Origin of the sequence: Flavobacterium ardleyense (genome assembly GCF_042686085.1) — a bacterium.
GTDB classification, from domain to species: Bacteria; Bacteroidota; Bacteroidia; order Flavobacteriales; family Flavobacteriaceae; genus Flavobacterium; species Flavobacterium ardleyense.
Map to the genome: position 1 here is coordinate 519,042 of NZ_JBHUOL010000012.1, position 57,671 is coordinate 576,712.

The following is a 57,671-nucleotide window of genomic DNA, read 5'->3' on the forward strand; positions in this document are numbered from 1 at the left end:
ATTTCCGGATTCCTTTTCGATGATTTCGTATTCAGTAATACCTAATCTGGTAATATAATTTTGAATTTCAGCTTCGTATTCTTCTTTCGAAAGTAAGTTTTTTGAAAACAACGTATATTCTAACAAAGCTTCAGTAGTTGAAGTTGGCAAAACATACATAAATCGAGTGTTATTTTTTAATTCCACCGAAAAATCCATAAATGTGGCACAATTTGGTGTAAAAACAGCTTCTTTACTTTTAATAAACCAACCAATAAAATGTTGATGAATTAAAGGGTATTTGCTTTGCGATGTTACTTCTTTCGGATTATAAATCGAATTGAAAACTTTGTTGCAAGTGAAATTTCCTACAGCAGTTTTAACGACACAGTGATCTCCTAATTCAGTAAAATCAACTACTTTCTGATTTAAAAAATGAATGTTTTTATGTTCTGAAATCATTTTGAAAACCATTTCATAAAAAGCTAATCCATCAATCTTCTTGTATTCGTAAGGAGTTAATTCTAAAACTCGGGTAAATTTTTCATTCGAAAAAGTAGCTTGTGGCCATTTTTTAGAAACTATATCTTCAAATAAATGATTTTGATCCCAAAAGCACCAAGTTCTATCGTTGGATTTTTTGGGATTTTCATCAATTAATAACATTGTTTTATCATTAAATTTTCCGGAAAGCATCATTTCATAAACCGTCATTAATGCCGATAATCCTGATCCTGTGAAAATATAATGATAATGTTGCATTTAAAATATAGTATATCTGATTCCTAAAAAGCCTCTAATTCCTTGGTTTGGCGCGTAAACATAATTGGGGTCAAACGTCAAAGCGTAAGGATTTGTTGGTGTTGCAATAACATTTCCGGAAGCATCAAAATCAACATTTTGGTCAAATGGATCGTTTGCTCCGGCAATTAAGAATGGATTTCCTTTTGCAGGTGTCCAATTTAAAAGGTTTTTTACACCACCATAAAGTTCAAAATTACGAAATTTTTTGTAAGTAAACTGAATGTTTTGCAAACTCCAAACTGGCGAATATTCTTTTCTTGGATCTAACTCGCCTAATAAAGGCAAACGCATTGGTCCATATAAATTTCCTGTGTAATCAATTGATAAATACCATTTTGGAATATCATACGATAATGCCCAATTCACACTATATTTTTCGGTTAAAACCGGTAGGGAAGAAACCCCATTTTGTACGTTTTTAGGCTGTAACATTGTAAATCCAATAATAGCTTTTAATCCGAAAGTAGAAATGTAGTCGATATTTCCATTCAAGCCGATTGTTTCTGCATAACCGTTTAAATTCGAATAAATAATTTGGTTTGGATTGGTATCATAATCTGGAATAATTTGATTCGTGAAATAAGTGTACCAGGTTGAAGCTTCTAATCCTAAGAATGAACCGTCTTCAAATTTGATTTTCTTCAAATAATTTAAATTGATGTTATATGATTTTTCAGGTTTTAAATCTTCGGTAATAATTACATCTCTTGCACCAGTTAAAGCTGCGTGTTCTTCGGTAAATAGATTTACAATTCTAAATCCTGTTCCAGCATTAATTCTGAAAACATCGTGATCTGATATTTTCCATTTGTAAGCTACTCTTGGCGTAAAAATAGAACCGTGATTGTTGTTATAATCATATCTTGCACCTAATAATACCGTATGTTTTTCTGACATTTTGATTTCATCTTGAAGAAATAAACTGTAGATATTCGAACGTTCTGGATCAATTGTTCCTGTTGTATTATCGTCATAATATTGATGACGGAAAGCACTTCCTAATAAAAGATTATGATTTTCTATTTTTTTATCCCAAGTGTATTGTGCGAAAGCAATTTTCTGTTTCGCCATATATAAAGTGTTTCCATAAACCGAATTTTGGTCGTGATCGGTTACGGAAAATGAGATGAACATATCTTCGATTGTAGGTAATTGATATTTTCCTAACAGCTCAAATCTTGTTGTGTAAATGCTTTCTCCATATACTTCATCTCCACCTCTGAAGGATTTATTCCATTGCATTTCTCCTCCCCAACGGTCTTCGTAGAAAAATCTTCCGGCTAAAGTGAATTCTTTATTGTCTTTTCGGTCAAAACTCCATTTATTGAATAGCGAAACTCGTTCTTGAAGTGTTACATCTGTAAAATTATCGTTGTTATTATCTATCGTTTCATCAAAATTGTAGTAATTGATCCCAACTAATGTAGTTGCTTTTTTACCGATATTACTTTTGAAAGCCAAATCAACATTAGTTTCTAACCAAGAAGTAGAAAAGATATCTGCTGAAAACAGAGGAGCGTTTGATGGTTTTTTAGTAATAATATTAATTAATCCGCCGACTGCTTCACTTCCATATAAACTAGAAGCCGGACCTTTTACTACTTCTACACGTTCAATTAATGAATTCGGAATCCCAGACAAACCATAAACCGTAGAAAGAGAACTCACAATTGGCATTCCGTCGATCGTAACCATTGTATAAGGTCCTTCTAAACCGTTAATGTGAATATCACCCGTATTACAAATGCTACAATTCAACTGCGGGCGCACACCATTTACATTTTGTAAAGCTTCAAAAATATTTGACGTTGGATTTTTTTTCAAAAATGCTTGTGTATAAACTTCAACTGGAACAGGAGTTTCCATGCGAGAAACAGCTTTCATTGTTCCAGAAACTACAACTTCTTCAAGATTATTTGGATCTTCTTTTAAGTTGAAATTGATTTCATTTTTGTTCTCTGTGGTGATGATAATAGTTCTTTTTTCGGTTTGATAACCCATGTAGGAAGCAATTATACTGTAAGTTCCTGATTCGATATTTTTGATTTCGTAATTTCCATTTTCATCAGTCTGAGCTCCTTTTTTTATTTCTTTTAAGTAAATGGAAGCATAGGACAAAGGTTCATTGCCACTATAAACTTTTCCCTTGATGCTTGTTTGTGAGAATCCATAAGCAGAAATAAGCAGTAGCAAAACAATTTTTTTCATTAGTATTAAATATTTAATTTAGGCAAAACTAAATATTTATTTTATTTATTCCAAAAATAAGAATTAAATTTGTTCAAAATATATTTATCCATGACGATTTCAGAAGAAAACTACATCAAAGTTATATATCATATTTCATTAGTTTCTCCAAAAGGGGTAAATACAAACGCCATTGCAGGAATGTTGGACACAAAAGCATCATCTGTGACCGATATGCTGAAAAAATTAGCGGAGAAAGATTTTGTTAGTTATCAGAAATACCAAGGAGTTACTTTAACTGAGAAAGGATTACTTGCAGCAAAAATGATTGTTAGAAAGCATCGATTGTGGGAAGTTTTCTTAGTAGAAAAATTAAACTTTTCTTGGGATGAAGTACACGAAATTGCGGAAGAATTAGAACATATCAAATCGGAAGTTTTAATTAATAAGTTGGATGAATTTCTTGGATTTCCTTCTTTTGATCCACACGGAGATCCAATTCCTGATAAACAAGGAATTATTAAGAAAATTGAAAAACACTTATTGTCTGATGCCGAAGTAAATAAAGATTATAAATGTATTGGCGTAAAAGATTCGTCAACAGATTTTTTAAAATATTTAGACAAGCAAAAAATCGCTTTAGGTTCGGTTTTAAAAATTGTTGAGCGAGAAGAATTTGACGAAACATTAACCATCGCAATTGACGGAAAAAGAACAACGATATCGAACAAAATTGCTTCTAACTTATATGTGCAATAAGTAAGTTGTGGCTTTTATAAGTTTATAATATTAGGACTTAAGCTGTTGCTAAGTTTTAACCGCAACAACCACCATCGTCACAACCTTTTGCATTCTTCTTCGATCTTTTTTTGAAGAAGAATTTTTTTATCAAAAAGCCCAGTGCGAATGCTAAAGTGATGTATACTAATATTTCTTGTACCATTTTATTTTAAAATTTGGAAAGCAATTAGTGATGTTAAATAAGCAAAACCGGTCATAAATACCAATTGAACTATTGGCCATTTCCAAGAATTAGTTTCCTTTTTAACGATGGCTAATGTAGAAACGCATTGCATCGCGAAAGCGTAAAAAAGAAGTAACGAAATTCCAGTTGCAAAATTGAACACCTTTTCTCCCGTTACCGGATTTACCTCAGCGGCCATTCTATTTTTAATGGTAATTTCTTGTTCATCGTGACTTTGTACACTGTAAATTGTAGCTAAAGTTCCCACAAAAACTTCTCGTGCCGCGAATGAACTAACAATAGCTATCCCAATTTTCCAATCGTATCCTAATGGAGCAATAACGGGTTCAATCGCTTTACCCATTATTCCAATGTATGAATTTTCTAATTTATAAGAATTTACAAGATCACTGAATTCTTCTGAATTTAATACTTTGTCCTGATTTTGTTCTGAAATAATTTGTTCGGCATTGTTGAAATTATCACTCAAACCGTGCGAACCTAAAAACCATAAAATAATAGAAATCGCTAAAATTATTTTTCCAGCTCCAAACACGAATGCTTTTGTTTTTTCTATTACATTGATGCTAACATTTCTAAACATTGGCACTTTGTAACTTGGCATCTCAACTACGAAATAAGATTTGGTATTAAACTTCAAATAAATGTTTAGTAAATAAGCTGAGAAAACGGCCATTCCAAAACCTAGTAAATATAAAATCATTAAGGTTAAACCTTGTAAACTTAAGAATCCAAATAATTTTTTCTGCGGAATAATTAAGGAAATTAAAATCGCATAAACGGGTAATCTAGCCGAACAAGTTGTAAACGGCGTTACTAAAATAGTGATTAAGCGTTCTTTCCAATTTTCGATGTTTCTTGCACTCATAATTGCCGGAATCGCACAAGCAGTTCCTGAAATTAACGGTACAATACTTTTACCTGAAAGCCCGAATTTTCGCATGATTTTGTCCATCAAAAACACCACACGACTCATATAACCACTTTCTTCTAATACCGAAATAAATAAGAATAAAAAGGCAATTTGTGGAATGAAAATTACAACACCTCCAATTCCTGGAATAATTCCTTCACTGATTAAATTTGTAAATTCTCCAGCCGGAAGGTTCTGTTTGGCAAGCGAACTAAAATTAGCAAAAGTTTGGTCAATAAAATCCATTGGAATACTACTCCAATCAAACAATAATTGGAAAATAACCATCAAAATTCCGAAGAAAATTAAGTAACCAAAAATCTTGTGCGTTAATACGCGATCGATTTTCGCTCTAATATCTGTGGCTTTTGCAATATCTATTTTATATCCAATTTTTAAAGTATCATTTATAAATTGGTATCTCTTTATAGTTTCTTTTTGTTGCAAACGTTTTAAATCGGCGTGTGATTTAGTAAACGTATTTTTAATTTCATTACGCTCTAGATTCAAGAAATTCACATCTTGAGTAATTACCAACCAAAGTTTGTACAACAACTGATTTGGAAACGCTCTTCTCAATTTATCAAAATATTCTGGGTCAATGGAAGAAGCACTTAAACAAGGTTCCGTTGAAAGCGATTTAAAATTGAAAATAAGATTTTTTAATTCTTCAATTCCTGTTTTTTTTCTAGAACTGACTAATGCAATTTTCGTTTTTAATTCTTTTTCTAAAGTTGGAATATCTAATTCAATTCCTTTTAACTTCATGCGATCTGCCATGTTGATGACTAAAATCGTCGGAATTTCTAAATCTTTTATTTGAGTAAAAAGAAGTAAATTTCTTTTTAAATTTTCTACATCCGTCACTACAACAGCAACATCTGGAAAATCTTCATCATTTTTATTTAATAATAATTCAATAACTACATTTTCGTCAATTGAGCTTGCATTTAAACTATAAGTTCCGGGTAAATCAATGACTTTTGCTTTAGTGGAATCACATAATTTACAGGCACCTTGTTTTTTTTCAACGGTAATTCCGGGATAATTTCCTACTTGCTGGTTTAGTCCGGTAAGTTGATTGAATACTGAAGTTTTACCCACGTTCGGGTTTCCAATTAATGCAACTTTTATAGGATTTTTACTCATGGGAATTACGCTTTGGTAATGGTGATTTGTTTCGCAGTTTCTAAACGAATAGCTACGTGAGAATCATTTACATTAAAATAATAAGGATCGCCAAGGGGTGCAATTTGGATTAAGGTAATGGTGTTGCCTGGCAAACAGCCCATTTCAATTAACTTCAACGGAATTTCATCCAAATTTACATCTGTAATGATTCCCGTTTCACCAATTTTAAGTTCAGACGAACAACTTTTCATTTTGCTTATTTAGATTTAATTAAAATACAAAAGTAAAAATTATAATCTTACTAAACCTGATATTTATCAACTTTAGCATAATAACGTATAAAATTAACACTATTGATTTTTAGAAAGCCACAAAATGTCTTCCAAAAGCTGTTGCATGTTTTTAGTTTTTGGATCATCGTCTGAAGGTTGGTCTAAATTCGTGCCATCATAAAAACCTCGAATTCTTTTATTTTTATCGACTAAAATAAAATTTTCGGTATGGACCATATCATAAATGTCTTCTGGTTTTCCGGTTTTTACAGCCAAATAGGATTTTCTAGCTAAGTAATAAATTTCTTTTTTATCACCAGTAACTAAATTCCATTTGGAATCATCTACTCCTTTTTCTACAGCGTATTCTTTTAGAATTTTGGGTGTATCAATATCAGGTGTAACTGAAAAAGATAATAATTTTACCTCTGGATTGTTTTTTAATTGTTCTTGCAGCCAGACCATATTATCAGTCATTTTAGGACAAATTGTAGGACAAGTAGTGAAGAAGAAATCGGCGACATAAATGTAATTTTCGTAGTCCTTTTGAGTAATAATATTTCCGTTTTGATTGGTGAATTTAAAATCAGCAATTTTATGATTATTACCTATGTGTTGCACTGTAGTATCAACTAATTCTGGATTAATATCTCTTGGAGAATATATAGGGAGTGTTTTTTTTGGAGTAATCAAGCTATAGATGCCTAAATAGATTAATCCAGAGAGCAAAAGAAACGCTAGCAGGAATTTTTTATAAGGAGCAATAAACTTAAACATAATTTTTTTACAAAAATAGCATTTTTTTTACGTTTTATTTAGAATTATCCAATGGTTAAAGTGCTATTTGATTCATATTCTTTGTTATATTTGTGCAACTTTAACATAACTACACAACTAATAATGATGAAAAACTATTTGATTTTAAGCCTATTGTGTTCCTTCCTGGGATTTGCACAGTTTAATCCCTCTGCTCCCTGGATGGAAAAATTTTCAACCGAAAAAAGTAGTTTTGTAACTATTGATGAACAAGTTAAAGTTTTCAATGAATACTGGAGTACAAGAAATAAGGATGTTAGAGCTTCTGGCCATAAGCCATTCATGAGATGGGAATATCATTGGAGAAATTATCAAAACGAACAGGGTTTTGTTATGTCTTCAGAAGAATTTTGGAACGCTTGGCGCGAAAAAACGCAAGTGAAGGCTAGTAGAAATGCTACGATGTCATTACCTGTAAGTAATTGGGAACCAGTAGGGCCTTTTTCACACACAAACACAGGTTCATGGTCTTCTGGCCAAGGAAGAGTGAATATAGTACACGTTGATCCATCAAATCCGAGTACTGTTTATATAGGTTCACCAGCTGGTGGGATTTGGAAATCAGCAAATAATGGTTCAACATGGACACCACTAACAGATAATTTACCACAAATAGGTGTTTCAGGTATTGCGATTGATTATTCAAATTCTAACGTAATTTATATTGCAACTGGAGACAAAGATTCAGGTGATACCTATTCAGTAGGTGTTTATAAATCGATAGACGGAGGAGTAACTTGGGCTGCTACAGGATTAATGAGCGGTTCAAATCCGTCAAGAATGGGTGATGTTGTAATACATCCAACAAATAATCAAATTTTGTGGTGTGCTACAGATAAAGGAATATATAAAACTATAAATGCTGGAAATTCGTGGTCTAGGGTGCAGACTGGAAATTTTTCTCAAGGAAATATTAGATTAAAAGCAGATGATCCTTCAACTCTTTTTGCAGTTTCTAAAAATGCTTTTTTTCGCTCCACAAATACAGGAGATTCTTTTACCCAAATTACAGTAGGATTACCTGTAAATTCAGGAAGACTTATATTGGATGTGACCCCAGCGAACTCTAATTATATTTACATTTTAAGCGCTACAACAGGACATTACTTTCAAGGTATTTATCGATCTGTAGATGCGGGTGTTTCATTTACTGCAACGAATACAACAACAAACGTTTTTGAGAATGGTAATCAAGCTTCTCAGTCATGGTTTGATTTAGCGTTAGCTGTTTCTAGTTCAAATGAAAATGAAATTTACACAGGCTGTTTAAATGTATGGAAATCAACGAACGGTGGTGAGACAATTACAAGAATTAACAATTGGAGTAGTCCAACGTCAGCTTCTTATACACATGCGGATATTCATTACCTAGGCTTTCATGGTTCGAAATTGTTTGCAGGAACAGATGGTGGAATTTATGTTTCAAGTAATAAAGGAACAAACTTTACTGATTTAACATCAGGCGCACAAATTAGTCAATTTTATAAAATTGCCGTTTCAAAACAATCTTCTGGCAATATGGTTGGTGGTTTACAAGATAATGGTGGACATGCCTACAGCGGTGGTCAGTGGAAAAATTATTATGGTGCTGACGGAATGGATACAGCAATTGACCCTATAAATCCTAATAAATATTACGGTTTTATACAATATGGAAGCAATCTATATATAAGTAATTCTGGCGGTAATTCTTCAAGTTCTAATGTAAGTTCTCCTGGAGGTCTTGATGGGAATTGGGTAACACCTCTAAGAGCAAATAGTGTTGGTACTATTTTCGCGGGTTACAATGATCTCTACAGATTAAGCGGTGCAACTTGGGTGAAGCAAAATACAAGTCCACTAGGCACAGGTAATTTAGAATTAATTAGCGTTGATCCATCAAACGACAATATAATGTACGTGGCTAATGGTACTGCTTTATATAAAAGTACAGATTTAGGTATTACTTTTACTAATACATTTAGTACGAGTTCGCCTATTACTTCTATTGAAGTACACTCTTCAAACAGTAATATTATTTATTTAACGACCCAAGGTTCTGCAGGTCAGGCCTTAAAATCTATTGACGGCGGGTTAACCTTCACTAATATTTCTGCAGGATTGCCAGCTATTGGTAAAAACATAATAATTCATCAAGGTAAAAACACAGTTAATCCCTTGTATTTAGGTACAACTTTAGGAGTATATTATAGAGATGATTCTATGTCTTCTTGGCAACCATTTGATGCAAATTTACCTAATGTTTCTGTTACGGATTTGGAAATAAATCTACAAGATGCTAAATTAATTGCAGCCACTTACGGAAGGGGAATATGGCAAACTAATATACCAATTCAAATACCTGCAGTGGATCTTAAATTCGTAAACATTCAAAATCCTGATGTGAGTATCAATTGTGGTTCTGTTATTATTCCTAAGGTAATGGTGAAAAATGTAGGAATAAATACAATATCTTCAGTATGGGTTAATTACACCATAGACGGAACTTCTTATAATTATAGTTGGAACGGTAGTATAACAGCAAATGAATCTACTTTAATTAATTTACCAGCAGCAACTTTAAGCAGAGGAAGTCATACTTTAAGTGTAAACACAACAACTACAGATGACGCTTATGCAGAAAATAATACAGGAAGCATAACCTTTTATTCAAATGATTCAGGAATAGTTGGTCTAGCAAATCCATTTACAAATCCATCTGATGCTTTAATCTCTTATAATGATTCAGGAACTAAGGGATGGGTCAGAGGCGTTAGATCAACAGGTGCAATGACAACATCAGGAAATACAGTTTATACAACTAATTTAACAGGTAATTATTCAGATTTAACAAAATCATATTTGGTATCTCAATGTTATAATTTGTCAACGGTTACTAATCCACAAATTAGTTTCGCAATGAAATATGATTTAGAGGAAAATTTTGATGTTGCGTATGTTCAGTATTCAACAGATTTTGGATTAACTTGGAAACTCTTAGGCACTAAAACAGCAACTTGGTATAATAGTAATCGAACATTAGCTACTGCCGGTAACGATTGTCAAAATTGCCCAGGTGGTCAATGGACGGGAACAAATACTACACTAAAAACATATTCTTATCCGTTAAATACATTGAATTCGGAAACAAATATTATTTTTAGAATTGTATTTCATTCAGATCCAGCAGCAAATAAATTGGGCGTTAATGTAGATGATTTCGCTATTAATGGTACGCTTTCTAGTAAGGATTTCGAGTTAAATAATGTAGTGGTTTACCCAAATCCTTCGAGAGGAATATTCAATATTTCATTAGGAAATATTCAACCATCAGCAATTGACGTATATGATATTTCGGGTAAAATAATTTTTTCTGAAAAAGACATACAAACTTCAAAATTTGAAACTCCAATAGATTTGACAAATGCTTCTGCAGGAATCTATTTTGTAAAAATAACAGCCAACGGCGAATCAGTAGTAAAAAGAATAATAAAAGAGTAAATTATGAATAAATCAATTTTAAAAGGAAGTGTAGCATTCATCTTCTTATCAGTTGCTTTATATTCGTGCAAGTCTTCACAAGAAGTGGCATCGAACAAAAAGCAAGCAACTGGTATCAATGTAAACTACATGGATAAAACGGTTAATCCGGCAGACGATTTCAACAGATTTGTGAATGGAACTTGGTTAGATAAAACCGAAATTCCTGCAGACAGAACAAGATGGGGAAGCTTTGATGAGCTTCGTAAAAACACGGACGACGATGTGATGGCTATTTTGAAAGAAGCTATCAACGACAAATCTATCGATCCAAAATCAGACCAAGCTAAAGCAATTAGTTTATACAAAACGGTTTTAGATACAGTTTCAAGAAATGCGCAAGGAGTTGCGCCGTTAAAGCCTTATTTAGCAAAAATTGATGCCGTTAAAAACGCAGACCAATTAGTAGCCTTGTTAGCCGAAATGGAATCGGAAATGGGATTAGGTTTCTTTGGAAGTTACATTGGTGCTGATGCTAAAAACAGTAACCGAAATGTAATTTATTTAGGAACTGGAAGCTTAGGTTTACCAGATAGAGATTATTACGTTTCAGACGCGTCGGATAGTAAAGAAAAGCGCGAACAATATGTAGCGCATGTTAGTAGAATGCTTCAATTTATTGGAGAGTCAGAAGCTACGGCTAAAGCGAATGCTAAGAAAATTTTAGCTTTAGAAACTAAAATGTCAACAGCAACTTTAGACAGAGTAGAACGCAGAGATAGAAGAAAAACTTATAATCCAATGAGTCTCGCTGATTTAAAAAAACTAGCACCTACTGTAAAATGGGATGCTTATTTCAAAACAGTTGGAATTGGAAAAGTGGATTCTTTAGTAGTTTCTCAACCAAAATATATTGAAACAGTTGAATCAATTTTAAAAGCAAATAAAATTGAAGATTCTAAAGCGTACATGCGTTGGACAGCATTAAGGGGTACGGCAGGATTACTTTCTACTGAAATTGAAAACGCAAATTTTGACTTTTACGGAAAAGCGTTAACGGGAGCAATCCAACAACGTCCAGCTGAAGAAAGAGCTTTAGCAACGGTGAACGGAAGAGTAGGTGAAGCATTAGGAAAGTTATACGTAGCTAAAAAATTCCCGCCAGAAGCGAAAGCAAAAGCGCAGGCAATGATTGTAAACGTAATGAAAGCGTTTGATAACAGAATTGAAAATTTACCTTGGATGACAAAAGCAACTAAGGAAAATGCTAAAATTAAATTGAATAAATTCAGAGTGAAAATCGGATATCCTGATCAATGGAAAGATTATTCGGCTTTAGAAATGAAATCGCCAGAACAAGGTGGAACATATTTCGAAAACTCAAGATTATATGCAGTATGGGGTCATAATGAAAATATCGCAAAATTAGGAAAGCCAGTTGACAAGGAAGAATGGGGAATGTCGCCACAAACGGTGAATGCTTATTTCAACCCAGCAAACAACGAAATCGTTTTCCCTGCAGCAATTTTACAACCTCCTTTTTATGATTATAAAGCAGATGAAGCTGTAAATTATGGTGGAATTGGTGCCGTTATCGGACACGAAATTTCTCATGGATTTGATGATTCAGGTTCAAGATATAATGCAGAAGGTAATTTAGTGAATTGGTGGAGCGATGAGGATTTAAAACAATTCACATCATTAGGAAGTGCTTTAGCAGATCAATATTCAGCTTTAGAACCAATACCAGGAATTTTTGTAGATGGTAAATTTACTTTAGGAGAAAACATTGGTGATTTAGGTGGCGTTAACGCAGCTTATGACGGTTTACAAATCTATTTAAAAGAAAAAGGAAATCCAGGATTAATTGATGGATACACTCCAGACCAACGTTTCTTTATTTCTTGGGCAACCATCTGGAGAAGTAAAATGCGTGATGAAGCCATTAAAAATCAAGTGAAGACAGATCCACATTCGCCAGGAATGTATAGAGCATATGTGCCTTTACAAAATGTTGAAGCGTTTTATAAATCATTCAACATTCAACCGAATAACGGAATGTATTTAGCACCAAATGACCGAGTGAAAATTTGGTAATCAAAAACATATAGAATTCAAAATCCCAAGTGAAAGCTTGGGATTTTTTATTTCCTTTTGAGAGCTTTATTCACCATAAAAAGTCCGAAAAGTGTAATTAGTCCACCAATTATAATTGCAGTGCTTAAGGACTCATTAAACAACAAATAGCCAAAAAACAAAGCAACCATTGGGTTAATATAAGCATACAAACTACTGATTTCTCGCGGCAAATGTTCCAAAGCATAAATAAATGCGATAAACGTTAATACGGATCCAAAGATCACTAAATAGATAATGGACCACCAAGAAATCGCTGGTATTTCATTAAAAGGTATACTAATTCCTGAAATTTCGCACACGCTAAACATCACCGTGCTTGAAATTAGCATTTGCAATCCAATATTGAAATACGGATTGAAGTTGGTATTGTTTTCCTTGATGTAAATTGTGGATAAAGCCCAAGTAAATGTGGCGATGATAGATAATATGATTCCAAATTGAAATTCAGGATTTAAGAAATCGTTGAGGTAATCGTAAAAGACGACACAAATTCCAAGGAAACAAACCACTAAGCCCAAAGTAGCACGCCAAGATATTTTTTCACCTCTAAAAAAGCTAATAATTACAATCCATAATGGAAATATTGATCCAATAATTGCACCCAAACCACTCGAAATGTATTTCACACCCCAAGTACTTAAGCCGTTACTTAGCATGAAATTCAGGACGCTTAAAATTAAAATATTACGCCATTGTCTTTTGTTTGGCCAAGGTGCTTTTGTGATTAAAAAGTAAAGTAAGAAAACACTTCCGCCTAATATTTGTCTGATGGCAACAAGTTGTAAAGCCGGCATGTGTTTTACACCTTCTTTTGAAGCGATCCACGTAGTTCCCCAAAAAAAGCAACACCAGCAGAGTGCCAATATCGGTAAGCCAATTGCGTCTTTCTTTTTAGTAATGTAATCGTGAAAAACGCTAAAATATGCCATTTTTTAAATTTGTTTTTGAAAGGAATAATTTAGCATTCCTTGTAATTTCTTACTACTGATTTTTTTCCCGATCGAATTCGAATCTTGTGCAAAAGTAGGTACTTTTAAATTCATTTCTAAAGCTTTTTCAGTGTAATAGTTTTCTCGATTTGGGTGATTTGGTGCAACAGCATTAAAAGTATCGTTCCAATTCCAATTCGCATCTTCACTTTTTCGAAGCAATTCACAAATAATATTAATGCAATCTTCTTGATGAATAAAGTTTATGGGTGCTTCCGGATTTGCTACATTTTCTTTTCCAGCTAAGAATTTAGCCGAATTTCTATCGGGACCAACTAATCCGCCGAATCGAAGAATTGTAGTTTGAAAATTTGTATTAGATCTTAATAAATCTTCAACTTCTACCAATTGTCTTCCGCCTTCTGAATCTGGATGTAGAGCTGATTCCTCATCCAGTTTTTGTATCGGAAAAGTATCGCCATAAACAGAAGTCGAACTCACAAACAGCACTTTTTTCACTTTTGAATTCTCGATATGCGGAAGTAGTGTTTTTATTTTTTGAACAAAATTTTCTGTAAAATCACCTCTTAATTTCGGAGGAACATCGACTAATAAAACATCGGTGTTTGCTAAAAATGACTGCATATTTCCAGTGATTTCGTTTTCTTCCAGTTTAATTTGGTAAGGCGAAATTCCCGCTTTTTTTAAAAGTTCTAATTTGGATTCAGAAGTAGTAGAACCTTTTACTTCGTAACCTTTTTCGATTAATTTTTTCGCTAGCGGAAGTCCTAGCCAACCGCAACCGAGTATGGATATTTTTATTCCCATTTGTATTTTTTTACGTAGCTACTTGTTAGAATGTCGTAATCGTAGTAAGTTATATATTTAAATCCAGCTTTACTCAATATTGTAGAATCAGCTTGAATTTCTTCATTTAAATAAATGTAATTCTTTATTGGATCGTTCTTGTCATATTTAACTAAGTAAAATTTATCCAATAAACTATTGTGGTAACGATCACTTGAGTATTGTCGGCCGACGATTAATTTTCCATTTAAATAAAAGTAAAATTTTAATCCTGATGTACCTTTGCCACCACTTATAATTTCACGAGAAAAAGCAACAGATGCTTCTGTATAACTTTCAATTTCCGACTTTCTTTTTCTTTCATAATACTGATCGAAGGCAAAAATAGCTAAGACTAAAAGTACAATAAAGGCATAATAGATTTTCTTTTTCATCTAAATACTTGTTAAAATAGATTTTTGATAAAATATTTGTGAACTATTCTTTTCGCTAAATGAAGTCTTAGCCAACCGAAACCTAGTATTGATATTTTATTAGTCATAATAACTTTCATTTGTCATGCTGAACTCGTTTCAGCATCTTTCAGATTTTTAATATCGTAAAATGATTTATAAACTTCTTTTAGCCACAGATTAAATAACCTTTTTAATCCGTGAATACGTGGTTAACATCTTTAGTTGCTGAAACAAGTTCAGCATGAAAAGATTGCGATGAATTTTAAATCTAAAACTCCTTCTTCACCAACATATAAAAATCATCCTCCAAAATACGATAACCTTGATCGTACAAAAAGTAATAAGTGTTACCCGTTTTAGTTTGTAACATACTTGTGAAAAATTCAAAATCGAATCCTTTGCTAAGTAATTTCGTCTTGGTCGTTTTACCTTTATCTTCTGGATTCAATTCACACAAAATGCGATAATTTTTACGCAATTTATTGTTGATATTACGCATTAAATTATTCTGATCCTTATTCATTTTGTTGTTATAGGCATTACGACAACCATCCGAACAGAACTTTTTGTCTTCGCGTCCTATAATTTTATCACCACATTCTAAGCAGGCTTTACTCATAATTTTTTCGTTATTTGGAACAATTAGGTTTCCGTACAAAGATTTAAAACTTATTTTTTTCTTATATCGCTCTCAAGAATTGCATATTCAAAATTATCGGACCATCCTGATTTCAATGGTAATACTTGCCTGCATCGCCCTTCTCTTTTCATTCCTACCTTTTCCAGGACTTTTATGGAACCAATATTTTCCACGGCACATCCTGCTTGAATTCTATGTAGTTTTAGTTCTTCAAAACAATAGTCGAGTACCGATAATAATACTTCTGTTGCGAAGCCTTTATTCCAGAAATCAGGGTGAATTTTATACCAAACTTCTGCTCGTTTGTATTTTTTAGCTCCTAACTTTATCCCAAATAATCCTATCTCTTCTTTGTTGTTTTTTTGCTGAATAATAAATGTATAATTTAAAATCTCTACAACTTGATTGTCTTTAATCCAATTTGTAATTATTGATTCCGTCTCGGCAGTATCTTTCGGAATTCCTAATGCATTGTATTCATCAACTTCTGGTATAGAATGCAGTTTATGTATGAAATCTAAATCTGAAATTTGAATCAAATTCAACGTTGTTCTTTCTGTTGATAAAAACCTATTTTTCATTCTTTTAAATATAATTTTAAATTGAATCAAATTGTTTAAAATGAGACTAAAAATCATTAAAACTCCAGTAGTTTTCTCTTATTTCCACCAAAAGCTTCGCCTTTCCAATTACCTTCAAGCCATTGAATATCTTTTAAGCTGGCTTTTTCTGAACCTTTTTCATCATTATAATGCAAGGTGTTTTGGGCAAGACAAAAAGTGGAAAAGCTTAAAAACAAAAGCAACCTTTACTTTTACTTCATCTTTTTAAGTTGGTACAAATCGTCTCGTCTGTCTTTCATTGTTTGCACGCTTCCGTGCTCGTGCAATTCTTTTAATAAATTAATATCAACGTCAACAATCAACGTCATTTCGGTGTTTGGCGTAGTTTCTGCTTTGATTCCGTTGCTTGGAAAAGCAAAATCTGAAGGCGTGAAAACAGCTGTTTGTGCATATTGAATATCCATGTTATTTACTTTTGGTAAATTTCCAACACAACCAGCAATTGCAACATAACATTCGTTTTCAATCGCTCTTGCTTGAGCACAATGTCTCACGCGTGTATAACCATTTTGCGTATCGGTTAGGAACGGAACAAACAAAATATTCATTCCTTCATCGGCCATAATTCTAGATAATTCCGGGAATTCAACATCATAACAAATCATAATTCCAATTTTTCCACAATCGGTATCAAAGGTTTGAATGGTATCGCCACCAGTAATTCCCCAATGGAAAACTTCGTTTGGTGTAATGTGGATTTTACGATACATTTCGTTTGTTCCATCGCGTTTGCATAAAAATCCAACATTATAAACACTACCATTTTCAATGAAAGGCATACTTCCAGTAATAATATTGATGTTGTAGGAAATTGCAAACTCTTGAAACTTCAATTTAACGGCTTCCGTATGACGAGCTAATTCTCGAATCGCTTCAGCTTCGGACAGATGATTGTAATCTGCCATTAATGGAGCCGTGAAAAATTCTGGAAATAAAGCAAAATCACTTCCATAACCTGAAACGGCATCAATAAAGAATTGAGCTTGTTCAAATAAAGCCTCTAAATTGCCAAGCGAACGCATTTGCCATTGGATTAATCCCAATCGTACAACGCTTTTCTCGATGTTAATTAACTTCGGACTATCATCGTAATAAATATTATTCCATTCTAATAAAACGGCATATTCTTGAGATTCTACGTCGCCTTCCAAATAATTTTTCATTACTCGGATTTCGTGAAAATCATTGCTCAATTGAAACGAAAGAACCGGATCATAAATCTCTTTTTTCTTTACTTTTTCAATATATACTTTAGGTGTTATTTCGTCTTTAAATTTTCCGTAATTTGGAATTCTTCCTGCGAAAATGATCGATTTCAAGTTTAATTGTTCGCATAACTCTTTTCGAACATCGTACAATCTTCTGCCTAATCGAAGTCCGCGGTATTTTGGATTGATAAAAACATCAATACCATAAATTACATCGCCTTTTGGATTATGCGTGGAGAAAGTAAAATTCCCCGTTATTCCTTTATATGTTCTTGTTTTAAATGCAAAATCTTCCGTAACAATTAATGATAATGCCGAACCTACGACAATATCATCTACTACAATTACCAATTGTCCTTCCGGAAATTTTTGCAATAAATTTTCTATTTGTTCTTCTTTCCAAAAAGAATCGGTCATCTCCGGATAGGATTCAACCATGGAATTTTTTAATTCTTTATAGTCTTCGATTTGAAGATTTCTTAATTCAACTTTGTTGATTGTACTCGCCATAAACTCTTTATTTTGCTCAAATATACTGTTTTTATATTCCAATTACAAACGGTTACAAACAATTACAACCGAAAGTAAGCAGATAAATACCGAATAAATTTTGAAAGCTGTCTAATCTTTGCAATGTCGAAATCAAACGACGCAATTACAAATTCAATTGCAAAAATCAATTACAATATCAATTACAATATCAATTACAATATCAATTACAATTTTAAAACAACAAATTAATTATAAACCATTTAAATAATTACAAGCCTTATGAAAAACAGAGTACAATTAATCGGACACGTTGGACAAGATCCAGAAATTAAACAATTAGAAAATGGTAGAGTTGCCAACTTCACAATCGCTACAAATGACAGTTACACTAATGCTAAAGGCGAAAAAGTAGAACAAACAGAATGGCACCGCGTTTCTGCTTGGGGAAAAACAGTCGACATCATCGAACAGTTATTAAAAAAAGGAAGTCACGTTGCCATCGAAGGGAAACTAACCCACAGAAGTTATGACGATAAAGACGGAAACAAACGTTACATCACAGAGGTTGTTGCCAATGAATTGGTATTATTAAACTAGAAGGAAAAGCAAGATTAAAATTCAAAAAGACATTAAAATTTACACGCCAAAATAATAAATATACAAGCCTAATGAAAAATTCAGTACAATTAATCGGACACGTTGGTCAAGAACCAGAAATCAAAAACCTTGAAGGAGGAAAAAAATTAGCAAATCTTTCAATTGCTACAAACGAAGTGTATTATCGTGAAAACGGTGATAAAGTAGAACAAACGCAATGGCACCGAGTAACCGCTTGGGGAAAAACTGCCGATATTATCGAACGATTTGTAACCAAAGGAAAAGAAATTGCCATTGGAGGAAAATTATCACACAGAAGTTATGACGATAAAGACGGCATAAAACGCTATGTTACGGAAGTGATTGCAGACGAAGTTTTATTATTAGGTAAATTATAACAGTATGCAAGTTAAAGTATTTTCTATCCGTATTGATTCTGTTTATTTGGAACAAGATCAGCAAAAGTTGAATGAATTTTTAACGACAGTAACTTTTAAGAAATCGAGTTCACAATTTGTGGAATCTGACGAACCTCATTGGTCGGTTTTAGTACATTTTGATGTGTTGGAAATTGAAAATCCAATTCAAATTGTACAGAACACCTTTGAAGATTTAACGTCAAAAGACAAACAAGTTTATGGTTATTTGAACCAATGGCGAACCGATAAATCAAAAGAATTGAAGTTTAAAAAATTTATAATTTGTCACAATTCCCATTTAATCGATTTAGCATTATACAAGCCAAGCAATCTCGACGAATTACAACAGATTAAAGGTTTTGGAAAACAAAGAGCGGAAAAATACGGAGAAGATATTTTAGCGATTTTAAATGCAGTTTAAAAACTGTAAGCAATGAGAGAAGCGACTGTAAAAGGTCGCTTTTTTTATTAGAATATTGATTTTGCAACTCTATAAGTATTACTGTGTGCTTCAATAATGGTTTTGATTTCGGGCGAATATCCTCCGCCCATACTAACTTGAACAGGGATTTGATACTTGTAGCAATTTTCAAATACAATTGCATCTCGTTTTTTACAACCGTTTAATGTACAACCTAGTTTTCCTAATTTATCAGTTGCTAGAATATCAACTCCGGCTAAGTAGAAAATGAAATCGGGTTTTTGTTCTTCAATTAATTTTGGAATGACTTTTTGGATGGTCGACAGAAATTCATCATCCGTAGTATTATCGTCGAAAGCAATATCTAAATCTGAAATTTCTTTTTTAAACGGATAATTCGATTTCCCGTGGGTTGAAAAAGTAAAAACTTTAGCATTATTTTGAAAGATTTCAGCGGTTCCGTTTCCTTGATGTACATCTAAATCGATGATTAGAATCTTTTTTGCTAATTTTTTATCCAGCAGATATTGGGAAGCAATTGCTTGATCGTTTAACATACAAAAAGCTTCGCCACGATCAGAAAAAGCGTGATGTGTTCCGCCAGCAATATTGAACGCTACTTTGGTTTCGAATGCTTTTTGGGCTCCGGTGATTGTTCCTTGAGCGATTCGTAATTCGCGTTCTACCAATTCTGCCGAAAGTGGAAATCCAATCTTGCGAACAGCTTTCGCATCTAATTTTAAACGGATTAAATCGTTTACATATTCTTTCGTATGAACTGCAAAAACGTATTCTAAATCACAAAGCTCAGGTTCAAAAAAATCGGTTGAAATTGCCGTTCCTTCGTGAAGTAATTGTTGCGGAAGCAATTCGTATTTCAACATTGGAAAACGATGTCCTTCCGGCAAAGGATGTTTAAAAATTGGATGAAACGCGATTGGAATCATTTAGGAATTCAATAAGTTTTTTAATTCTTCCACAAATAATCCCATATGATAACCGTCTAGCAAACCGTGATGTGCTGTTACCGATAATGCCATTGTTTTCTTACCGTTATCATCCATTAATTTACCGAAAGAAATCTTTGGACAACTATCAGGAGCAGAATAACTGCGAGAATGCGTTAATCCTGTGAAATTAATCCAAGGAACTGCTGAAAAATGAATGATATTTTCGGGATATTCACGAGTGAAAATTCCGGGTGTATTTTGTATTCTTTGAATTTCGATTTGTGCCAATGCATTGAATTTGTTCAGCTCTTCGTGAAATTTCATAAAGGAGAAACCAAACGTTTTGTCTTCTCGCATAATAGTCGCAGAAGCATCGATTTCATCATAAAGGACAACATTTTCGCCTTCAATTCGCAAACGAAAATTTTCAATTTTATTTACGGCAACTAGTGTTTTATGTAAATAATAGACAAAAAATGGAACTTGAAGTGCTTTCGATTTTTGATAAGCAATCGTGCAATCAACCGGTGTGGTAATACCAAAAAACGGTTCTTCAAACTTTGAAAAGAATTCAAAATGCGTTGCTCGGTTCCACGTTTTTAAGTCAATCAATTGTTTCATTTCAACAAAGGTAAAATTTCTTCAATATTCGCAAACGATTTGAAGTTTTCGTGTTCGATTTCGAAATCAATTTTCTCATATTCCCAAGTCGTACGATACGGAATATGAATCGCATAACCATCTAAATTTAAAATAGGTAAAACATCAGATTTTAAAGAATTTCCAATCATCAAAAATTCTTTAGCCTGAATATCTAAACGGCCTAACATTTTTTCGTAATCCAATTCGGTTTTATCGCTCAATACTTCAATATGATGGAAATATGCACCAATTCCTGAATCGTGTAATTTACGATGTTGGTCTTTTAAATCGCCTTTTGTGGCAACGATTAATTTATATTCACCTTTTAAAGATTCTAAAACTTGTTCCACATTTGGCAATAATTCAACTGGTTTCAGCAATAAATCCTTTCCAATTCCCATAATTTGCTCAATTCCTTTTCCCGAAATATTATGATTGGTTAATTGCAAAGCTGTTTCAATCATCGACAAGGTAAACGCTTTAATTCCGAAACCATAAAGTGGTAAATTCTTCACTTGGTGGTTTAAAATAGCTCCTAAAATCTCTTGACTTGAAGCAAAATCTTGAAATAATTGACAAAAACGTTCTTGTGCTTCATCAAAATACGGTTCATTGTGCCAAAGCGTATCGTCTGCATCAAAAGCGATTGTTTTTATGTTTTTCATACTTTTTTATTTTCTATAAAAGTGATACTTATTCCAAAAAGCAGAATAATTCCACCTATTATCATTTGTAAAGTTACTTGTTCATCAATGAATAACCAAGCTAAAAACGTAGCAATCACACCTTGACTCAATAAACTTAAAGAAACTCTAGTCGCTCGCATATTTTGGGTTGCATAGCTAATTAATAACCAAGCCATCAATTGACAAATTGCTCCTTGAATGAAAAGAACCAACCAAGCATCATTCGAAAAGCCGTAAAATGCTTCGCCTGCAAAATAATTGACAATCGCTAAAAACAAGGTCGAACTAACTAATGTTATTGTCATAAAAGAATACATATCAACTTTGGACAAAACATTTTTACTAACTAAAATATAAATCGCATATAAGATTCCGGATAATATCGCTAATGAAAACGCCATATCGAAATTCAACTTTAAGAAAAAGCTGAAACCTACTAAAGTGATCATTCCTAAAATTGCCACTAAGGTTCCAATCCAGAAGTTAACAGCTGGTTTGTTTTTGAAGAAGAAATAAGATAATATTCCGACCCAAACAGGAGCTAAATTCGTTAAAAGTGTCGCTTGAGTTGCACTTGATTTCTGAATGGCAATATTCCAAACGGCGACATCAGAAGCGAATAAAATCCCACAGATAATTGCTGTAATCAACAACTTTGAATTGGGAAGCTTGAATTTTTTTGTGACAATTATATAAGGTAAAAGTAAACCAAGTGCGATTGCCATTCTGTAAAATGCAGAAATCAATCCCGATGTTAATTGCAAACGAACTAATATCGGAAAAATAGAAATACAAAGGATTCCTATAAATAAAGCAATTCTCGGTTTGTTGTTCATTATTAGCTAATCATCGCTCCATTAATCACACCTTCCGCATCTGGATTTACGAAAACTAATTTTCCTTCTGCGTTATTTGTCATTAAAATCATTCCGGCACTTTCTACACCGCGTAAAGCTCTTGGTGCTAAGTTTACCAAAACAGTAACGCGTTTTCCAATTACTTCTTCAGGTGAAAAATGTTCAGCAATTCCTGAAACTATTGTTCTAACATCAATTCCAGTATCCACTTTTAAAACCAATAATTTGTTGGCTTTTGGCATTTTTTCAGCTTCTAGAATTGTTCCTACACGAATATCTAATTTTGAGAAATCATCAAATGTTGCCACTTCTTTTTGAGGTTCGGCTGTTGCGTTTTCCACTTTATTTGCGGTTTTTGTTGCTTCTAATTTATCTAATTGTTTTTGAATTTCTTCATCTTCGATTTGAGCAAATAAGATTGCTCCTTGTCCGATTTGATGTCCCGCTTTTGTCAAGTTCCAATTACTGAAATCTACATTCCAATTATTTACTTCGATGTTTAAAGTCTGAGTCAATTTTTTAGAAGTAAAGGGTAAAAAAGGTTCTGATAAAATAGCTAAAGCCGAAGCAATTTGTAAAGCCACATACATTTGTGTTTTCACGCGTTCCGGATCTGTTTTTATCATTTTCCAAGGCTCTTCATCGGCTAAATATTTATTTCCTAATCGAGCAACATTCATTAATTCGCCTAAAGCTTCTCTAAAACGGTAACGTTCAATTGAAGAAGAAATCACTGCTGGATACGCTTTTAATTCGGCTAAAGTTTGTAAATCTACTTCCGAAAATTCATTCGGAGCAGGAACAATTCCTTCGTAATATTTATGCGTTAAAACCACCACACGATTGATGAAATTTCCATAAATCGCCGCTAATTCATTATTGTTTCTTGCCTGAAAATCTTTCCAAGTAAAGTCGTTGTCTTTTGTTTCAGGAGCATTTGAGGTTAAAGCATAACGCAATGAATCTTGTTTTTCGGGGAAATCTTGTAAATATTCGTGTAACCAAACTGCCCAGTTTTTAGACGTTGATAATTTATTGCCTTCCAAATTTAAAAATTCGTTTGCCGGAACATTATCTGGTAAAATATAACTTCCTTCTGCTTTTAACATCGCTGGAAAAATGATGCAATGGAAAACAATATTATCCTTCCCGATGAAATGAACTAACTTGGTGTCTTTGTCTTTCCAATACGGTTCCCAATCTTTTCCTTCGCGTAAAGCCCATTCTTTGGTTGCCGAAATGTAGCCAATTGGAGCATCGAACCAAACGTATAATTTTTTACCTTCTGCACCTTCAACAGGAACGTCAATTCCCCAATCTAAATCACGCGTAACGGCTCTTGGTTCTAAACCGCCATCAATCCACGATTTTACTTGACCGTAAACATTTGGTTTCCAATCATTCTTATGCCCGACTAAAATCCATTCTTTCAAGAAATCTTCATATCTATTCAAAGGTAAAAACCAATGTTTGGTCGCTTTCATAATAGGAATTTCGCCTGTAATTGTTGATTTCGGATTAATTAAATCGGTAGCATTTAAAGTCGAACCACATTTTTCGCATTGATCGCCGTAAGCTTCCGGATTGTCACATTTTGGACAAGTTCCAGTTACAAAACGGTCTGCTAAAAACTGATCTGCTTTTGCATCGTATAATTGCTCAGTAACTTCTTCAATGAAATCACCTTGATCATATAATTTTTTAAAGAATTCTTGTGCTGTATCGTGATGAATTTTAGCCGAAGTTCTTGAGTAGTTATCAAAAGAAATTCCGAAATCTAAAAACGATTTTCTGATGATTCCGTCATATTTATCAATTACTTCTTGCGGTGAAATCCCTTCTTTTTTGGCTTTCATAGAAATCGCAACACCGTGTTCGTCGCTTCCGCACATGAAAGCAACATCTTTTCCTTGCAAACGCAAATAGCGTGCATAAATATCAGAAGGCACATAAACACCAGCTAAATGACCAATATGAATTGGACCATTTGTATAAGGCAAAGCGGCAGTAATCGTATATCTTTTCGGATTTTCTAACATATCATCATAAAATTTAGGGCAAAAATAATCCATTAACCACGAATTAGCGAACAAATGTTTCTTTTTTGTTTATTTTTGAAATAAAAACATGAAAAAGAACATTACTATTGTTATGTTGCTTCTGTATTTATCTTCTTTTGGCCAAGATTCAATAGTTAGTAAAGTTAAAAGTAATCCAGTGATTTTTACTGAATTTTATGCAGGTGGAGCAGTAACTAATAAAGTTTCTTGGCTGCTGGGATACAATTTAAATTACCAATTTAAACATAATAATTTACTTACGGCGAGACTGCAGGGGATAATAGGTCCATCTTTAGATTTGCCAACTGTAATGGACCTTAATTCTGATTATTCAGATGAGCGAGTGATTCAAGGGGAGGTTGCATTGCTTTATGGTAAAAGATGGATAAATAATAATATTTCATACAGTGTTTCTGTGGGTGCTTCTGCTGTTGCAGGCAATCACTATGAGAAAGTTGGAATGTATTATGAAAGCTTTAGTGAAAATTATTTTGGTGTCCCTTTTGAATTCAATTTCAAATATTTCAAAGCTGAAAAGAAAATATTTAAAGCCTACTATGGATTAATTCCTATTGGTAAAAGGAAAGTTAGTTTTGCAAGAAGTGTGGGTTTAAAGTTGACAGGCACTTTATCTAAAAATAGCTATGTAGGTTTAGGAATTACGTATGGTTTTGGTTGGCACAAGAAATATTAATTTTTATGATGCAAAAAACAGTATTAGCGTTTTTATTATTAATTTAGTTTTATAATTATTCCCAAAAGAAAATGAAAATTCCACCTTATTTAAAAAAAGGCGATACGGTCGCTATTGTTTGTACTGCTCGAAAATTTATGCCTGAAGATGCAAAACCTGCTATAGAATTATTAGAAAGTTGGGGTTTGAAAGCTAAATTAGGAAGAACTATTGGTTTAGATAGTTGTCAATTGGGCGGAACAGATGCCGAAAGAATTGCTGATTTTCAAACAATGATCGACGATGAAAATGTAAAAGGAATTTGGGTAGCTCGAGGCGGTTATGGAACAGTGCGAATAATTGACTCATTAGACTTTGCTAAATTTAAGAAGCATCCGAAGTGGATTATGGGTTTTTCTGATGTAACGGTTTTACATAGTCAATTGAATGTCGAAAGAATTGCAAGTTTGCATTCGATTATGCCTTTTACGGTTCCAAAAGCTTCAGAAGAGGTAAAAGAAACATTACGAAAAGCATTATTTGGCGAAGAATTATCTTATGTAATTCCTTCTAAATCGTATGATAAAAAAGGAAAAGCTTCCGGCGAATTAGTAGGTGGAAATATCTCGATTTTATATAGTTTATTAGGTTCGAAATCGTCTTTAAATACCAAAGATAAAATTCTATTTATTGAAGATTTAGATGAATATTTATATCATATTGACCGAATGATGTTCAATTTAAAACGCAACGGTTATTTCGAAAAAGTAAAAGGAATTATTGTCGGAAGTATGTCAGACATGCACGATAATGAAATTCCATTCGGACAAAATGAAGTGCAAATTATCACCGAAATCTCGAAAGAACATAATATTCCAATTGCATTTGAATTTCCAGCGGGACATCAAGCAGATAACCGAACGTTAGTTTTGGGAAAAAAAGTAGATTTTGAGGTAAATGAAAACGAAATAGTTTTAAGATTTAAAGAATAGCTTTTTACAACACAGATTTAAATAATTTGAGAAATTTTAATGTAACACTTTCTATTAAAACAAACCAATTACTGAAAACTGAAAACTGAAAACTGAAAACTGAAAACTGAAAACTGAAAACTGAAAACTGAAAACTGAAAACTGAAAACTGAAAACTGAAAACTGAAAACTGAAAACTGAAAACTGAAAACTGAAAAATGGCTGAACACAATGATTTAGGGAAATTTGGGGAAGAATTAGCTGTTGCTTTTTTAGAAGAAAACGGTTATGAAATCTTAGAAGTGAATTGGTTTTTTGACAAGTCCGAAATTGATATTATTGCTCAAAAAGGAACAACCTTAGCCGTTGTTGAAGTTAAAACCCGTTCAAGTTTAGAATTCGGTTTACCACAGGAATTCGTAAAGCCGAAGAAAATTCAGCTGTTATTAAAAGCAATTAATGAATATGTTATCCAGAAAGATTTAGATCTTGAAGTGAGATTTGACATTATCGCAATTCATAAAGAGGGCAAAGAATTTGTTACAGATCATATAGAAGACGCATTTTATCATTTTTAATGTTATAATTATAACAAATTGTTTAAAAAATTATATCTTTGCACGCAACAAGCACCAAAACAACCAATTAATGAAAACGATATCTTCTGTTGTAGAGCACTATATTAAGTCAAAACCATTTTTATTGAGTTCACTTTCACAAGGAATCATCAATTTAACTTCGCTAGCGCGAATAATGATGCCCGAACTAGAAGCACATCTGGGTAAGGATGTGAAGCAAGGCGCGGTAGTAATGGCATTAAAAAGATTGTCTGAGGAACTGGATTTTAAAATCAATTACAAGATTTCTAAAGTGTTGAAAAACATTGGAGAAATCACAGTGCGTTCTTCCTTAAGTGATTACACTTATGTAAGTTCAAATACATTATTAGAGAATCAAGCCAAGTTAATTGCGGAGATCAATAAATTACAAGATATTTTTTATACTTCGTCAAGAGGTGTAAATGAAACTAATATTGTGACGAGCACTTCAATTGATCCGATAATAGAAAGTTTGTTTAAAAACGAAAAGCTGACCCATAAAATTGAAAATTTATCGTCAATTACAGTAAAACTTCCACAAGAAAATATTTCTACTCCTGGTGTTTACTACTATATTTTTCAAAGATTAGCTTGGGAAGGTGTGATTATTCATGAAGTCATTTCTACCACAAATGAGTTTACTATTATTGTAAGTGATGAACAAATAGATGTGGCTTTTAAAGTGATAAAAGAACTTAAAAACGTATTCGATTAACAAAAAACGATTTATTTATTTTCACATCAAAAAAAGAAACGTATTTTTACCACTCTATATATACTAAAAACGATTTTTAGTAGTTAAGAACAAAAACGTTTTACATTGAAAAACAACATATTAAAATATACGCTATCGGTTGGTTTTTTTGTTTTTTTAATAGCTTGTTCTGTTAAAAAAGACAAATTCATCAATCGTAATTTTCATGCCGTAACCACAGAGTATAATGTTTTATACAATGGAAATATTGCATTAGATAAAGGGTTAGTCGATCTAAAAGCAACTTATCAAGATGATTTTTGGGAAATTCTTCCTATTGAAAGAATGCCTGACAATGAAGAAGCGGTATTACCTGGTCAAACAAAAAATGCTGATTTTGAACGTGCCGAAGAAAAAGCGGTTAAGGCGATCCAAAAACATTCCATGAATATTGGCGGTACTGAGAAAAATCCGCAAATGGATGAAGCTTATCTTTTATTGGCGAAAGCCAGATATTATGATAATCGTTTTATTCCTTCGCTCGAAGCTTTAAATTATATTTTATACAAACATCCTTTAAGCGATAAAATATATCACGCAAAAGTGTGGCGTGAAAAAGTAAATATTCGTTTAGATAATGACGAGGTTGCAATTAAAAATCTAAAAAAATTACTAGAAAATAAGAATGTTTCAGGTCAAGATTTAGCTGATGCAAACGCTATGTTATCGCAAGCTTATATGAATATTCAGGCGCAAGATAGTGCTGTTGAAACACTTAAAATTGCTAAATCAACTACTAAAAACAATGAAGAAAAAGCGCGTTATACTTTTATTCTTGGTCAATTGTATGAAAGCATGAATCATCAAGATAGTGCCTTTGCTGTTTTTGAAGAGGTAATTCAAATGAATAGGAAATCGCCACGTCGTTATGTAATGCAAGCGCACGCTAAGCAAGCGCAACAGTTTGACTATATAAAAGGTGATACAGTTGTATTTGTGAAGAAGTTTCAAAAACTATTAGATGATCGTGAAAATCGTCCATATTTAGATATCTTGAATCATCAGATGGCACTTTTCTACGACAAACAAGATAAAAATATAACGGCTAAACAGTATTACAATAAATCAATAAAAGCGGCTTCCAGAGACAATTATTTAGTAGCTTCAAACTACAGAAATATCGGTGAAATTAATTTTAGAGAAGCTAAGTATGTAACTGCTGGAAAATATTACGATAGTACTTTGATTCGTTTAGATGACAGAACCAGAGAATATAGAAGGATACAAAAAAAGCGAGTAAATTTAGTTGATGTAATTAAATATGAAACCATTGCCACACAAAATGACAGTATTTTGTCAGTTGCAGCAATGAACGATTCCCAGCGCACTACTTACTACGAAAACTACATCGCTAAATTAAAAATAGAGGATGAAAGAAAAGCAAAAATTGCTACAGAATTGGCTAAAAAGGAAGCCAACATTCTTGCAAATCAAAATTTAGATGCTGGCGATTCAAACAGTCCAAACACTGCATTGACAAAAAGAATGCAAATTGATGAAACGGTAAAACCTCGTGGTGTTTCGAATATGCCTCCAGGTAACATTGGCGGCAATGATGCAGGAGCTAATTTCTATTTTTACAATCCGGTTGCTGTTGAATTCGGTAAAAAAGAGTTCATTGTTAAATGGGGAAAGCGAGATTTAAAAGACAATTGGAGATGGTCCACGATGAAAAACGACAATAATGGCATAGATTCGGAAGACGAAGATATTGAGGAAGATGTTGTTGCAATTGATCAAAAAGATGAGATGCTTGCAAATCCTTTGTATGAAGTGAATTATTATATGAAGCAAATTCCTACGGATGAAAAAATCTTAGATAGTTTAGCTAAAGACAGGAACTTCGCTTATTATCAATTGGGAATTATTTATAAAGAAAAATTCAAAGAGTACGAATTAGCTGCTGCACGTTTAGAACAACTATTAAAAAATAGTCCTGAAGAACGCTTAATTCTTCCTGCAAAATATAATTTATATAAAATTTACCAAATTATTTCTCCAGCTAAAGCCGAGATAATGAAACAGCAAATTTTAAGCGAATTTCCAACTAGTAGATATGCCGAGATTGTAAAAAATCCTTCAGTAGCAATTGAAGACGATACCAATCCGGAAACTGTATTTTATGCTACCTTTAAGAAATTCGAAAACAACCAGGTAAGAGAAGTTTCAAGTGAAATTGATGAACTTATTAATCGATTTGCGGGCGAAGAGTCTGTAGCGAAATTTGAGATGCTAAAAGCGAAAGTAGTAGCAAGATTACAAGGATTAGACGATTATAAGAAAGCTTTAAATTTCGTGGCTTTATCTTATCCAAATATTGATGAAGGTAAAGAAGCGGAGCACTTATTGAAAAATGATATTCCAAAACTCGAAGCGTTAGATTTTAATAAAGATCAGGCTTCAGAATGGAAAATAATCTTCCCAAAGAAATTTCCTTTAGAAAATGACGTTAAGGATTTGACAGATAAAATTGAAAAGTATTTAAAAGATACTAATGCGGTTTTATTGAAATCTTCGGACGATATTTATAATATGAATACTAATTTTATTGTAATTCATGGTTTTAGTTCGAAAGAAGGAGCAAGTTCTGTACTTTCTTTATTAAAAGAGCATAAGAATTATAAAATTAAAGACCAAGCCTACATCGTTTCAACAGAAGATTATAAAATTATTCAAATGAAGAAAAAATTTGAAGAGTGGATTTTGTTGAATTTATAATAACCCCCCAAAGCCTCAAGAAATGTTTGATAAAGTCAAAAACCAAGATCATTTATTAGGAAAAACAAACCGAATTGTTGAAGGAACTTCAATTACTGGAAATATAGATACCAAAGCAGATTTTAGATTAGATGGAAAGTTAATAGGAAACATCAATTCAAATGGAAAAATTGTGATTGGTCCTACAGGTGAAGTCCAAGGAGATGTTGTATGTAAAAGCATAGATATTGAAGGGAGATTTGCCGGAAAATTAAAAGCAGAAGGTATGTTAAATGTGAAGGTAAAAGCACACATAACCGGAGAGGTTATTGTTGGCAAATTAGCAGTTGAGCCAGGCGCTAAGTTCGAGGCCAGTTGTGAAATGCGAATTGCAACAATCTAGTGGATCCCGAAAAAAAGCCATCAAATAATTGGTTGGCACTAATTAATATCCCATTTCAAATGGGATTGATTATTTTTGCATTTTCGTATTTAGGAAGTTGGTTGGATGAAAAATATAGCAATTCATCCGAAATTTATTTTAAAGTGTTAACGCTGTTAGGCGTTTTTGTGGCGATAATTCAAGTGATACGCCAAGTGAATCAAATTAATAAAAACAAATAATTGTTTATGTCTGTTTATATCAAGTCGTTTATTGTTGTTTTAGTGTTGATGGTAGTGCATTTTTTTACGTGTCAATTTTTAGTTCCCGATTTTAATATTTCAAATTTTATTGTGTCTTATGCCAGTCAAGTGGCGCTTTCGGTTATAATTCTATTAGTTGTTCTTCAAGTTGAGAAAAAAGCTAAGGAACAATTGGGCTATGTATTTTTAGGCTTATCCTCTGCAAAAGTGATAATTAGTTATATAATTGCAACCCAGTTTTTATTTAATGAGGCAATTATTGAAAAGGAAATAAAGTTTAATTTTTTCATAGCTTTTATCATTTTTTTATGCTTAGATACCTATTTTGTCATAAGATTATTGAATAAAAAGTGATTATTGAACAAAAAATCAACAATTGTTTAAAAATATGCATTTTAGCACCTTGAAATATTAATAAAAATTGTACTTTTGCAAAAATTTTTAGGAAACATAAGAATATTAGTTATGATGATTTTAAGGAAACCACTTTCCATTTTAACGGCGATATTGTTTTTGACAAGTCCACTGATTCTTTCAGCAACTGAAACTACTGATACATTACAAGTAGTGACACAAATGGAAGAAACTACTGCTCATGAAGCTCATGGGGAAGGAGTCAAATCAAAAGAAGATGTTGTTTATGAATACATGAACCATCACCTTCAAGATGATTATTATTTCACGTTCTTTTCAGATGCTTCAGAAAACAAGCATTATGGATTTCCACTTCCAGTTATTTTAATTGATGGTGGATTAAAAGTTTTTTCAGCTTCAAAATTTGAACATGGAGAAGCAACAGCAGAAGTTGATGGTAAATTCTACAAATTATTTCACGGTAAAATTTATGATACCAATGCTGCGGGTGATTTAAATTTGAACGAAGAACATCATCCAACAAACCCGATGCCTTTGAATTTTTCGATTACTAAAAATGTAGTTGCTTTATTCTTAACAGCAGTTTTAGTGTTTCTCTTATTCTTAGGATTGGCTAAAACATATAAAAACGGGCACAACAATTTACCAAAGGGATTTAGTAGAGTTTTGGAACCAATGGTTATCTACGTTCGTGACGAAATTGCAAGACCAAATATTGGAGATAAAAAATATAGAAAATTCGCGCCTTATTTATTAACTGTGTTTTTCTTGATTTTCATGTTAAATATTTTAGGATTAACACCTCTAGGAATTAACGTTACTGGAAACATTGCTTTTACATTGTCTCTTGCTGCGTTTACTTTCTTTATTACTCAGTTCAGTGGAAATAAAGATTATTGGGGTCACATTTTCTGGATGCCAGGTGTGCCAGTTCCAATGAAGATTATCTTAATGCCAATTGAGGTTTTAGGAATGTTTACCAAGCCATTCTCATTAATGATTCGTCTTTTTGCAAACATTACGGCAGGTCATACTGTAGTAATGGGATTAATTGCAATTGCTTTTTTAATGAAAGAGCAATTAACTGCTGGAGGAGCAACTGCTGTTTCATTAGCACTTAGTATCTTCATTATGTTTATTGAGATTTTAGTTGCGTTTTTACAAGCGTACATTTTTACGATGTTGTCATCTCTATTTATTGGAATGGCAGTTCAAGAGCATCATGATGATCACAAAGCCCACCACGATGGGTTAGATCATACTGACAATGCTATAGTTTAGTATAAATTTTGTTTAATTATATATAAATCAATTATCATGACAATTCCAAATTTAGTAGGAGCGGGTTTAATCGTAATCGGAGCTGGTTTAGGTTTAGGTAAAATTGGTGGTTCTGCAATGGATGCTATTGCAAGACAACCAGAAGCTGCCGGAAAAATCCAAACTGCAATGATTATCATTGGAGCGTTATTAGAAGGTTTAGCATTCGGTGCTTTAATCTTAGGAAAGTAATTAGAATAACAATACCTGTAGCGGTTGGCTGCAGGTGTTGTTTATTAAACAATCAATTTACAAGAATTTTATAAAGAGTATATAAATGGATAAGTTAATTAACGATTTTAGTTATGGTTTGTTTTTCTGGCAAGTCATTATTTTAGCAATAACAATTCTATTATTAGCTAAATTTGCGTGGAAACCTATTTTAGCAGCTTTAGCAGCTCGTGAAGAAGGGATTGCAAATGCTTTGTTAGCAGCAGAAAACGCTAAGAAAGACATGCAAAATCTTAAAGCTGATAATGAAAAATTATTAGCTGAAGCGAGAGCTGAAAGAGATTTAATGATGAAAGAAGCAAGAGAGATCAAAGATGCTATGATTGCTGATGCTAAATCTGAAGCGCAAGCTCAAGGTGATAAAATGATCGAGAATGCGAAAGCAGCTATCGAAAGTGAAAAGAATGCAGCAATGGCAGAATTGAAAAATCAAGTCTCTTCATTGTCATTACAGATTGCTGAGAAATTGTTAAGAGAAGAATTATCGAACAAAGAAGCTCAAACTAAATTAGTTGAGAAAATGTTAGGTGACGCTAAATTAAACTAATATCATGGCAGGAACTAGAGCAGCAATTAGATATGCAAAAGCCATTTTGGATATTGCAAAAGTGAATAATACATCAGATGCAGTTAATGCGGATATGACTTCTATTGCAAATGCAATTAAAGACAGTGCTGAGTTGAAAAACTTTTTAATAAGTCCAATAGTAAAAGGTGAAATTAAATTTTCATCATTAAACGAAATCTTCGCTTCTGTTCAAAATGAAACAAAAGGACTTTTTCATTTACTTTTAGTAAATCAAAGATTTGAGTTATTAAATGCTATTGCTTTGCAATTTACAGCTTTATATGATGAGCTTAACGGAATCGAAGTTGCTAAAGTAACTACTGCGTTTCCTATTACAGCTGATTTAGAAGCTAAAGTTTTGGCGAAAATTGCAACGTTTTCAGATAAAAAGATCACACTTCAGAATATAGTAGATCCATCAATTATTGGAGGATTTATTTTAAGAATGGGTGACAAACAATACAATGCTTCTGTGGAAAACAGATTGCAAAATTTAAAGAGAGAGTTTAGTAAATAATATACCATTAAAGATATATCACAATGGCTGAAATTAAACCTGCTGAAATATCAGCAATATTAAAACAACAATTATCAGGTTTTGAATCTGGTGCAACGTTGGAAGAAGTTGGAACAGTACTTCAAGTTGGGGATGGAATTGCTCGTGTTTACGGATTATCAAACGCACAATATGGTGAGTTAGTACAATTCGATGGCGGATTAGAGGCAATCGTTTTGAACTTGGAAGAAGACAACGTGGGTGTGGTACTTTTAGGACCATCAACCGGAATCAAAGAAGGTTCAACAGTAAAAAGAACACAACGTATTGCTTCTCTTAAAGTAGGAGAACAAATGGTAGGTCGTGTTGTAGATACTTTGGGGAATCCAATTGATGGCAAAGGACCAATTGGTGGAACTTTATACGAGATGCCATTAGAAAGAAAAGCTCCTGGAGTTATCTTCCGTCAACCTGTAACTGAACCATTACAAACAGGAGTAAAAGCAGTTGATGCTATGATCCCAGTTGGTAGAGGACAACGTGAGTTGGTAATTGGTGACCGTCAAACAGGTAAATCAACTGTTTGTATTGACACGATTTTAAATCAAAAAGAATTTTACGAAGCAGGAAAACCTGTATTCTGTATATATGTTGCAATTGGGCAAAAAGCTTCAACTGTAGCAAGTATTGCAAAAATGTTAGAAGAAAAAGGAGCAATGGCATATACCATTATTGTTGCTGCTAACGCTTCTGATCCGGCTGCGATGCAAGTATATGCTCCAATGGCAGGTGCTGCGATCGGAGAATATTTTAGAGATTCTGGTCGTCCAGCATTAATTGTTTATGATGACTTATCTAAACAAGCTGTTGCTTACCGTGAAGTTTCTTTATTATTAAGAAGACCACCGGGCCGTGAGGCTTATCCTGGAGACGTTTTCTACCTTCACTCTCGTTTATTAGAAAGAGCTTGTAAAGTAATTGCTAATGATGAGATTGCTAGAAATATGAATGATCTACCTGATTCTATCAAAGGAATCGTTAAAGGTGGTGGTTCATTAACGGCTTTACCGATTATTGAAACACAAGCGGGTGACGTTTCTGCGTACATTCCAACAAACGTAATTTCGATTACTGACGGACAAATTTTCTTAGATGGGGATTTATTCAACTCTGGAGTTCGTCCTGCGATTAACGTAGGTATTTCTGTATCTCGTGTTGGAGGTAATGCTCAGATTAAATCTATGAAGAAAGTATCTGGTACTTTAAAATTAGACCAAGCTCAGTTCCGTGAATTAGAAGCGTTTGCTAAATTTGGTTCTGACTTAGATGCTGTTACTTTAAACGTAATTGAAAAAGGAAGAAGAAACGTTGAAATCTTGAAACAAGGTTTGAACTCTCCTTTCAAAGTTGAAGACCAAGTAGCTATTATTTACGCAGGTTCTAAGAACTTATTGAGAAATGTTCCAGTTGTTAAAGTAAAAGAATTCGAAAAGGATTACTTAGAATACTTAAACGCTAAACATAAAGATACTTTAGATGCATTGAAAAACGGTAAGTTTGATGACGCTATCACTGATGTATTAGAGAAAGTAGCTAAAGAAATTTCAGCAAAATATAATTAATAAAGTATATTGTATGTTGTATACTGTAACGAGCTAAAAGCAAATTACAGTATACATTATACAATTTTTACAATATACAATTTATAACAAATGGCAAACTTAAAGGAAATCCGTAATAGAATTACTTCAGTTTCATCTACGATGCAAATTACATCAGCGATGAAAATGGTTTCGGCTGCAAAGTTAAAAAAGGCACAAGATGCAATTACTGCAATGCGTCCTTATGCAGAAAAACTTACCGAACTATTACAAAACTTAAGTGCAACTCTTGAAGGAGAAGTTGGAGGTGCTTTTACAACTCAAAGAGAAGTAAATAAAGTACTTCTTGTAGCAATTACTTCAAATAGAGGTTTGTGTGGTGCATTCAACACAAACGTAATTAAACAAACAAAACTTGTTGCAGCATTATACGGTGGAAAACAAGTGGATGTTTATGCTATTGGTAAAAAAGGAAACGATGTTTTACGCAAAACTGTTAATGTAACGGAAACGCAAATTGGTATTTTTGATCACTTAACATTTGAAAACGTTTCTGCAATTGCGCAAGAATTAATGGATAAATTTGTGGCTGGTGATTACGATAAAATCGAAATTATCTATAATGAATTTAAAAATGCTGCAACTCAAATTGTAAGAACCCAACAGTTTTTACCTTTAGCTCCTATTATAGGTGGCGAAGCAGTTTCTTCAGATTATATTTTCGAACCATCTAAAGAGGAAATTGTGATGACTTTGATTCCAAAATCATTGAAAACACAGTTATACAAATCTATTAGAGATTCATTTGCAGCAGAACACGGAGCACGTATGACAGCAATGCATAAAGCAACCGATAATGCTACAGAATTAAGAGATCAATTAAAATTAACGTACAATAAAGCACGTCAAGCTGCAATTACTAATGAAATCCTTGAGATCGTTGGTGGAGCAGAAGCTTTAAATAACTAGTTTTAATAAACATATTTATAGAAAGTCCCGATTCGTCGGGACTTTTTTGCGTTTATAAGAATTAGGAAATTATTTATATTTCTAAAAGTACAATTGCCTTAACTAGTAAAATAGGTTGAAATATTTCGGAGTAAACTAATTAAGCTCGTTCATGTTTTTATCCAAATGACTGCTGTATCTTCTGTTTTTAGCTTCGCCTATTTTTTGAGTGCCGTAAATACTATTATGTCCTGATAATAAGTAGGAAACAATGCAAGCAATCGCTACATAAACTCCGGATTCCACACCAAAGAGTTCGATTGCCATTAACATACAAGCCAAAGGCGTATTCGTTGCACCTGCAAAAACGGCAACAAATCCCATTCCTGCTAAAAGTGCAGTAGGAAGTGGAATAAAAAAGGATAAGGCACTTCCTAAAGTGGCACCAATAAAAAATAGCGGTGTAACTTCACCACCTTTAAATCCGGCGGCAAGTGTTAGAATTGTGAGGGCCATTTTAATTGCAAAATCGTAAATAGGAAGTTGTTCTTCAAAAGATTGTAAAATTGTTGGAATTCCCAATCCAATGTATTTTGTTGTTCCCGAAGCTAAAACGGCTAATGCCACAATAATTCCTCCGACAAACTGACGTAGCGGCGGGAATTTGATTTTAGATTTAAACATTCTTGTTGAAAAATGTATTGTTTTACTAAAAACCGCGGCACACAAACCAAATAAAATTCCGGCAATTATGCTATATATAATAGGAAGTGCTCCAATTTCAGGCGTAACGCCGATGTTATAATGTGTATGTTGAACTTGCCAAATATTAGTTACTAGATCCGCAAGAATTGCAGCTGCAAAAGCTGGAAAAATCGCGTTGTATCTTATTCTTCCAATTAGGAAAACTTCTAGACCAAAGACCGCTCCTGCTAATGGTGTCCCAAAAACAGAACCAAAACCAGCTGCGATTGCCGCAATAAGCAAAATTTTACGGTCACTTTCAGTCAATTTAAAAGGTTTGCTAAATTGATCCGCAATCGAACCTGCCATTTGTATTGCAGTTCCTTCTCGACCTGCTGAACCTCCTAAAAGATGTGTTGCAATAGTGCCAATGTAAACAAAAGGAGCCATTCTAAACGGAATAACTGCTTTTGGATTGTGAATCGTGTCAATTAGTAAATTATTTCCTGCTTCTACATCTTTTCCTAAATAATGATAACCTAAACCTATCAACAAACCACCAACCGGAAGCAATGCAATAAGCCATAAATTACTTTCTCTAACATTGGTTGCCCAATCTAGAGTTACTAAAAATCCAGCGGAAGCTGAACCTATAAGAATACCAAGCAGTGAGCTAATCACTAACCATTTAAGAATATACGGAATTGCTGGAAATTTTCTAAAAAATAATCTAAACAAAATTAGAGATTTTTTACTGGCTGATTTTTTTTCTTTACGATTGGTCATAATTATCCTGATCAAATGCTTTGTACATTACCATAATCAGGCGTCATCAGCTTTTAAAAGCGGTTGGGTTAGGAAGATCACCATTTCCTATTTCGACTGTAAAAGTAAACTTTATTTTTTTTCTGCGCAAATTTTAAAACAAGAGCGAAAATATTTGCGTAGAAGAAAAACTAAACGATTAAAAACCAAATCGATCTTTAAATAAACTTCCTGCAATTTTTAGATAGACAAGTGCTATTGGAATATTTGCTAAAATTAACAGTATTGTTTTTGTAATTTCAATCCTATCATTTTTATTCGCCTTAATCAATCTATAGATTAGAAGTAAAAGTTTGATTCCGTTAACGAGAGTCGCAAGTAAAACAAATATAATTCCAATATAAGCTATAAATTCAAAGTTAAAAAATACAAAAGCTAAGAATATTGCGGTTCCAATTAAGAATGAAATTAATGCAGTTTTTTTTGCGTCAGAAATAGCCTCTTTGTCTATTGATATCATATTTTCGATTAGTGTTTTCCTAATTTTCAAAACTACTCTAAATTAATGTTTTTTTTATCCAAACGATGATTTTCAAACATTTCAATTGCTGTTTTTAATAATCCAATAATTCCAATACCAAAAACTATTGTTCCATAAGATAGTTGTTTAAGCGCCTCGTTTTTTGAGATATAAATGCCGTAAAAACCAATCGAAATAATAAAAATTGCCATTATTGCTATTACAATAAGTGCTGTTTTTCCCTTTTTTGGGTTTTCCCAAATTTTTCTAGAAAATTCGTTTTGAGTTTTTGTGGTATCTTGTAAAGTTGAAAGGCTCAGTCCTAAGCCCATAAATAGTAGTGTGTAATTGTAACATTCCCAAATTGCTTCAAAGCCTATAAAGTATGGTTTTAAGCAATAATATACTCCTACAAGCATTGCAGGATATTGTAAGTAGCTTATTTTGTGAAAAGCATTTCTAGGATCAAACATTTGTTTTCTTAGTTTTATTAGGTAAACTCTTTTCAAATATAAATAAAAAATTAGTCTATTTTGAAGTTTTATTGCCTGAAAGCGAAACCAAAAAATCCTAGTCAATTGAAATTTTATTTTTGTAATCTTTGAACATTCAAATGATATCTAAGAAATAAGTCCATTCTTTTTTATTTTAATTTAAAACTTTTTCTATTTTATCACAATCGGTTCGATTAGAAGTCATTATGAAAGGAAACGTATTTATCAGAATTAAACCGAAAAATCACTGATAACTTGCCACTTGAAAATAATTTGTTAAATTTCATTTTAACTAAACAAATAAAAACAGCACTTATTTTTCAACAACATAACAAGCTTAAAAATTACCTATTATTTTCTTTTTGTTTATATTATTTTACGTCTTTTCGAACATAGATAATTATATAAAGTATCTTAATCACCATTTATATGTTAATTTATTATTTCACTTACTAAATAATTGTTTAATGAGAATGTGAAAAATTTTATGATATTTAACAAGTTTTCCCTTATGTATTAAAACTAAAAAATTGTTTGTTATATTTAAATATTATTATATTTTTGGGCGTTAATATAAGTCCCACTTATTAATGCGCAATTTATTGTATATAACTGGAGTGTTTTTTTTATTTGCACTTCCAAATTCGGCGATCGCTCAAGTATATCAGCCAATTGATACTACATCATCAAAATCGATAAAAGACTTTGTTTCTTCCTTTAAATCTAGACATCAAAAAACTCTTTCAGACGTTAAGAGTCAGTTTTCTGGTGAAGTTAAAAGAAAAATGGAATCCATATATGAAGAACACTACACTAGTTTTGTGAGTGAAATCAATAAAGGTGAACTGTATTTTAATGATGAATTAAATAATTATTTAGAAAAAATAGTAAAGCATATTACAGATTCAAATCCGGAATTAAAGGAAAAAAATTTCAGAATTTATTTTTCAAGGGAAGGAAGTGCTAATGCTTTTAGTGTAGGAGAGGGAACTTTAGTAGTTCATTTAGCACTTTTAAACACCTTAAAAACAGAAGGCGAGTTAGCGGGTGTAATTGCTCATGAAATGGCACATTATACACTAGATCATAGTTGGAATAGTATCAAAGATTACTCTGAAAAAATTACTTCATCAGACTTAAAAAAGCAAGAAAAAAAAATAACACAATCAAGATACAATAAACAAGAAAGTGCTGAAAAACTGTTAAAATTCGTTGTTTATTCGCGTAATAGCAAGTCTAGGGAATTTGAATTTGAGGCAGACTCTAAAGGATATTCCTATTTTAAAAACACTAAATATAATCAATATGATTTTGTCAATGCATTATCGCGATTAAATGATGCGGATATAGAAAAAGACAGTTTAGTAAACGAAGATTATGTTAGATTTTTTACTACTAAAAATCAAAAATTCATAAACGAATGGACCGATATTGAAGATTTTTCTAGATATAATTATGGAAAAAAACACATGATGAATTGGGAAATAGATTCTTTAAAAACGCATCCCAATTGCGACAATCGTATTGAAAAAATAAAACTATTAAATCCAAATAACCAAAACAGTACATTCACCGTTGACGCATCAATGGAGCGTAAATTATTTGAAATTGCAAAATTAGAGGAGGTTTTTAACTTGTATTATTTTAAAGAATATGGTAATGGATTGTATGAAGTTTTAAAAATGCTCAAAAGCGACAATAAAAACATGTATTTATTGAAATTAATGGCATTAAACTTAGAGGAATTGTCTAAAGCAAAAAAAAGCATGAAGTTTAACAGCTATATTCCTAATGTAAATCCCAAAACGCAATCCCTTAGTAAACAAAATTATATAAGTTTCATGAATAATATCTCGACTAAAGAATTGGAAAGATTAGCCAAGGACTATAACGAATTAACGCAATAAAAATGAAAAAAATAATTACCTTCTTATTCTTAGTAGTTGCAACTCAAATAAGTTTTTCTCAATCGTATAAAATTTTAAATACTGCCGCAGGAAAATTAGAAAATTTTGTAACTTTAACAGATGGAGACGAACTTTATGGTTATGCCGAACTAAGGCAATTAGACGAATTAAGTCCCACGGAAGTGAAGTTTAAATACATCATTTTGGATAAAAACATGAACACTATTAATTCGGGTGAGTTTGTTGAAACGAAAGTTAAAAAAAAGTGTGTCATTGAAAATTATCAGATTGTTTATAATAATGGACATATTTTATTCAATTTTATTGAGAATTTTGTTTCCGAACAACTTTTTATAAACATTAAATTCAAATATAAAATTTTAGGTTTAGCAGCAAATAAAATCACTGCAAGCGGCACGTATGATAAATCTATAAAACCAGATGATAACAACATTCCGAAAATGTTTAAAAACGTTAAATATTATGCAGCAGCCGCCTTGTCAAACTCAGGATTTTTTGTACAGCTGGTTAATTTTGATAAGAAAAAAGATGAATCTGCATGTTTTGCAATTGATTTCAATGGCGAGCAATTGTGGGCCAGCAATGTAAAACAAGCCGAAGAAAAACACGAATATGAGTATCAATTTTTTGAAATGGATGAAAATACACTTTCATTCATTGCTACAAAATCTAGAGGTTCTAAAAAAGTTTCGGATCATTTATTGATTTTAGATACTAAAACTGGAAAAGAAATCTCCTTTACAAACTTGTACAACGATACGTACACATTACTATTTTCTTTTTCAAAAATTAATGATGAAAAATTAACAATTATTGGAAGATATTTTGAAAAAGAAAAAAGAGATCGAGTAGAATACGATGAATCTTTAGGACTTTATAAAAGAGAAATTGATATGAAATCAGGTAAAATCATTTCAGAGATCTTTTTGCCATATTCAAAATTTAACTTTAAAGATATAAGCGAAAACGGTAAGGTTAAGGGAGAAGGGATTTTGGATTTTAGAAAAATAGACCAAAATCCAGACGGAAGTTTTTTCATGATAGCCGAAACATTTAGAGCTAAATCAAAACATAATTTATATTTCGAATTATATGTTTTTCAAATTGATAAAGATTTTAATTCTATAAGCACCAAGTCATTTGATACAGAAAAAAGTTTCAAAAGCAAGTACAGGTTTTCACAAGAATTACTAGGAAATGCTGGCAAAGTATACTTTTTCTACGATAAAAATGAAGATAAAAAACTAGAGCTGAATTTAATCGATTTCAATTTTAGCTCAAAAGAAATTACATTAAGCAAAATGAATTTGAACACTACTGAAAGTAAAATTACTGTTTTTCCTGCTAAAACAGGATATGTGGCTATAAAAGAAGAATTTACCAATCCTAAAAAAGGAGAAAGTCAAATAGAAATTAGATTAGAAAAATTAAATTATGAACGTCAATAAATATATTATGAAAAATTTTTTTACAGTTTTAGGTTTTTTAATTTTCACAACCACTTTTAGTCAAGTCTATGATGGATTTGCAGATATCAAAAAAAGTTTCGGAGCTTCATTTCAAGACAAAGGTATTGGTATTGTAGGGAATTATGATACAGGTTTAAGTGATTATTTTTCCTATGGTGTTAGTTTTGGTTTGATCGTAAAAAATAGTTATCCAAAATCAATTATTGCATACGATCAATTTAATCAGCCATACGAATTGGATTCTCAACCAGAAAATAAATTAATGGAAATAATTGATTTCAATGCGCGTTTGAATTTACACATGAATAAACTATTAAATTTAGGCGATAATTTTGATTTATATGCTGGTGCAAATGCAGGTAGAAATTTTGGAGGTCAAGCAGGAACGAGATATTTAATCACTGAAGGCTTTGGTTTTTTTGCGGAAGTTAATGTTCCTTTTGTTACAAATATTATTAATTTAAACGATGACGCAGAAAATTTTTATAAATTTTATGAACAACCTGTTTTAAGTGTTGGTATAGTAATTAGTAACTAATAAATTAATCTGTACAGTTACTAAATCAATAAGGTTTAGTATAAAAAGAACACTTGTAAATTATTTTTAGAAGTGTTTTTTTTTAGTAATCAAAATCACTCCTAAAATGGAATTAAGATTTTCTTTCTTTAACCTGATTTATAGAGCCTAATTAATGGTTTATCTAAAAAAAAGTTAATTCATCTATTTTACAAAACAGATATCTTTTTAAAAACATGAAATTTAAAAAAAATTATTTTTTAGCATTAAAATTCTAAAAAATTAATGCATTTACATGAAAAACTTTTTTTATTGTTAAATAATTTACTTGTAAAACTCTATTTCCTCAAACTTTATTTTTTGGTATATTTGTAAGAACCAAATGCCATCTAATGAAGAATTTCTTTACTCTTTTAGCTTTAATTACTGCTTTTTTTAGTTTCTCACAATCGCTTCAGCTAGAAGATATTATGAAAGGAAACGAATTCATCGGGAACCAACCTGAAAATCACCGTTGGTCTGTCGATGGAAAAACGATGCTGTTCGACTGGAATCCAAACAATGAAATAGGAAATAGCACTTATTTTTGGAATACGAATTCGAGTGCTCCACAAAAAGTTACAGCTTCAAATCCAATATATGATATTGATTACGATGCTTCACAAAAGCAATTTGATGTAATTTATTATAAGAATCAAGGCGTTTTGTATGCTTATACGAAAGCCACGAAAAAGACTAAAAAAGTACTTCATTCTACAGACAGAATTACCGCGGTTGTTCGAAGTATTATTCCTAATATTGTCTTTTTTCAACAAAGCAGAAATGTATACCAATTAAATACCCAAGATTTTTCGATCATCCAATTAACTAATTTTAAATCGGGAAAAGAGAAAGCAAAAGCAGAAGAGACGGAAGGTTTCTTGCAAAAGCAGCAAGATGAATTATTTCAATTTGTTCGTGATGGAAAACAAAGTAAAAAATGGTATGAAGAAAAATATAAAGCAAATAATGAATCGTTTCCGAAAGAAATATTTTACGATAAATCGAATTTAGAACAGATAAAACCTTCGCCAGAGGGAAAATTTATAACTTTTCGAGTTTCCGATTATCCAACGCCTCCAACTTCAAATGTCGAGAATTTTATTACAGCTGATGGTTACACAAGACAAGATAAATCAAGGTCAAAAGTATCTGTAGAAAATTTTAGTAAACATAAATTGGGAATATTTGATGTGGAAAAAGACACAACATATTATGTTTCTTTTGCCGCTTTATCAGGAATTAAAGACACGCCAAAATATTATCAAGATTATGCTAATTTAAAAGACAAATCGGATTATGAAACGGATGTAATTATGCAAAGTCCAGTTTACAGTAATGATGGAAAAAATGCGGTTTTAGAATTGAGAAGTCAAGACAACAAACATCGTTGGATTGTGCAGTTGGATTTAAATTCCGGAAAAACAACCGAATTAGATCATCAACACGATGAAGCTTGGATTGGAGGTCCTGGAATTCCGGGATATAACTTCGGCGGTGGAACTTTAGGTTTTATTGATGATTCCACGATTTATTTTCAATCAGAAGTTTCAGGCTTTTCGCATTTATATACTTTAAATCTAAAATCGAAGAAAAGAGAAGCCTTGACCAATGGAAATTGGGAAGTTCGAAATGTTACGTTGGCAAACGACAGTAAATCATTTTACATTACGACTACAACGACGCATCCGGGAAACAGAAATTTTTATAAATTGGACATCGCTTCTAAAAAAATGACGGGAATTCTAACGAAAGACGGAAATTACGAAGTGGAACTTTCGCCTGACGAAAAAAATATTTTAGTCCGTTATTCGTATAAAAACAAACCTTGGGAATTATATGTCGGAGCAAATAAAGCGAATGCCGATGTAAAGCAAATTACGTTTTCAACAACTTCTGAATTCAAAAAGTACAATTGGGCTTCACCTGAAGTGATTACTTTTAAAGCTTCGGATGGTATCAATGTGAATGCAAGATTGTACCAACCAAAGACTGAAAATAAAAATAAAGCTGCTGTTATTTTCGTTCACGGAGCTGGATATTTACAAAATGCCCATAATTATTGGAGTACTTATCACAGAGAATTCATGTTTCATAACTTGTTGACGGATTTAGGTTACACCGTTTTAGATATTGATTATCGCGCAAGTGATGGTTACGGACGCGATTTTAGAACCGGAATTTACCGTCATATGGGTGGAAAAGATTTATCAGATCATTTAGACGGAAAGAAATATTTGGTTGAAACTTTAGGAATCGATAAGGATCGAGTTGGAATCTATGGCGGTTCTTATGGCGGATTTATCACTTTGATGGCTTTGTTGACAGAACCAGGTGGATTCAAAGCGGGAGCGGCGTTGCGTTCAGTTACTGATTGGGCACATTATAACCACGGTTACACTTCTAATATTTTAAATTTCCCAGAAACAGATCCTGAAGCTTATAAGAAAAGTTCGCCTATTTATTTCGCAAATAATTTACAAGATAAATTGCTTATGTTACACGGAATGGTCGATGATAACGTGCAATTTCAAGACATTGTTCGCTTGTCGCAACGTTTTATTGAACTGGGTAAGAAAGACTGGGATTTGGCCGTATTTCCGGTTGAAGCACATGGTTTTAAAGAAACATATTCTTGGGTAGACGAATACAGAAGAATTTTGAACTTATTCAATGATAATCTTTTAGAGAAATAAAATGTCTCAACTACTAGAACTTACCACAAAAGAGGAAATGTTGGCGCAATTACCGATCATCCAACAGTTATATCCAGATTATACGAATGAAATTTATGGTGATTTACTCGATAAAATGATTCCACACAATTACAAACAACTGATTGTGATTGAAAATAATACAACAATTGGTTTGGCAGGCTTTTGGATAGGAACTAAGTTGTGGTGCGGCAAATATTTAGAGTTTGATAATGTTGTGGTGCATCAAGACTTTCGTTCGAAAGGAATTGGAACAATTATGACCAATTATTTAAATCAAAAAGCAATTGAAGAAAATTGCAATATGATGGCGCTGGATGCTTACACGACTAATTTCGGCGCACAAAAATTCTATATGAACCACGGTTTTGTGCCAAAAGGTTTTCATTTTATTAAATATTTAAAGCATTAATTATTTAAATGATACAAAATGAAACTATAAAACTCACTCTTTTCTTTTACTCGTTTTTCGTAGCTTGAAATATTTCCCGAATGTCCTGCAATCTTGTTCACTTTTAAATAAATAGGATTTTTCTGAGCAGCTCTATTTTGTAATTTTGCCACAAATTTATACGAATGAAAAGGAGGAACTCTATCGTCATTTTCAGAAGTGATAATTAAGCATGTAGGATAATTTACGTCTTCCTTAATGGTGTGATAAGGCGAGTAAGAGATTAAAGATTCAAATTCTTCTTTGTTATTGGGATTTCCGTATTCGTCAAAATGGTAGCTTCCAGTTGTATATTTTTCAAGAGTAGACATGTCTAATCTTCCCATTTCAGAAACAACTACTTTAAATAAGTCTGGTCGTTGCGTCATTGCGGCGCCTACTACTAATCCGCCGTGCGAACCTCCATTAATAGCTAACTTATTTGGATTCGTATATTTTTCAGCAATTAAAAATTCCGCTGCGTCCACGAAATCATTAATTGAATTGATTTTTTTCAAACCTTTTCCTTCTTTATGCCAGTTTTGTCCTTTTTCTCCGCCACCTCTAACCTGGGCAAACGCGTAAACACCACCTTTTTCTAAGAAATGCAAGAGTCCAGTGTCGTAATTCGGACTACTAACGACTCCAAAGCCGCCATAAGCCCGTAATAAAGTTGGATTATCTCCGTTTAGTTCAATTCCTTTTTTATGAATGATAACTATTGGAATTTGTTGGTTATCTCTGCTTTTGTACGTTATCGTCTTAGTTTCAAAATAGTTAAAAGGGAATAGTGAAGGTTTTGGAACAATAAAATCGTTAAAATAAATAGAATTAGCTCCAGTAGTAATGTTTAATTTGTAATTCAGGGAGGAAATAGTGTAAGAATAAAAAGTAACAAAAAGATTGTTTGATTTTTTATCAAAAAGTCTAATTTGAAAATCCATGCTGTGAGGTGCTTCAAACTTGCGAATAAATTTCCCTGTATAATCGTAAATAGACATATAGAATTTCCCGGAATTATTATACTTGCAAATTATATAATCTTCTAAAAAAGTAGTGCCAACTAACAAATGAGTATAGACTTGCGGAATTAAAACTGTGTTTTCTGTCCTATTATTTATATCAAAGTAACTGACATTTCCCCAAGGATACTTTTCATCGGAAAAATAAAATTTATCATTGGCAATATTTAAGAATTTAAGATTACTGTTTTCGTCTTTCAGAAAGTTCTTAAATTCAAATGATTCGCTATTCGTGTCAGTATAATAGTAGTTTTCAGTACTTTCGTTTTCACTTGTTTCAACGATGTACAATTTATCCTTTTTCGTAAAAAAAGTAAAATTAGATTTACTATTTGAAGTGTCATAGACCAACTGATCTTTACTTTGAAGATCTCCAATTTTATGATAATAGAGCTGATACGTTGAATCTTTAGCAAAAAATTCCTTGTTTAAGTTTTTCTTGTAGAAAATACCTTTGTCATCATTCCAAGCAACATTTGAAAATTTAATATCTGTTAAAACATCATCGAGATATTTTTTATTTGAAAAGTCTTTAAATTTAATTTCCTGTCTATCACTTCCATTCGGACTAATTTTAAATGCTAGATATTTTGAATTTCGCGAAGGATAATAATCAGACATAATAACGTTAGCGTCTTTATAAATATCAAAAGGATCAACCAGTGGCGTTGGTATATCATTTAAACTTTTACTATAATGTAAAACACCTGGTTTGTTTTTATCTACTCGATATAAGCTGTAAAAATATTTTCCTTTTTTACTTGGAATAGCGTAAGTAGACAAGTAATTATAGTCCTTTATTTTGAATGAAAAGTTATGTTTTTTTACTGCTTCCGTAAGCTTTTTATCACTAACATTATTTTGTAATTCAACCCATTCTTCAACCGCTTTCTCGGAAGTGTTTTCTAACCATTTATAGTCATCATGGATTGTAATTCCATGTTTTAAGATAGTTGAAGAAACTTTTTTAGTTTCAATTTTTTGTTGAGAGAAAATGGTCGTACTGATAAAAAGCAGTAGAAATAGTAATCTTTTCATATTTATAATAATAATCTTGCGAAAGTATTAAAATATAATTATAAACAATAGTTTTACCTTGTTCTTTGCGAGAATAATTTCAGTAACTTTATCAAAATGAAATTTATCATGACTAAGTATGTTTTATATCTATTTTTTTGCGCATCATTAATTTCTTGTAATTCTACACAAATAATTGCACAAGAAAACATACAATCGGTTTCTTACCAGAAATGGGTTGCAGGACTTGAAGACGGTGGAAGCGGTGTTAATTTTTATGTAAACTTAATACAACCTTTACACAAAGACATTGCATTAATAAGTGTTCATTTTCATGGGCAGGAAGCTCTTTTTGAAAAGACCTCTGAAACGGAATATGTTGCTAAAATCCATTCAGGTCAAAAAGACTTAATCATGGATGAAAATCCTGAAAATGAATATGGTAATCAAAGTGCTGTAATAAATTTAAAATCAAATGAAGCAATTTTGACCTTTCATAAGAATGGAGAAACATTTACAAAGAAGGTTGAAAACGTTAAAGAAAAACCAATCATTGCTTTTCCATCAAGAAATAAAGAAAAGAATTAATTACTTTTGCTTTAACATCAAAAATCTAAACGTTGAGTTTATATAAAAGTCTTTTCAAACAAACTGCAATTTATGGCTTAGCCACAGTTTTACCAAGAATTATCAGCTTTATTCTGAATCCTTTATTTGTTATCTATTTAGCTGATAATAGCACAATGGGTGAGGTTTCTGTGATATTTTCTTACTTAGTATTTTTTAATGTAGTGTTGGCGTATGGAATGGAAACGGCCTTTTTTAGATTTTATAATACCGAAACAAATAAAAACAAAGTAATCTCCACGTCCACCATTTCACTAGTATGGTCTACTATTGCATTTTTGATTTTATTTCTATTTTTTAGAAATAATTTAGCTGATTGGTCGGGAATTAGTGTCAAATACATTGTATTTACCATATGGATTTTAGCTTTGGATGCATTGGCGATTATTCCGTTTTCAAAGATAAGAGCAGAAAGCAGACCTTTGAAATACGCAATCATTAAGATTGTAAATGTTTTAATTAACTTGTTATTGAATGTTTTCTTCTTAGCAATTTTACCTTCTTGGGCTTCAGAAACGGACAATATCTTTGTCCAAACTATTTATCACCAGGATTTTCAAATAGGGTATATTTTTCTGGCTAATTTGTTAGCAAGTTTTGTGACATTACTGATGGTTTTGCCAGATTACATAAAGATTAAATGGCAATTTGATGTTGTCTTATGGAAGAAAATGATGCGCTACGCATTTCCAATCCTTATTGCCGGTATTGCGTTCGCTATAAATGAGCATTTCGATAAAATTCTTTTAAATTGGATGAATGTTGACTTAGCAGAAATTGGTGCTTATGCGGCCTGTTATAAAATAGGAATGTTTATGGTTTTATTCAGAACAGCCTATACGTTAGGAATTGAACCGTTTTTCTTTAGTCATGCTACTAATGAAAACGCACCACAAACTTATGCTACAATTACAAAATATTTCGTCATTTTTGGTTCGTTTATCAGTTTAGGGGTAATAGTATTTGCTGATGTTTTAAAACTTATTTTAGTACCGAAGGAAAGCTATTGGTCTGCTATGGATGTTGTTCCTTTAATCGTTTTAGCAAATTTCTTTCTAGGGATTTATACTAATTTTTCGGTTTGGTATAAGTTAATCGATAAAACCAAAATTGGAGCGTACATCTCTATTGTTGGAGCTTTTGTGACGTTAGGTTTAAATTTACTTTTTATTCCTAAATTCGGTTATATGGGTTCAGCAGTTGCAACTATTATAGCTTATGGAGCCATGATGATTATCTCTTATCAGTTAGGCCAAAAACAGTATCCAATTCCATATGATAAGAATAAAATATTTGGCTATTTAATAGTTTCAATCTCTTTATCTGGATTGTCTTTTTACGTTCCAATTTTCAGGGAAACTTATATTTTTGGAATTGCTTCTATCTTGTTTTTTGCTTACTTTGTGTACCGAAACGAAAAAGAAACGATCCTAACCATTTTAAAAAGAAAATAATATTTTGGAACAGCAGAAATATGAATTAAAATTTCTCAAATTTCTTTAATCTTTGTTCCAATAAACATAATAATAAATTGAATATGAAAATCAAAATCATCAATAAGTCTTCGCACGAATTACCTAATTACGAAACGATTGCTTCGGCAGGAATGGATTTACGTGCTAATATTACAGAATCTATTACACTAAAATCATTAGAAAGAGCGTTAGTAAAAACCGGACTTTTTATTGAATTACCAATTGGTTATGAAGCACAAGTTCGTCCAAGAAGTGGTTTGGCTTTTAAAAAAGGAATTACCGTTTTAAATTCTCCCGGAACTGTTGATGCTGATTATCGTGGTGAAATTGGAGTAATTTTAGTAAATTTATCAAATGAAGACTTCGTAATCGAAAACGGAGAACGAATTGCCCAATTAATCATCGCCAAACACGAAAGAGCGGAATGGCTTGAAGTTACTGAATTATCAGAAACAGCAAGAGGCGAAGGTGGTTTCGGAAGCACAGGTGTGAAATAGTCAATATACAAATTACATTATACAACATACTTTCTTATGAAGATAATAGTTCCAATGGCAGGTCGTGGTTCACGCCTTCGCCCACATACATTAACCGTTCCAAAACCATTAATTCCGGTTGCTGGGAAACCTATCGTTCACCGTTTAGTGGAAGATATTGCGGGAGTGTTAAATCAAAAAATTGAAGAAGTCGCTTTTATCATTCACGAAAGTTTTGGTAAAAAAGTGGAAGAAGAATTAATTGCTATTGCCCAAAAATTAGGGGCGAAAGGAACGATTTATTATCAAAACGAAGCGTTAGGAACTGGTCACGCAATTATGTGTGCCAAAGATTCTTTGAGCGGTCCAGCAGTTATTGCTTATGCGGATACTTTAATTCGTGCTGATTTCGATTTAGATACTTCTGCCGATAGCGTAATTTGGGTGAAACAAGTTGATAAACCCGAAGCTTTTGGAGTAATCAACCTAAATCAATCGAATGAAATCGTGGAATTGGTTGAAAAACCAAAGGAATTTGTTTCGGATTTAGCCGTTATAGGAATTTATTATTTCAAAGATGTTTCTGTGTTGAAAGACGAATTACAATTGGTAATTGACAACAATATTATTCATGGTGGCGAATACCAAATCAACGATGGAATCAAACAAATGATGGCAAAAGGTATGAAGTTTGTTCCCGGAAAAGTGGACGAATGGATGGATTGTGGCAATAAAGATGTTACGGTTGATACCAATACCAGAATGTTAGGATTTTTACATAATGATAAAGAAAATTTAGTTGCTTCTGATGTAAAGTTAGAGAATTCAACTATTATTCCTCCTTGTTATATTGGCGAAGATGTAGTTTTGGTTAATGCTACAGTTGGCCCAAATGTTTCTTTAGGAAAAGGTTGTCACGTAATAGATTCGACAATAAAAAATAGTTTAGTGCAAACGCATTCACATATTAAAAACGCCAAATTAGACAACGCAATGATTGGAAATCACGTGAACTATGATGGTAATTTCACAAGTATTAGTATTGGTGATTATTCCGTTTTAGAATAAGTTTATAATATATTTTTAATGAGAAAAATCAGCTTAATCAGTTTTTTTATCTTTTTCATCACTTTTAGTTTTGGAACAAATTCTTTTGCACAAGAAAATCCAGAAGACCTTGCATTAGTAGATAATAAAATTGAAGATGATTTTTACACAGCTTTGGAACAAAGAGGTATCGAAAATTACGATAAAGCTATAATTGCTATTCAGAAATGCATCGAAAAAGAACCTAAAAATCCGGCCTTTTATTATGAATTGGGTAAAAACCAATTGGATTTAAAAAATTATATCGGAGCGGAAACAGCTTTCAAAAAAGCAGTGGAATTTGATAGTAAACAACGTTGGTATTGGAATGGTTTGTATGATGTTTATTATCAAACAAGAGATTTTGAAAAATCAATTCCTATTGTTGAAAAATTGATTGAATTTGATCCAAATATGAGAGAAGATTTAGTTTCGCTTTACATGAATACCAATCAAAAAGAGAAAGCTTTAAACTTGTTGAAGGAAATGCAAGCCACTTCTCATTTGAGCAGTACGATGGTTTTTTATAAACTTAAGATCGAAGAATCTAATGAATTTGCAAAGCCTAAAAAAGAAACATTAGAAGAAGGCATCAAGAAGAATCCAAAATATGAGCAAAATTATATTGATTTAATTGTGCTGTACACGAGTTTCAATCAGGAAGATAAAGCTTTTGAAGTCGCTAAAAGATTGGAAAAAGAAATTCCAAATTCGGATTGGGCGCATGTAACTTTAGTAAAATTTTACTTAGACAAAAATGAAGGAGCAAACGCTTCAAAGTCCATGTTTAAAGTCCTTGGAAACGATAAAATAGATCTAAAAATAAAACATCGTGTTTTCAACGAGTTTTTAATCTTTGCAATAAAAAATCCTGAATTTTTCAAAGATGTAGACGAAGCGATTCCGTATTTTAATTCGGACAATCAATTAAATGTTTCTAAAGAAGTTGCAAAGTTTTTTTGGACAAAAAAAGACTTGGAAAAAGCGATTTATTATTTTGATAAGGCATTAAAGTCTAACAGTCAAGATGTAGAAACAATGGATTATTACTTGAGTGTTTTGATTCAAAAGGAAGATTATAAAGCATTAATTCCTAAAGCTGAAGCCTTTTTGGAATTGTATCCAACCCAACCGAGTTTTTATTATTACGCTGGATTTGCTAGTAATAAAATCAACCAATTTAAGAAAGCAAAAGACTTTTTAGAAAACGGCTTAGATTTTGTAGTGGATGATAAAGCAATTGAAAGAGATTTTTACACCCAATTAATCATTAGTTGTGAGAATCTGGGCGATGTGGCTAAAAAACAATCGTATTCTAATAAATTAAAACAAGTAAAATAACAATGAGAACAGTCTTATCCGCCTTTTTAATCTTGTTTTTAATAGGTTGTAAATCCAAACAAAAGGTTGCGACTGCCGCAGCAACTGACAACACCGAAGTTTCACAAATTATCAAAGGACATTATGGTAATCAGTACGATTTCAAAACTTTGAATATTCGTGCAAATGCTAGATATGAAGATGCGAAGCAATCACATTCTTTAAATGCTGATATTCGAATTAAGAAAGATGAAATCATTTGGATCAATATCAAGTTTTTCGGAATTCCGATGGCAAAAGCCCTGATTACTCCTGATAAAGTGAGTTATTATGAAAAAATAAACGGCACCTATTTCGATGGAGATTTTAGGATGTTAAGCAATTGGTTAGGAACCGATTTAGATTTTCAGAAAGTGCAAAATTTATTTCTTGGTAAAGCGATTGACGATTTAACAAAAGGGAAATGGATTGCTGAAATAAATGAAAAATTATTTCGATTAACTAAACCAAACGACTCCGATATTTCAAAAGATTTCTATTTTGAAGCGGCTAATTATTTGCTGAAGAAAGAAACGATTTCGCAAGAAAGTAAAAACAGAATGTTAGTTATTCAGTATCCTTCGCATCAAGAAGTGAATAAGATTTTCTTACCTAATAAAATAAGTATTAATGCAGTTCAAAAAGATAACGTTTCTATCGATATTGAATACAAGAATGCTACATTTAATGAAGATTTGAGTTATTCTTATTCAATTCCACGGGATTACAAGGCAATTGAAATCGATTAATATTTTATTTTACTAAAACAAAAACTACCTTTGTAAAAACCAATAGTGCATGAACCATTTTTTAAAAATACTTCTTTTCTTTTTTATCACTTCTATAGCTTTTGCACAGTCTTCTGAGCAACAAAAGTTAGAAGCAAAAAAAGCGCAAATTCTAAAGGAGATTGCGGATAATAAAGTTCATTTAGAATCAGAGAAGAAAAAAGAGAAATCGGTTTTGAATCAAATTACACAACAGATCAATTTAATTACTTTAAGACAGCAATTGTTAAATACTACGGCAAGACAAACACGTTTGTTAACGGATGATATTTACCTAACACAATTGGAACTAAATAAATTAAACCGTGAATTAAAAGTATTAAAAGAAGATTACGAAAAAATCATAGTTAAATCCTATAAAAGTCGCAATGATCAAAGTAGGGTTATGTTTGTTTTGTCTTCTGAAAACTTTCTGCAAGCCTATAAGCGAATTCAGTACATGAAGCAATATGCGGGTTTTAGAAAATTGCAAGGTGATGAAATTCAGGTAAAACAAGATAAATTAGTTATTGCAGAAAAACGTTTGCAAGAAAGTAAAAAAGAAAAAGAGAAGGTTTTACAAGAAACTGAAAAAGAAAAGAAAGCATTAGAAGAAGAGAAGAAGGAGCAAGAACGCTTGGTGAAATCGATTCAGAAAGACAAGAAAAAATATCTAGCTCAAATCGATCAAAAGCAAAAAGAAGCGAAGACGATTGATGCAAGAATCAAAAAGATAATTGCGGATGAAATTGCAGAAGCAAATAGAAAAAACGCTGCAAAATCTGGAACGACAGCTCCAAAAGCTGGAACAGCCGCTGCTTCAAAATTTGTTTTATCTGCAGAAGGTAAAGTTGTTTCAGACAATTTCAAAGCAAATAAGGGTAAATTACCATGGCCGGTTGTTGATGGTTATATTTCTTTAAAACATGGAGATCAGCCGCATCCAATTCATACGAATTTAACGATTCATAATAGTGGTGTGGAGATTTCAACAAAGCCTGGATCTACTGCAAGAGCGGTTTTTGGTGGAGAGGTTTTACAGGTGCAAGTAATTTCTGCTAATAATAAGGCCGTGTATGTTCAGCATGGAGATTTTATTACGGTATATTTGAATTTAGCTTCAGTAAGTGTAAATAAAGGACAAAAAGTGAGCATCAAACAAAGTATCGGAACTATTCATACAGATTCATCAGGCAGAGCAGTGATTAAGTTTTTAGTGCTTCAAAATACTACGACGCTAAATCCGGAAACCTGGTTGAACATGTAAAAAATATAATGAGGTCTAATTGGCCTCATTTTTTTTGGATTATATTTTCTTGTATTTTTATAACTTAATTTCAACGCATGAAAACTTCAGACATTAAAATACTTCATATCGATAGCAATCATCCCCTACTTTGGGAACAATTGGAACTAGCAGGTTTTCAGAATGAGACTGATTTTACTTCGACCAAACAAGAAGTAGAAGCAAAGATTGAAAATTACCATGGAATTGTGATTAGGAGTCGGTTCAAAATTGATAAAACTTTTTTAGATAAAGCCATAAATTTGAAATTCATCGCACGAGTTGGTGCTGGTTTAGAAAGCATCGATTGTGATTACGCTATTGCTAAAGGAATTGATTTAATTGCTGCTCCGGAAGGAAATGCTAATGCAGTAGGCGAACACGCGCTTGGAATGTTATTATCGCTGTTTAATAACTTAAATAAAGCCAACAACGAGGTAAAGTCGGGTCAATGGAAGAGGGAAGCTAATCGTGGTTATGAGTTAGAAGGAAAAACCGTTGGAATTATAGGTTACGGTAATATGGGAAAATCGTTCGCTAAGAAATTGAGTGGATTTGACACGAAAGTTTTGTGCTATGATATTCTTCCTAATATTGGAGATGCGAATGCGACCCAAGTAACTTTAACCGAATTGCAAGAACAAGCAGATGTTTTGAGTTTGCACACGCCATGGACATCTGAAACAGATAAAATGGTTAACGCAGATTTCATTTCCAAATTTAAAAAACCATTTTGGTTGATCAATACCGCAAGAGGAAATTCGGTTGTAACGGATGATTTAGTCGGAGCCTTAAATTCAGGAAAAGTTAAAGGAGCTGGTTTAGATGTTTTGGAATATGAAAAATTATCTTTTGAAACGCTTTTTGAAGATGAAAAACCAAAAGCTTTCGAATACTTGCTTCATGCTGAAAATGTTTTATTATCACCTCATATTGCCGGCTGGACCTTTGAGAGTCATCAGAAGTTAGCGCAAACCATAGTGGATAAAATTAAACGAACGTTTGATCAAGTGTAACAAAAGCGAATAAAATCTACTTATAAGAAATTTTTTTATAAATTCGCACACTAATCAAAAACAAAACAAATGGAAGTAACAAACCAACCAGAAAAATGGAATGAGCCAACAGGAAACATTCCGGTATTTAAAATGGACCCTATTATTGTATTATTATTAAGTTTCGTTACGTGCGGATTGTATTTAATCTACTGGAATATTAAGGTATCGGAAGTAATTAATGCGGTTTCTGGCAGAGAAGTAATATCTACTCCAGTCGCTGTTTTTTCAGGATGTTGTATGCCTGTGAATATATATTTTTACTATATAATGGGTAAAGAAGGTTTGCCAAATGTTTATAAAAAAACGGGAGAATTGGATAAAGATCAGTCTAACTTGTTAATTCTTTTAGGTCTTTTCTTCCCTTTTGCTGCTGCAATGATTGTTCAAGGTGACATTAATAGACTTTACTAATCAAAGACTTTGAAAAAAATAGAATTCTAGGTATTACAGGTGCGTTTTTAACACTTGTGATACCTTTTGTTTTATGGTTGCAAAACAACAATAATTCGTTAGATTCTGAACAGTCGTTTTGTCCATTAAAAGCGTTGACTGGCTTTCCTTGCCCTTCATGCGGCATTACTAAATCGCTGGTGTATTTTTACGATGGAGATTGGTTAAAAAGCGTAAGTTTTCATATTCTAGGCCCTTTAGTGGTTGGGTTTTGTTTGTTTATAATTGTGCTCTTTGCGGTGGAATTAAAAACGAAGAAAGTCTATTTTAGAAAATGGTTTTACAGCCGCAAGTTGGCTTACTTTTTGGCTGGTTTTCTAATAATTTATCATATTATACGATTAGTACTTTTTGTACGAGAACATTCTTGGGATGAGATTGTTAAACAAAGTATCTGGAAATAAAAAAGGCTTACAAATTTTGTAAGCCTTTCTCTTTATATTATCCTTTTTCTTTTCGCTCTAATTCTGCTTGAAATTCCTCCATAACGGGTTTTACAGTACTTTCAGGTAAATCTGCAATTCTGATATACATTAAACCGTCAATTGCATTGTTAAACAATGGATCTACGTTAAATGCGACAACTCTTGCGTTTTGTTTAATGTATTTTTTTATCAAAACCGGCAAACGTAAGTTCCCTGGCTCTATCTCATCAATAATTTTGTCAAACTTATTTAAATCTGCTTCAGTTTCATTGAAAACAAAATCTTTGTCTGCGTCTTTAAGTTTTACTTTATATTCTTTTTTCGGATGAATGTATTGTGCAATATAGGGATCGTAATAATGCGACTTCATAAATTCAATCATCAACGATTTTGAAAAATTCGAAAATTGATTACTGATACTCACACCGCCAATCAAGTACTTATGTTCTGGATGATGCAACGTTGTGTGCACAATTCCTTTCCATAGTAAAAATAATGGCATTGGTTTTAATTGGTATTCTTTAATGATGAAGGCTCTTCCCATTTCAATGGATTTGCTCATCATGTCATATAATTCTGGTTCAAATCGGAATAATTCATGCAGATAAAAACCATCAATTCCGTACTTCGGATAAATATGTGAACCTAATCCCATTCGATACGCACCAGCAATACATTGTGCTGCTTCATCCCATAAAAACATATGGTGATAATA

The 57,671-nt window shown here is 32.4% G+C and carries 56 protein-coding genes and 1 riboswitch (2 of these 57 cut by a window edge); of the genes, 34 read left to right on the forward strand and 22 right to left on the reverse strand.

The window, feature by feature from the left end; translation table 11 throughout:
- A protein-coding gene (locus ACFSX9_RS08050) for a lycopene cyclase family protein (protein WP_379806454.1) crosses the window boundary here: on the reverse strand, nt 1-741 show its 5' portion. The gene continues 399 nt to the left of window position 1, outside the view; 741 of the gene's 1,140 nt are visible here — the first part of the coding sequence; its start codon is at nt 739-741; its stop codon lies beyond the left edge, outside the window.
- A complete protein-coding gene (locus ACFSX9_RS08055; protein WP_379806456.1) occupies nt 742-2,991 on the reverse strand; it encodes a TonB-dependent receptor in 2,250 nt (749 codons plus the stop codon).
- Nucleotides 2,992-3,081: 90 nt separating this feature from the next.
- On the opposite strand from ACFSX9_RS08055, the gene ACFSX9_RS08060 reads away from it, so the two are divergent.
- The gene (locus tag ACFSX9_RS08060) at nt 3,082-3,729 is read left to right on the forward strand and encodes a metal-dependent transcriptional regulator (RefSeq protein WP_379806458.1); all 648 of its coding nucleotides are present in this window, start codon (nt 3,082-3,084) and stop codon (nt 3,727-3,729) included.
- 185 nt (nt 3,730-3,914) lie between these two features.
- On the opposite strand, the gene feoB is transcribed toward ACFSX9_RS08060, so the two are convergent.
- The 3 genes from feoB to ACFSX9_RS08075 form a co-directional block, all read right to left on the reverse strand.
- Complete coding sequence (gene feoB / locus ACFSX9_RS08065; RefSeq protein ID WP_379806460.1) at nt 3,915-6,017, reverse strand: ferrous iron transport protein B; 2,103 nt, start codon at nt 6,015-6,017, stop codon at nt 3,915-3,917.
- A gap of 5 nt (nt 6,018-6,022) precedes the next feature.
- Entirely contained in the window at nt 6,023-6,250 is a 228-nt protein-coding gene (locus tag ACFSX9_RS08070) for a FeoA family protein (protein ID WP_379806462.1), read from the reverse strand.
- Nucleotides 6,251-6,349: 99 nt separating this feature from the next.
- Nucleotides 6,350-7,048: an SCO family protein gene (locus tag ACFSX9_RS08075; protein ID WP_379806464.1), complete on the reverse strand. Its 699-nt coding sequence runs from the start codon at nt 7,046-7,048 to the stop codon at nt 6,350-6,352.
- A gap of 201 nt (nt 7,049-7,249) precedes the next feature.
- Here ACFSX9_RS08075 and ACFSX9_RS08080 point away from each other — a divergent pair, with 201 nt between their 5' ends.
- Entirely contained in the window at nt 7,250-10,567 is a 3,318-nt protein-coding gene (locus ACFSX9_RS08080; RefSeq protein WP_379806466.1) for a T9SS type A sorting domain-containing protein, read from the forward strand.
- Between the two features lie 3 nt (nt 10,568-10,570).
- Complete coding sequence (locus tag ACFSX9_RS08085; protein ID WP_379806468.1) at nt 10,571-12,643, forward strand: M13 family metallopeptidase; 2,073 nt, start codon at nt 10,571-10,573, stop codon at nt 12,641-12,643.
- Nucleotides 12,644-12,690: 47 nt separating this feature from the next.
- Here the strand turns inward: ACFSX9_RS08085 and ACFSX9_RS08090 are convergent, their stop codons facing one another.
- The 7 genes from ACFSX9_RS08090 to ACFSX9_RS08120 form a co-directional block, all read right to left on the reverse strand.
- The gene (locus tag ACFSX9_RS08090) at nt 12,691-13,614 is read right to left on the reverse strand and encodes a DMT family transporter (RefSeq protein ID WP_379806470.1); all 924 of its coding nucleotides are present in this window, start codon (nt 13,612-13,614) and stop codon (nt 12,691-12,693) included.
- Nucleotides 13,615-13,617: 3 nt separating this feature from the next.
- Entirely contained in the window at nt 13,618-14,442 is an 825-nt protein-coding gene (locus ACFSX9_RS08095; RefSeq protein WP_379806472.1) for an NAD-dependent epimerase/dehydratase family protein, read from the reverse strand.
- Nucleotides 14,433-14,855 carry a hypothetical protein gene (locus ACFSX9_RS08100; protein WP_379806474.1) on the reverse strand — a complete coding sequence of 141 codons (423 nt, stop codon included), beginning with the start codon at nt 14,853-14,855 and terminating at the stop codon, nt 14,433-14,435. Before ACFSX9_RS08100 ends, ACFSX9_RS08095 begins: the two co-directional genes overlap by 10 nt.
- 289 nt (nt 14,856-15,144) lie before the next feature.
- Nucleotides 15,145-15,495, reverse strand: a complete 351-nt coding sequence (locus tag ACFSX9_RS08105) for a hypothetical protein (RefSeq protein ID WP_379806476.1) — start codon at nt 15,493-15,495, stop codon at nt 15,145-15,147.
- A gap of 50 nt (nt 15,496-15,545) precedes the next feature.
- Entirely contained in the window at nt 15,546-16,097 is a 552-nt protein-coding gene (locus ACFSX9_RS08110) for a GNAT family N-acetyltransferase (RefSeq protein ID WP_379806478.1), read from the reverse strand.
- Between the two features lie 56 nt (nt 16,098-16,153).
- Nucleotides 16,154-16,315: a hypothetical protein gene (locus tag ACFSX9_RS08115; protein WP_379806480.1), complete on the reverse strand. Its 162-nt coding sequence runs from the start codon at nt 16,313-16,315 to the stop codon at nt 16,154-16,156.
- Nucleotides 16,316-16,330: 15 nt separating this feature from the next.
- Complete coding sequence (locus ACFSX9_RS08120; RefSeq protein WP_379806482.1) at nt 16,331-17,857, reverse strand: carbon-nitrogen hydrolase family protein; 1,527 nt, start codon at nt 17,855-17,857, stop codon at nt 16,331-16,333.
- Nucleotides 17,858-18,118: 261 nt separating this feature from the next.
- On the opposite strand from ACFSX9_RS08120, the gene ACFSX9_RS08125 reads away from it, so the two are divergent.
- From ACFSX9_RS08125 to ACFSX9_RS08135, 3 genes are all read left to right on the forward strand, one after another.
- On the forward strand, nt 18,119-18,436 hold the full coding sequence (locus ACFSX9_RS08125) for a single-stranded DNA-binding protein (protein WP_322551280.1): 318 nt from the start codon (nt 18,119-18,121) through the stop codon (nt 18,434-18,436).
- A gap of 71 nt (nt 18,437-18,507) precedes the next feature.
- A complete protein-coding gene (locus ACFSX9_RS08130) occupies nt 18,508-18,834 on the forward strand; it encodes a single-stranded DNA-binding protein (RefSeq protein WP_379806485.1) in 327 nt (108 codons plus the stop codon).
- A 4-nt stretch (nt 18,835-18,838) separates the two neighbouring features.
- On the forward strand, nt 18,839-19,276 hold the full coding sequence (locus ACFSX9_RS08135) for an HRDC domain-containing protein (RefSeq protein ID WP_379806487.1): 438 nt from the start codon (nt 18,839-18,841) through the stop codon (nt 19,274-19,276).
- 47 nt (nt 19,277-19,323) lie between these two features.
- Here ACFSX9_RS08135 and ACFSX9_RS08140 read toward each other — a convergent pair whose 3' ends face one another.
- The 5 genes from ACFSX9_RS08140 to metG are packed head-to-tail and all read right to left on the reverse strand — an operon-like array spanning nt 19,324 to nt 24,450.
- A complete protein-coding gene (locus tag ACFSX9_RS08140) occupies nt 19,324-20,223 on the reverse strand; it encodes a histone deacetylase family protein (RefSeq protein ID WP_379806489.1) in 900 nt (299 codons plus the stop codon).
- Nucleotides 20,224-20,847 (reverse strand): CatA-like O-acetyltransferase, encoded by a 624-nt coding sequence (locus ACFSX9_RS08145; RefSeq protein ID WP_379806491.1) that lies wholly within the window; start codon nt 20,845-20,847, stop codon nt 20,224-20,226.
- On the reverse strand, nt 20,844-21,533 hold the full coding sequence (locus tag ACFSX9_RS08150; protein WP_379806493.1) for an HAD family hydrolase: 690 nt from the start codon (nt 21,531-21,533) through the stop codon (nt 20,844-20,846). The genes ACFSX9_RS08145 and ACFSX9_RS08150 overlap by 4 nt, the downstream gene beginning before the upstream one ends.
- Nucleotides 21,530-22,390 (reverse strand): DMT family transporter, encoded by an 861-nt coding sequence (locus ACFSX9_RS08155; protein ID WP_379806495.1) that lies wholly within the window; start codon nt 22,388-22,390, stop codon nt 21,530-21,532. The genes ACFSX9_RS08150 and ACFSX9_RS08155 overlap by 4 nt, the downstream gene beginning before the upstream one ends.
- A 2-nt stretch (nt 22,391-22,392) precedes the next feature.
- The gene (metG, locus tag ACFSX9_RS08160) at nt 22,393-24,450 is read right to left on the reverse strand and encodes a methionine--tRNA ligase (protein WP_379807063.1); all 2,058 of its coding nucleotides are present in this window, start codon (nt 24,448-24,450) and stop codon (nt 22,393-22,395) included.
- A gap of 88 nt (nt 24,451-24,538) precedes the next feature.
- On the opposite strand from metG, the gene ACFSX9_RS08165 reads away from it, so the two are divergent.
- The 13 genes from ACFSX9_RS08165 to atpG all read left to right on the forward strand — a co-directional run bounded on the left by ACFSX9_RS08165 (nt 24,539) and on the right by atpG (nt 36,370).
- On the forward strand, nt 24,539-25,165 hold the full coding sequence (locus ACFSX9_RS08165) for a hypothetical protein (protein ID WP_379806497.1): 627 nt from the start codon (nt 24,539-24,541) through the stop codon (nt 25,163-25,165).
- Nucleotides 25,166-25,236: 71 nt separating this feature from the next.
- A complete protein-coding gene (locus ACFSX9_RS08170) occupies nt 25,237-26,136 on the forward strand; it encodes a S66 peptidase family protein (RefSeq protein ID WP_379806499.1) in 900 nt (299 codons plus the stop codon).
- Between the two features lie 197 nt (nt 26,137-26,333).
- Nucleotides 26,334-26,693: a YraN family protein gene (locus ACFSX9_RS08175; protein WP_379806501.1), complete on the forward strand. Its 360-nt coding sequence runs from the start codon at nt 26,334-26,336 to the stop codon at nt 26,691-26,693.
- A gap of 70 nt (nt 26,694-26,763) precedes the next feature.
- Nucleotides 26,764-27,429: an aspartate kinase gene (locus tag ACFSX9_RS08180; protein ID WP_379806503.1), complete on the forward strand. Its 666-nt coding sequence runs from the start codon at nt 26,764-26,766 to the stop codon at nt 27,427-27,429.
- A 105-nt stretch (nt 27,430-27,534) separates the two neighbouring features.
- Nucleotides 27,535-30,186 (forward strand): type IX secretion system periplasmic lipoprotein PorW/SprE, encoded by a 2,652-nt coding sequence (gene porW / locus ACFSX9_RS08185; protein ID WP_379806505.1) that lies wholly within the window; start codon nt 27,535-27,537, stop codon nt 30,184-30,186.
- Nucleotides 30,187-30,208: 22 nt separating this feature from the next.
- Nucleotides 30,209-30,568, forward strand: a complete 360-nt coding sequence (locus ACFSX9_RS08190; RefSeq protein WP_379806507.1) for a bactofilin family protein — start codon at nt 30,209-30,211, stop codon at nt 30,566-30,568.
- 32 nt (nt 30,569-30,600) lie between these two features.
- On the forward strand, nt 30,601-30,789 hold the full coding sequence (locus ACFSX9_RS08195) for an AtpZ/AtpI family protein (RefSeq protein WP_379806509.1): 189 nt from the start codon (nt 30,601-30,603) through the stop codon (nt 30,787-30,789).
- A gap of 486 nt (nt 30,790-31,275) precedes the next feature.
- On the forward strand, nt 31,276-32,466 hold the full coding sequence (gene atpB, locus ACFSX9_RS08200) for a F0F1 ATP synthase subunit A (protein ID WP_379807065.1): 1,191 nt from the start codon (nt 31,276-31,278) through the stop codon (nt 32,464-32,466).
- Nucleotides 32,467-32,502: 36 nt separating this feature from the next.
- On the forward strand, nt 32,503-32,697 hold the full coding sequence (locus ACFSX9_RS08205) for an ATP synthase F0 subunit C (RefSeq protein WP_379806511.1): 195 nt from the start codon (nt 32,503-32,505) through the stop codon (nt 32,695-32,697).
- 85 nt (nt 32,698-32,782) lie between these two features.
- The gene (locus ACFSX9_RS08210; RefSeq protein WP_379806513.1) at nt 32,783-33,283 is read left to right on the forward strand and encodes a F0F1 ATP synthase subunit B; all 501 of its coding nucleotides are present in this window, start codon (nt 32,783-32,785) and stop codon (nt 33,281-33,283) included.
- Nucleotides 33,284-33,287: 4 nt separating this feature from the next.
- Nucleotides 33,288-33,821, forward strand: coding sequence for an ATP synthase F1 subunit delta (atpH, locus tag ACFSX9_RS08215; RefSeq protein ID WP_379806515.1), 534 nt, complete (start codon nt 33,288-33,290; stop codon nt 33,819-33,821).
- Nucleotides 33,822-33,844: 23 nt separating this feature from the next.
- Nucleotides 33,845-35,422: a F0F1 ATP synthase subunit alpha gene (gene atpA / locus ACFSX9_RS08220; protein WP_379806517.1), complete on the forward strand. Its 1,578-nt coding sequence runs from the start codon at nt 33,845-33,847 to the stop codon at nt 35,420-35,422.
- A gap of 90 nt (nt 35,423-35,512) precedes the next feature.
- Entirely contained in the window at nt 35,513-36,370 is an 858-nt protein-coding gene (atpG, locus tag ACFSX9_RS08225) for an ATP synthase F1 subunit gamma (protein ID WP_379806519.1), read from the forward strand.
- A 135-nt stretch (nt 36,371-36,505) separates the two neighbouring features.
- Here atpG and ACFSX9_RS08230 read toward each other — a convergent pair whose 3' ends face one another.
- The 3 genes from ACFSX9_RS08230 to ACFSX9_RS08240 form a co-directional block, all read right to left on the reverse strand.
- The gene (locus ACFSX9_RS08230) at nt 36,506-37,819 is read right to left on the reverse strand and encodes a voltage-gated chloride channel family protein (protein ID WP_379806521.1); all 1,314 of its coding nucleotides are present in this window, start codon (nt 37,817-37,819) and stop codon (nt 36,506-36,508) included.
- Nucleotides 37,820-37,849: 30 nt separating this feature from the next.
- Nucleotides 37,850-37,916, reverse strand: a riboswitch (Fluoride riboswitch).
- Between the two features lie 81 nt (nt 37,917-37,997).
- Entirely contained in the window at nt 37,998-38,348 is a 351-nt protein-coding gene (locus tag ACFSX9_RS08235) for a hypothetical protein (RefSeq protein WP_379806523.1), read from the reverse strand.
- A gap of 2 nt (nt 38,349-38,350) precedes the next feature.
- On the reverse strand, nt 38,351-38,791 hold the full coding sequence (locus ACFSX9_RS08240; protein ID WP_379806525.1) for a hypothetical protein: 441 nt from the start codon (nt 38,789-38,791) through the stop codon (nt 38,351-38,353).
- Between the two features lie 638 nt (nt 38,792-39,429).
- Here ACFSX9_RS08240 and ACFSX9_RS08245 point away from each other — a divergent pair.
- The 5 genes from ACFSX9_RS08245 to ACFSX9_RS08265 all read left to right on the forward strand — a co-directional run bounded on the left by ACFSX9_RS08245 (nt 39,430) and on the right by ACFSX9_RS08265 (nt 45,891).
- On the forward strand, nt 39,430-40,719 hold the full coding sequence (locus ACFSX9_RS08245; RefSeq protein ID WP_379806527.1) for a M48 family metallopeptidase: 1,290 nt from the start codon (nt 39,430-39,432) through the stop codon (nt 40,717-40,719).
- 2 nt (nt 40,720-40,721) lie between these two features.
- Entirely contained in the window at nt 40,722-42,188 is a 1,467-nt protein-coding gene (locus tag ACFSX9_RS08250) for a DUF6770 family protein (RefSeq protein WP_379806529.1), read from the forward strand.
- A gap of 7 nt (nt 42,189-42,195) precedes the next feature.
- A complete protein-coding gene (locus ACFSX9_RS08255; protein WP_379806531.1) occupies nt 42,196-42,747 on the forward strand; it encodes a DUF6646 family protein in 552 nt (183 codons plus the stop codon).
- Nucleotides 42,748-43,118: 371 nt separating this feature from the next.
- A complete protein-coding gene (locus tag ACFSX9_RS08260; RefSeq protein WP_379806533.1) occupies nt 43,119-45,461 on the forward strand; it encodes a S9 family peptidase in 2,343 nt (780 codons plus the stop codon).
- Nucleotide 45,462: 1 nt separating this feature from the next.
- Nucleotides 45,463-45,891 carry a GNAT family N-acetyltransferase gene (locus tag ACFSX9_RS08265; protein WP_379806535.1) on the forward strand — a complete coding sequence of 143 codons (429 nt, stop codon included), beginning with the start codon at nt 45,463-45,465 and terminating at the stop codon, nt 45,889-45,891.
- Here the strand turns inward: ACFSX9_RS08265 and ACFSX9_RS08270 are convergent.
- A complete protein-coding gene (locus tag ACFSX9_RS08270; protein ID WP_379806537.1) occupies nt 45,888-47,969 on the reverse strand; it encodes a prolyl oligopeptidase family serine peptidase in 2,082 nt (693 codons plus the stop codon). The two genes, ACFSX9_RS08265 and ACFSX9_RS08270, sit on opposite strands and share 4 nt — an antisense overlap.
- 108 nt (nt 47,970-48,077) lie before the next feature.
- Here ACFSX9_RS08270 and ACFSX9_RS08275 point away from each other — a divergent pair, with 108 nt between their 5' ends.
- The 10 genes from ACFSX9_RS08275 to ACFSX9_RS08320 all read left to right on the forward strand — a co-directional run bounded on the left by ACFSX9_RS08275 (nt 48,078) and on the right by ACFSX9_RS08320 (nt 56,935).
- On the forward strand, nt 48,078-48,536 hold the full coding sequence (locus tag ACFSX9_RS08275) for a hypothetical protein (protein ID WP_379806539.1): 459 nt from the start codon (nt 48,078-48,080) through the stop codon (nt 48,534-48,536).
- Between the two features lie 32 nt (nt 48,537-48,568).
- Nucleotides 48,569-50,029: a lipopolysaccharide biosynthesis protein gene (locus ACFSX9_RS08280; protein WP_379806541.1), complete on the forward strand. Its 1,461-nt coding sequence runs from the start codon at nt 48,569-48,571 to the stop codon at nt 50,027-50,029.
- An 83-nt stretch (nt 50,030-50,112) separates the two neighbouring features.
- Complete coding sequence (gene dut, locus ACFSX9_RS08285; RefSeq protein WP_379806543.1) at nt 50,113-50,547, forward strand: dUTP diphosphatase; 435 nt, start codon at nt 50,113-50,115, stop codon at nt 50,545-50,547.
- 36 nt (nt 50,548-50,583) lie between these two features.
- Nucleotides 50,584-51,594: a sugar phosphate nucleotidyltransferase gene (locus ACFSX9_RS08290; protein WP_379806545.1), complete on the forward strand. Its 1,011-nt coding sequence runs from the start codon at nt 50,584-50,586 to the stop codon at nt 51,592-51,594.
- Nucleotides 51,595-51,612: 18 nt separating this feature from the next.
- Complete coding sequence (locus tag ACFSX9_RS08295; RefSeq protein ID WP_379806547.1) at nt 51,613-52,953, forward strand: tetratricopeptide repeat protein; 1,341 nt, start codon at nt 51,613-51,615, stop codon at nt 52,951-52,953.
- A gap of 2 nt (nt 52,954-52,955) precedes the next feature.
- Nucleotides 52,956-53,720 (forward strand): DUF4292 domain-containing protein, encoded by a 765-nt coding sequence (locus ACFSX9_RS08300; protein ID WP_379806549.1) that lies wholly within the window; start codon nt 52,956-52,958, stop codon nt 53,718-53,720.
- 49 nt (nt 53,721-53,769) lie between these two features.
- Complete coding sequence (locus ACFSX9_RS08305) at nt 53,770-55,005, forward strand: murein hydrolase activator EnvC family protein (RefSeq protein ID WP_379806551.1); 1,236 nt, start codon at nt 53,770-53,772, stop codon at nt 55,003-55,005.
- Nucleotides 55,006-55,082: 77 nt separating this feature from the next.
- Nucleotides 55,083-56,039 (forward strand): 2-hydroxyacid dehydrogenase, encoded by a 957-nt coding sequence (locus ACFSX9_RS08310; protein ID WP_379806553.1) that lies wholly within the window; start codon nt 55,083-55,085, stop codon nt 56,037-56,039.
- A 69-nt stretch (nt 56,040-56,108) separates the two neighbouring features.
- On the forward strand, nt 56,109-56,492 hold the full coding sequence (locus ACFSX9_RS08315; protein WP_379806555.1) for a DUF4234 domain-containing protein: 384 nt from the start codon (nt 56,109-56,111) through the stop codon (nt 56,490-56,492).
- Between the two features lie 56 nt (nt 56,493-56,548).
- Nucleotides 56,549-56,935 (forward strand): DUF2752 domain-containing protein, encoded by a 387-nt coding sequence (locus ACFSX9_RS08320; protein ID WP_379806557.1) that lies wholly within the window; start codon nt 56,549-56,551, stop codon nt 56,933-56,935.
- A 37-nt stretch (nt 56,936-56,972) separates the two neighbouring features.
- On the opposite strand, the gene ACFSX9_RS08325 is transcribed toward ACFSX9_RS08320, so the two are convergent.
- Nucleotides 56,973-57,671: the final stretch of a GNAT family N-acyltransferase gene (locus tag ACFSX9_RS08325; protein WP_379806559.1), read on the reverse strand. The gene runs 1,092 nt beyond the window's last position; 699 of the gene's 1,791 nt are visible here — the last part of the coding sequence; its start codon lies beyond the right edge, outside the window — the gene reads right to left on this strand; it ends in the stop codon at nt 56,973-56,975.

Excerpts from the sequence above, each read along its gene's own strand:
- ACFSX9_RS08135 (WP_379806487.1), top strand. The coding sequence starts at position 18,839 with ATGCAAGTTAAAGTATTTTCTATCCGTATTGATTCTGTTTATTTGGAA.
- atpA (WP_379806517.1), top strand. The coding sequence starts at position 33,845 with ATGGCTGAAATTAAACCTGCTGAAATATCAGCAATATTAAAACAACAA.
- ACFSX9_RS08180 (WP_379806503.1), top strand. The coding sequence starts at position 26,764 with ATGAAAACGATATCTTCTGTTGTAGAGCACTATATTAAGTCAAAACCA.
- ACFSX9_RS08315 (WP_379806555.1), top strand. The coding sequence starts at position 56,109 with ATGGAAGTAACAAACCAACCAGAAAAATGGAATGAGCCAACAGGAAAC.
- ACFSX9_RS08070 (WP_379806462.1), bottom strand. The coding sequence starts at position 6,250 with ATGAAAAGTTGTTCGTCTGAACTTAAAATTGGTGAAACGGGAATCATT.
- ACFSX9_RS08290 (WP_379806545.1), top strand. The coding sequence starts at position 50,584 with ATGAAGATAATAGTTCCAATGGCAGGTCGTGGTTCACGCCTTCGCCCA.
- ACFSX9_RS08260 (WP_379806533.1), top strand. The coding sequence starts at position 43,119 with ATGAAGAATTTCTTTACTCTTTTAGCTTTAATTACTGCTTTTTTTAGT.
- ACFSX9_RS08240 (WP_379806525.1), bottom strand. The coding sequence starts at position 38,791 with ATGTTTGATCCTAGAAATGCTTTTCACAAAATAAGCTACTTACAATAT.
- ACFSX9_RS08145 (WP_379806491.1), bottom strand. The coding sequence starts at position 20,847 with ATGAAACAATTGATTGACTTAAAAACGTGGAACCGAGCAACGCATTTT.
- ACFSX9_RS08120 (WP_379806482.1), bottom strand. The coding sequence starts at position 17,857 with ATGGCGAGTACAATCAACAAAGTTGAATTAAGAAATCTTCAAATCGAA.
- ACFSX9_RS08100 (WP_379806474.1), bottom strand. The coding sequence starts at position 14,855 with ATGAAAAAGAAAATCTATTATGCCTTTATTGTACTTTTAGTCTTAGCT.
- feoB (WP_379806460.1), bottom strand. The coding sequence starts at position 6,017 with ATGAGTAAAAATCCTATAAAAGTTGCATTAATTGGAAACCCGAACGTG.
- ACFSX9_RS08255 (WP_379806531.1), top strand. The coding sequence starts at position 42,196 with ATGAAAAATTTTTTTACAGTTTTAGGTTTTTTAATTTTCACAACCACT.
- ACFSX9_RS08095 (WP_379806472.1), bottom strand. The coding sequence starts at position 14,442 with ATGGGAATAAAAATATCCATACTCGGTTGCGGTTGGCTAGGACTTCCG.
- ACFSX9_RS08085 (WP_379806468.1), top strand. The coding sequence starts at position 10,571 with ATGAATAAATCAATTTTAAAAGGAAGTGTAGCATTCATCTTCTTATCA.
- ACFSX9_RS08170 (WP_379806499.1), top strand. The coding sequence starts at position 25,237 with ATGAAAATTCCACCTTATTTAAAAAAAGGCGATACGGTCGCTATTGTT.
- ACFSX9_RS08210 (WP_379806513.1), top strand. The coding sequence starts at position 32,783 with ATGGATAAGTTAATTAACGATTTTAGTTATGGTTTGTTTTTCTGGCAA.
- atpG (WP_379806519.1), top strand. The coding sequence starts at position 35,513 with ATGGCAAACTTAAAGGAAATCCGTAATAGAATTACTTCAGTTTCATCT.
- ACFSX9_RS08060 (WP_379806458.1), top strand. The coding sequence starts at position 3,082 with ATGACGATTTCAGAAGAAAACTACATCAAAGTTATATATCATATTTCA.
- ACFSX9_RS08090 (WP_379806470.1), bottom strand. The coding sequence starts at position 13,614 with ATGGCATATTTTAGCGTTTTTCACGATTACATTACTAAAAAGAAAGAC.
- ACFSX9_RS08105 (WP_379806476.1), bottom strand. The coding sequence starts at position 15,495 with ATGAGTAAAGCCTGCTTAGAATGTGGTGATAAAATTATAGGACGCGAA.
- ACFSX9_RS08265 (WP_379806535.1), top strand. The coding sequence starts at position 45,463 with ATGTCTCAACTACTAGAACTTACCACAAAAGAGGAAATGTTGGCGCAA.
- ACFSX9_RS08270 (WP_379806537.1), bottom strand. The coding sequence starts at position 47,969 with ATGAAAAGATTACTATTTCTACTGCTTTTTATCAGTACGACCATTTTC.
- ACFSX9_RS08155 (WP_379806495.1), bottom strand. The coding sequence starts at position 22,390 with ATGAACAACAAACCGAGAATTGCTTTATTTATAGGAATCCTTTGTATT.
- ACFSX9_RS08310 (WP_379806553.1), top strand. The coding sequence starts at position 55,083 with ATGAAAACTTCAGACATTAAAATACTTCATATCGATAGCAATCATCCC.
- ACFSX9_RS08125 (WP_322551280.1), top strand. The coding sequence starts at position 18,119 with ATGAAAAACAGAGTACAATTAATCGGACACGTTGGACAAGATCCAGAA.
- ACFSX9_RS08250 (WP_379806529.1), top strand. The coding sequence starts at position 40,722 with ATGAAAAAAATAATTACCTTCTTATTCTTAGTAGTTGCAACTCAAATA.
- ACFSX9_RS08275 (WP_379806539.1), top strand. The coding sequence starts at position 48,078 with ATGACTAAGTATGTTTTATATCTATTTTTTTGCGCATCATTAATTTCT.
- ACFSX9_RS08165 (WP_379806497.1), top strand. The coding sequence starts at position 24,539 with ATGAAAAAGAACATTACTATTGTTATGTTGCTTCTGTATTTATCTTCT.
- metG (WP_379807063.1), bottom strand. The coding sequence starts at position 24,450 with ATGTTAGAAAATCCGAAAAGATATACGATTACTGCCGCTTTGCCTTAT.
- atpB (WP_379807065.1), top strand. The coding sequence starts at position 31,276 with ATGATGATTTTAAGGAAACCACTTTCCATTTTAACGGCGATATTGTTT.
- ACFSX9_RS08080 (WP_379806466.1), top strand. The coding sequence starts at position 7,250 with ATGGAAAAATTTTCAACCGAAAAAAGTAGTTTTGTAACTATTGATGAA.
- ACFSX9_RS08175 (WP_379806501.1), top strand. The coding sequence starts at position 26,334 with ATGGCTGAACACAATGATTTAGGGAAATTTGGGGAAGAATTAGCTGTT.
- ACFSX9_RS08130 (WP_379806485.1), top strand. The coding sequence starts at position 18,508 with ATGAAAAATTCAGTACAATTAATCGGACACGTTGGTCAAGAACCAGAA.
- ACFSX9_RS08140 (WP_379806489.1), bottom strand. The coding sequence starts at position 20,223 with ATGATTCCAATCGCGTTTCATCCAATTTTTAAACATCCTTTGCCGGAA.
- ACFSX9_RS08190 (WP_379806507.1), top strand. The coding sequence starts at position 30,209 with ATGTTTGATAAAGTCAAAAACCAAGATCATTTATTAGGAAAAACAAAC.
- ACFSX9_RS08305 (WP_379806551.1), top strand. The coding sequence starts at position 53,770 with ATGAACCATTTTTTAAAAATACTTCTTTTCTTTTTTATCACTTCTATA.
- ACFSX9_RS08295 (WP_379806547.1), top strand. The coding sequence starts at position 51,613 with ATGAGAAAAATCAGCTTAATCAGTTTTTTTATCTTTTTCATCACTTTT.
- ACFSX9_RS08110 (WP_379806478.1), bottom strand. The coding sequence starts at position 16,097 with ATGAAAAATAGGTTTTTATCAACAGAAAGAACAACGTTGAATTTGATT.
- ACFSX9_RS08150 (WP_379806493.1), bottom strand. The coding sequence starts at position 21,533 with ATGAAAAACATAAAAACAATCGCTTTTGATGCAGACGATACGCTTTGG.
- ACFSX9_RS08205 (WP_379806511.1), top strand. The coding sequence starts at position 32,503 with ATGACAATTCCAAATTTAGTAGGAGCGGGTTTAATCGTAATCGGAGCT.
- ACFSX9_RS08230 (WP_379806521.1), bottom strand. The coding sequence starts at position 37,819 with ATGACCAATCGTAAAGAAAAAAAATCAGCCAGTAAAAAATCTCTAATT.
- ACFSX9_RS08300 (WP_379806549.1), top strand. The coding sequence starts at position 52,956 with ATGAGAACAGTCTTATCCGCCTTTTTAATCTTGTTTTTAATAGGTTGT.
- ACFSX9_RS08055 (WP_379806456.1), bottom strand. The coding sequence starts at position 2,991 with ATGAAAAAAATTGTTTTGCTACTGCTTATTTCTGCTTATGGATTCTCA.
- ACFSX9_RS08075 (WP_379806464.1), bottom strand. The coding sequence starts at position 7,048 with ATGTTTAAGTTTATTGCTCCTTATAAAAAATTCCTGCTAGCGTTTCTT.
- atpH (WP_379806515.1), top strand. The coding sequence starts at position 33,288 with ATGGCAGGAACTAGAGCAGCAATTAGATATGCAAAAGCCATTTTGGAT.
- dut (WP_379806543.1), top strand. The coding sequence starts at position 50,113 with ATGAAAATCAAAATCATCAATAAGTCTTCGCACGAATTACCTAATTAC.